Origin of the sequence: Leptospira montravelensis (genome assembly GCF_004770045.1) — a bacterium.
Lineage (GTDB): Bacteria > Spirochaetota > Leptospiria > Leptospirales > Leptospiraceae > Leptospira_A > Leptospira_A montravelensis.
Genome location: NZ_RQFO01000017.1, coordinates 519,044 through 576,714 on the forward strand (window position 1 = coordinate 519,044; position 57,671 = coordinate 576,714).

Below are 57,671 nucleotides of genomic sequence, written 5' to 3' on the forward strand. Positions count from 1 at the left end.
GAAATTGCTGGTAAAATTCGCAAAAAACAGGAAATTCATTCTCTTTTAAAAGAAATGGATGAACTCACTCGCAATTGTGTCGCTTGCCATGCAAGTTACAAAATTGAAGTCGATACAAAAGAGAAATAATCTTTATATAAAACCGATTTTTATATGCCGAAACTCTCAAGATACTTTATAAAATCTGGAATGGTGTATTTGTTTTTTGGAGTTTTAGTATATGCTATTTCTGAATTTCCGGGATTACAATGGGATATCCACCTAATGCCAGTTTATTGGCACATGCTCGCTCTCGGATGGATTACACAAATTATAATGGGAGTTTCGCTTTGGATGTATCCCAAAGGGAAAAACCCCGCACCCAAAAATGGATCTACAATAACTTGGATTGCCTATTTATTTTTAAATTTTGGTTTAATCCTTCGAATTGTTTCTGAACCATTTTTGTACTTATATAAAGAAATCACCATTTTTCCCTTTGTTTGTTCCATCTTTTTCCAATTACTAGGAATACTTTGTTTTGTTTTGGAAATTTGGCCAAGGTTAGAACCTCAAGGAAAAAAATAAAATTTATGTTTCCCCTTCCTTCTGTTTGGTTCCTTCGATTTTCCTTAATTTATTTAGTGATTGGATCGTCGTTAGGCGCCATCCTAATGTTAAATAAAGCATTTACATTAAATCCCAAAATATGGAAAATCCTTCCCATCCATTATTCAATTCTAATTTGGGGATTTTTACTTCAATTAATTATGGGAACGGCTTATTGGATGTTTCCCAAATTTCTCTCTGAACATCCAAGAGGTTCCACTTGGCAAATTTGGTTTGTATTTTATAGTTACAACTTGGGATTCATTTTATATTTAATATCAAAATTTATATTTCCATTGAATTCTTTAGCTATCATTGGAAAAATTCTTATCTTTATTGGTATAGTTACTTTTATGAAGTTAGTTTGGGCGCGTGTGATTACCTACAACAAATAGAAATTTCCTTCCTTATTTTTAATAAAAAAATATCACAATTGATTTAGATCAATTTATTCCTGAAATAAGAATGGTAGTTTGAATTATGAAGTTTTCCCAATTTATAATATACGGCTTTATATTATGCCTATTCAGCATGGTCTACACATGCCATGAACATACCGGCTCAAAACTTCCTGAATTAAACAATGGTAAACCTTGGATCGCAGACAATTCTACAAGGATGGGATTTCAGAAGATGGACAAACTATTTCACCATGCAAATTCTGATGAATCTATAGAAGAATACCATAAACAAGCGGCTCAAATCACATCTATTATCAATGAAATTCTTTCTTCCTGTACAATGTCAGGACAAGGACATGAAGAGTTACATAAATATATTAATTTATTATTAGAAGAAGTGCGTTCTATGAAAGGAAACGATATCAATTTAGCCAAACAGGCAAAATTGAATCTGATTGAGATCATTTCTAAATATCCTTTATACTTCGAATAAACAAAGTATAAAGGATAAATCTAAATATTGAATTTAATATATGGTTTATAATCCATATCCTCTTGGAGAATATGATTTGTAAGCCAAGCACGTAAAAACTTTAGAAGATCTCCAAAGAACTGATTCAGTTCCTCATCATTGGAAAGAAGATTCCCGGAAGTCAGACGATTTTTTAATTCTAAAATTTTATCAGTGAATCGATCGTGTTGTTTTTTATGAGCTTCTAATTCTGGATATTGGTTTAACTCCATCACTCGCTCTTCAATCAAAAAATGACTGAGTGTATAATCCTCTAACTCAGAAACCGCATCCACAAGAACCTTGGATTTTCCCGAAAGATGTTCTTTGTTTTCATCGTAAACTGTTTCAATATTATTAATCAATCGAAAGAGCTTTTTATGTTGAGAATCAATCTCGGAAATATTCGTTTCGTATTTCGAATCCCACTGTGTGACCATGAGAAAACCTCGTTCTTTCAGGTTTTTGCAGCACACCGAGAGGACAAGTGAATAATCCAAACCACATGGAAACTATAGATTTCACTAAAGCAACAATTAGGATAAGAATCATTCTAATTTATTTTCATACCTAGTCCTAAACTGTTAGAGATCCGGCTTAGAAACGCATCCTCGTATTTTTATTCGAACCTTACTTCGTTTGCTCTTTCCCCTAATTGACAATTATCAACACAAACGATTCGAACCAAATTGATTTAGATCAATTCAGAATCTTTCTTTCTGGCATTCAATAGAAGGTGAACCAATAAGTGGGCGGTATCCAATGAACAAAAAAATTTTTCAAATCACAATGATCACGATTGTCACCTGTCTCTCGCTAGCCGGTGCTTCATGCGGAAAATCTGATGATTCCGATGCGGGTAAGGGGATTTCTGCAGTCGCAGATGACAAATCACAACAAGATGTTCTAAAAATTGCTGTAGGTTCCAAAGACCATACAACACTAGTCGCTGCTGTCCAAGCTGCCGGCCTCGTGGATTCCCTTGCTAACCAAGGACCGTTCACTGTGTTCGCACCAACAAACGATGCTTTTGCAAAGTTACCAGCAGGAACCGTGGATGATCTTCTAAAACCAAGCCAAAAAGATGCATTAAAAAACATATTAGAGTACCATGTCGTAGTCGGTAACCTAACAGAATCCCTATTGAAATCTGAGTACACTGGTAAGGATGATGAACTCGGTATGGCGAATGGAGGTCACACAAAAGTTTCCGTAAAAAATGGAAAGATAATGATCAATGGAGCAACCGTTGTTGCATCCATTCCCGCAGCAAACGGAATCATTCATGTGATAGACTCGGTGTTATTACCACCTGCAAAGAAATGATAAGTAATCAAATACCAAGGAGTATTTAAAATGAACCTTTCAAAAATAAACGGAGTGTCTTTCCGAATGAAGTTCGGTATCCTAATCGGACTCTTCGTATCAATGACAATCATATCCTGTGGAGGAGAAAAAACTGAGGAAACACCAACATCTAACGCTGGTTCCAAGGGAATAGGACCGGTAACTTCTGTAACCATCGGTGCTTTAGACCAGGTTATGGCAGATCGTGGTAAAAAACAATTTGAAGCCAAGTGTTCCGCTTGTCACAAATTTGAAGAAAAGGTTGTAGGACCTGCTCTTCAGGATGTAACACTCCGCAGAACTCCAGAGTGGATTATGAATATGATTCTAAATCCAATTGAGATGACTCAAAAAGATCCCATTGGACAAGAGTTACTCGGTGAACACTTAACTCAGATGACATTTCAAAATATAAAGGAAGAAGAAGCGCGAGAGATCCTCGAGTACTTCCGTAAGATGGATTTAAAATAGGTAACGATATGTTAAAAAAATCAAATTTAATACTAGTTACACTTGGAATCGCTCTTTTTGCATTCGTTCCGAATTGCAAAAAAGGTGCAGCAACGGCAACTCTAGCTTCCGATGCTGCTTCCAGAGTGTATGTGGCTCCGGGAGAAAAGGACGAAGTATACGCCTTTTTGTCTGGTGGATTTAGTGGTCAGATGTCCGTTTACGGAATCCCATCTGCAAGACTATTCAAAATCATTCCCGTATTCTCTGTTTTTCCTGAAAACGGATATGGGTTTGACGAAGAAACTAAAGACATGTTAAAAACAACTCATGGTTATGTGCCTTGGGATGATAGCCACCACATAGAAGCATCTATGACAGATGGTAAACAAGATGGTCGTTGGATGTTCCTAAACGCAAACAACACACCAAGGCTTGCAAGGATTGACCTAAAATCTTTTGAAACAAAAGAGATTTTGGAAATCCCAAACACTGCCGGTAACCATGCTTCCCCATTTGCTACTGAAAACACAGAGTATTTGATGGCTGCAACTCGTTTCTCGGTTCCAATTCCACAAGCAAGTGTAGCAATCGATAGTTTTTCCAAAGGTGGGTTCAAAGGAACTGTCACTATGGTAAAAGTTGATAAAAACACAGGTAGACTTTCTATAGAATTACAAGTTCTTGTTCCAGGTTTTGACTATGACCTATCACATTGTGGCAAAAAGAAATCCCATGACTGGTGTTTCTTCAGTAGTTACAACTCAGAACAAGCTCATAAAATGTTGGAAGTTGGTGCTTCTAAAAAAGATAAAGACTTTATCTTAGCATTCAACTGGGTTCGTGCGAAAGAATGTAAAGACCAAGGCAAAGCTTATAACTTTGGTGGTGAATACCTAAATAATTTCAAAGAGGAAAACAAACCTGCCGTTTCAACAAAGTTAAGCGGTGTGAAGATGTTAAATCCAAAAGATTGTCCGGGTATGATGTATTACATGCCAACACCTAAAAGTCCACACGGAACTGATGTTGACTCTACTGGAGAATACATTGTTGGTGGTGGAAAGTTAGCATCCGTAATTCCAGTTCACTCCTTTAGCAAAATGATGGAAGTAAAAGACAAAAAGGAACACCACTCGACTGAAATCGAAGGAATTCCAGTTCTTAAATATGAATCCACACTTGCTGGTGAAGTTCAAAAACCTTGTCTTGGTCCATTACATACTGAGTTCGACGGTCAAGGGTATGCTTATACTTCTTGTTTCGTAAGTTCTGAAGTAGTAAAATGGAAATTAGGAACTTGGGAAGTCGTACAACATCTACCTGCTTATTATAGTGTAGGTCACTTATCCATCGTTGGTGGTAGTTCTACTGAACCTTACGGTAAATATCTAATCGCAATGAACAAAATCACTAAAGATAGATATCTTCCAGTGGGCATGGAGTTACCACAAAGTGCGCAGCTCTATGATATCTCTTCTGGTAAAGCTGAGTTGTTGTCTGACTTCCCAACTGTAGGGGAACCACACTATTCACAAATGATTCCAGCTAAGTTAATTATGGATAAAACTGCGAAACTCTTCCCATTAGAAGAAAACAAACATCCATACGCGACTAAAAATGAAAACGATGCAAGGATCGTTAGACTTGGAAGTACAATCCACATCTACATGACTGCGATTCGTTCCCATTTTAAACCGGATATCATTGAAGCAAGAACTGGGGAAACTTTATACTTCCACGTAACCAACTTGGAACAAGATTATGATATTCCTCATGGATTTGCAATCGGTGGAGCACCTAACATGACTAACCTTCTTATCATGCCAGGTGAAACTAGAACTTTCAAATGGGTAGCACCTAAACCTGGCGTGTACCCTTTCTACTGCACTGATTTCTGTTCTGCTCTACACCAAGAGATGCAACAGTACATCCGAGTGAATCCATAACCTATATGAAAACTTTACTTTTCCAAACGTTAAGTAAAAGAAACCGACTCCTAATCTTAGGGGTCGGTTTGGTTCTCATTTTAGTTTATTTAATTCCTATCTGGTCCATTTCCATTGCAGCACCTCAGTATCCAGAAGGACTAGGAATGCAAATTTGGATTAACAAAATCACTGGTGCCACACCTTACGATCTCAAAAACATCAATCTTCTAAACCATTACATAGGTATGCAGGAAATTGTTTCGGAATCCATTCCTGAACTTTTGTTTATGCCGTATGTTCTTGGTTATCTGATCTTTGGTGCATTTATCACAGAACTCTATCCCAAAGTGGGGATGGCGATTCTTGGGATTATCAATTTGATCATCGTAGGTCTTGTTGGACTTTCTGATTTTTGGAGATGGGAATACAACTATGGACACAACTTAAATCCAGAAGCACCAATCATCGTGGAAGGAATGGCTTACCAACCGCCACTTCTTGGCTGCAAGGTAATGTTAAATATTACTGCTTGTAGTTATCCTTCTTATGGTGGTATCATTCTTGGACTAAGTCTCGCTGTATTAGTATATATTCTTTGGGATGAAAATCGAAGGAAAAAAACAAATGCAGTTTAAGAGTTTAACACTAATTTGCATTTTCCTCACAGTCGCACTCGTGGGCTGTGGGGATGTTCGTCCAGAACCGTTGACAGTAGGTGAGGTCAAATGTAGTCACTGCTCCATGTCCATTGTAGATATGAGGTTTCATACTCAATTCATTACATACAAAGGTAAAAGATACCATTTCGATGCCATTGAATGTATGGAACAATTTCAGAAACAAAATGATATAAAAATAAAAGAAGTTTGGGTTACCAACTATTTAAATACCAAAGAATTCATTCCAAAAAACGAAGCCATCATCATCCATTCAGACAAAATTCGTTCACCAATGGGAGCGGGACTAGCCGCTTTTAAAACTCATGAAGACACTATCCATTTCCAAAAGTAAATGTATTTATCAAAATACCAATGGGAATATTAAACTGAATTTAATAAATCGACTTATCCTGCTTGGCAAGAATTACTCTTTCTCAATTTTCTTTTTTATACTCATCTCGAGTTTTCCTATACGTCCTTTGTCTTCAAAAACTATTTCCGTATGTACAAACTGTACGATTCATAAAGTAAAAAATGCAATTTCTATCGCAGAAAATGGCGACACTATAAAAATCCAATCAGGAGTTTACAAAGAAGGTTTTTTACCCATTACCAAATCCATTTCCATCATTGGAGAGAACGGTGTAGTAATTGATGGACTCAAAGAAAAACATGTATTGGGAGTTTATGCCAATGGAGTTCGCATACAAAATTTAAAAGTCATTGGAAGTGGAATCTCGGATTTAAGCGAATTTGCCGGAGTTCATACAGAAAAAGTCAAAGATTGTTATTTTGAAAATTTAAGTTTAGAAGACAATGTTTATGGATTTTATTTAGCCGAAACCACAAACTGCACACTCAAAAACAATTCCTCCATAGGAAATGCAGAGAACGAAGTATTAGGTGGAAATGGCATCCACCTTTGGTCAGCAAGTCATAACAAAATTATAGGTAACAAATTAAAAAAACACCGTGATGGGATATATTTAGAATTCTCAGAACATTTGGAAATAGAAGGGAATGAATCGGAAGAAAACATTCGCTACGGAATGCATTTTATGTTTTCCAGTCATAATCAGTTTAATAAGAATATTTTTAAAAATAACTCGGCAGGTGTTGCGGTGATGTATAGCAAAGACATCACTATGGAAGAAAATCAATTTTTGGAAAATTGGGGAGAAAGTTCCAACGGAATACTACTCAAAGACATTGCAGACAGTACACTTTCCAAAAATCGATTTGAAGGAAATACAATTGCGGTTTTTGCCGATGGAATCACCAATATTTACTTCCAAAACAATGATTTTATCGATAATGGATGGGGAATTAAAATACTTGGAAATACAGACTATAACAAAATCACAGATAACAATTTTATAAAAAACGTATTTGATATTAGCACCAATACAAAATCAACAACCAACCTTTTTTCAAAAAATTATTGGGATCATTATGAAGGTTATGATTTAAACAAAGATCAAATTGGAGATATTCCACATAAAACCATTCACTTTTTTGGATATTGGATTGCTGTGTATCCATTCCTTATGGTACTTTATGAATCACCAGTGGTTCTATTTTTACAAGGAATCGAAAAAGCATTCCCCATAGTAACACCAATCGAATTTGAAGACCAACATCCAAGGATGAAGGAAAGAATATGATAGAAGTAAAAAATCTTACCATCAGTTATGGAGGAAACTCTGATGCTGTTAAAGATGTAAATTTTCAAACAGAATCAGGTAAAATTATATCCATCATTGGTCCCAACGGTTCCGGAAAAAGTTCTTTAATCAAAGGAATTCTTGGACTTGTACAACCCGTAGCAGGACAAATTTTATTCCAAAACAAAAATGGTGAACCGTATACCATCGGTTATATGCCACAAACTCCTCGTTTCCCAACAAATATCAAAGTGGTAGAACTAATTTCCTTCTTTAAAAAACTAGAACCCGTTGAAGAAGAAAGATTTCAAAACCTTTTGTCTATTTTAGAATTACACAATCATATGGACAAAAAAATTGGTTCCTTATCTGGAGGAACCAAACAAAAAATCAGTATCCTCCAATGTTTTTCCTCTAAAAAAGATCTGTATGTAATCGACGAACCGACAGCAAGTTTAGATCCATACATTTCGCATTTATTAAAATCTCTTTTGGCAGAAAAGAAAAAAGAAGGATCACTCGTCATATTTTCAACCCACATATTAAAAGAATTACAAGAGTTAGCCGATAGATTTCTACTTTTATCAGAGGGATCGATTCTGATTGATGATTCTCCAGAGAATTTTTTAAGAAAAAACAACAAAACCGATTTGGACCAGGCACTCATGAATTTCTGGAATGAGGAATACAAAACAAAACAATGAAAGAAATTTTATTTTTCGAAATCAAAGAAAACATACGAAGTCGTTGGGTATTTATTTACTCAGGAATTCTTATCCTTGTGATGATGATCTTAAGTTTTTTTGGAGATCAAAATGGAATTCGTTTGCTTGTAAGCACGATGAATTTAACACTCATTGTCATTCCACTATTCTCCATTACATTCTCAGGTATGTCATTTTTAGAATCAATGCCATTTGCAGAAGTTTTACTATCTAAATCCGTCAGTAGAAGTTCACTTTTTTTAGGAAAGTATTTGGGAATTACGATTTCTCTCTCCTTAGGTTTGTTATTCGGTCTTGGAGTTCCAGGTTTATTCCTTTTTGCCGATGAACCAAAATTTCTTTTTTTATTTTTTGAATTACTGATTTTTGGAATTTTTTTAACAGCAATTTTTGTAGCGATTGCCTTTTTAGTTTCTTCTTTTATCAGAAGAGGTGAAATTGTTTTAACCATTTCCCTACTAGTTTGGCTATATTTCTTTATCTTTTTTGATGCCCTTGTTTTTATCTTTAGTTTGTATTTGGGTGATTATCCAATCGAAATTCCCTCTCTGATTGTCATTTTACTAAATCCGATTGACTTAATTAGAATTCTTTTAATTTTACAAACTAGTTCCTCAGCCCTCCTCGGATTTTCAGGTGCCTTATTATTAAAACAATTAGGATTGTACGGAGTGTTCGGAGTGACTGTTTTGTTTCTGAGTTTATGGGTAAGTATCCCTTTATACATTTCATTCAAACGATTCCAAAAACGAAATTTTTAAACCATGACTTTTATCAATTGCGTGAATTGACAACTCTTGATTTAGATCATTGAATAACGAAGAGGTAACTTGTAGTATGATATTCAGTTATCATGAAACGTTGGTTACAAATTGCCTCGGTTTTGATCTTACTTCCTTTTATAGGTAAAATCTTATTTTTGGAAACTGGATTACTTGCCCAATCCATGTACCAACTTTCCATGATTTGCCATTGCAACCACGGCTCAAAAAACGAAATTCATAAAGAAGAGAATTCACCTCCTTCCCAACGAATTGTTTGTCATCTAACAAAAGAATCTGGTCCACATGTATGTTCCTGTGCGAAGAAAAAATCTGCTACCAAAATTCTTCAATCACAATCAATGAATCCCAATTTCGCAACTGAGAACAAATACTATCCTATCATTACTTACGAAGCTCTAATAATCGCGTTCCATTCAGACCCCCACTTACTCAATGGATTCGCAAAATTACCCTACAAACCACCAAGACAAATTCATTCCTAATCTTTATGGAACGAGTTTTGTTCCTTTTATCAGGAACAATTTAAATCAATTAGGCAAACGAATCAAAAAAGTTTAGTCCTTGGAATTTTTTCAAAGGTAATTATATGTTTAAAAATTTATTATCAGCCTCTCTTGTATGTTTGATTTTCTTTAATTGCAGTATGGCTAAAAAATCAAATGAAAATAATGTATCGAATCTTTTAGCACTTCTTGTGGCAGCTAACACCAATCCAGGTTGCGCCATCTCCAACACAGATGCGATCAAAAGCAATCTTTCACAAGTGGAAAGTAAACCTCGCACTAAATATACTATTTCTGCTTGTGATGAAGCTGGGTTTAACAGTATAGGATTATCTCAAAGCGAAGTGACAAAAGGTGCTACAGGAACTAGCGGAACATCTGTTATATTCACAAACAATGATGTGATGCTCGCCACAAATAAAGGCGGAACTAGTATTGAAATTTCTTTCACTATGAACTCAGCCTCAAGCACATTAGATGTTATAGGTTATGGTACAGGTAGTCCTTTAAGTGGTCCCACCTATCGATTGATTGCTGGTGCACAAACTCAATATAAAAACGCATCCAATGTATTTGGGAACACAGGTAAAGGTGGATCCGTTTCTGCACCCATTCCTTCTGTTGGAGCCAATTATACGTATTGTTTAGACTTTCAATACACAATGGGAGGTTCTAGATTCTTAAACGGATTTAATAAACCATGTTCGGAAGTGTCTGATACAGAAAGAGGATCCATGTCTTATTATCCGATCATGCAAATGATGAATGTTCCTGTATATACAGGTGGAAACCGATTAGGTTTTGTATTGAATGGAGTTACCATTACTTCTTTCACAGTTGGCTCCATAGTATCAAACACAGAAATGTAATTTCTCTCTCCAAACGCTTGTCATACTGGTGAATTCAGTAACCAGTATGATTTTTTGGAAAAGGTCAGATCACACAAATGAAACTAAAAAAATTAATTATTTATTTTCTTATTTCCACTCCTCTTTTTGCGAAAGAGGTTAAAGTTGAGAATGCTTATATTAAATATACATCCTCATCTACTTCCGTTGTTTATCTCAGCTTAAACAATGGAACCAACATTGAAAAGAAACTCATTCAAACCAAATCAGATATTGCAAATCGAGTTGAGTTATATACAATGTTACCTTCTGAAACGGGAATGAAAATGGTTCCTGTTTCAGAAATTGTAGTTCCTAAAAATGGAACAACACAACTCACCCCCAGAGGATATCATATCATGCTCTTTGGAATCAAATCACCGCTGAAGCTAAAAGAATCCTTTCCTTTTCGATTTGTTTTTTCTGACGGGACAGAAATACAAACCAATATTTCTGTAGAAACTTCCTTACCGTACAAAGATACAAACAGTAAACCAACTTCCCCTTCTTTTAAAAAAGAAGAATCTGTTTTGGCAAACAATGGATCACAGAATACAGATGAAACTGAGATGTCCAATTTTGATCCAAACGTACAAACAAACAATGACCATTCGGAACACGATCATTCTGGACACGAAGGACATGAACACCACAACCGTGCCGATATGTTAGCACCAGCAGGAATCATGAATCCACACATCCATGAAAAAGGGAAATGGATGATTGATTATCGTTATATGGGAATGAAGATGTGGGGACTTCAATCCGGAAGCACTGGACTCAGTGATCTTGGAACATTATATTTTCCATTTACAGATCCAACGGTTGCTATGCCCACAGGTAGTTTAATTACCAATTCTCCCATTGGAACCACCTTACCCATTCTATCGGCTAACAAATATAATTATATGTCTGTTCCCACTGATATGGTTATGGAAATGAATATGGTGAGTGCTATGACTTCTATATCAGACAAATGGATGATCATGTTTATGGTTCCTGCCGTGAAAAACAAAATGACGATGTTATCTAGTAATTTTGATCGTGCACCAATGAGTTCTGCGGGGATTGGCGATGTTAGTTTTAGCACAGCCTATCGATTGATAAAAACAGAACATCAGAATTTTTTTACAGGGATGGGGATTTCACTTCCTACGGGCTCCATTGACGAAAGAGACAATATGCCAATGATGGGAAAACAAAAAGTTCCTTACAATATGCAACCTGGTGTTGGAACCTATAGTTTATTACCACAACTATCGTATAACGGAAATTATAAGAGAATTTCTTGGGGTGCACAGTCACAAGCAAGTTTACGAATTGGTAAAAATGATAATAACTACAGGTTTGGAAATCGATATGAAATTTCCGGATGGTTATCATTCCTTGTACATGAAACTACGTCTTTTTCTCTTCGTGTAGCAAAACAAAGGTGGTTGAATCTCCAAGGAATGGATGCAACGCTCGATCCAAAAATGGATCCACAAAATGATCCATTTCGCCAAGGGGGAATGCGAAGCGACCTATTCATCGGCGTTAACTTCCTCATAACAAGTGGAATTTTTCAAGGGGCACGATTTGGTTTTGAATATGGAAAACCATTCCATCAAAACTTAAATGGACCTCAACTTGCAACAAGAGAGCTTATCAATGTTTTTGCTTCGTTTACTTTCTAAAAAATAGTTACTATTTTTTTTGGGCGCACATCTCCGGCTCGCCGCTGCAATCTTTCCTTTCAGGAAAGGATTTCCGCTTTGATCCGGGGCGCGAGATATGATTTCTATATTGACGAACCAAGTGGATATTAAGAAAATTTGGTTAAATTCTTATTTTAATCAAAGGATTCATTTAACTTTTTTATCTTATGACAAATACAAACCTAATCATTCGTAAGGCAAATCCTGATGATGTAGAAACCATAGTTCCACTCATCTATTCTTCTGGACCCAAAGCATGGAATTTTGTTTTTGGCGAAGGAAAAAATACTCCCTATGATTTTTTAAACTCATCTTATAGAATACGGGGAAACACCGTATCGTATACTAACCATTATGTGGCAGAGACGAATGGCAAAGTAGTTGGATCTATACTTTCTTATACGCAACCTAGTTTTTTGGTTTTAACAGCAGGAACAGCGCTTCGAATCCTTTCCGTATACAAATGGAATGCACCGAAAGTCATGGCAAGAGGTCTCAAAACAGAATCCATCATCCAACCTCCCAAATCAGGATGTTTGTATTTAGGTCATATCGCTGTTTTGGAAACGGAAAGAAACAAAGGAATCGCTAAACAAATGATCGAATTTATGATTTCAAATAATCAAAAATACAAAACCATTTCCTTGGATGTTTCTGCTGAAAACAAACCCGCAATTGCCCTTTACCAAAAATTAGGTTTTGTAATCAAAGATACAAGGCATCCTTTGGGTTGGGAAGGAATCATTCCGTCTCATCATTATATGGAAAAACAAATTTAATTTTTTTTCGGATGCAAAACATCGATACAAAGATAAAAACCCAATTGGAAACATTGGGTTATCATTTGTTTCCGAATTTCCTACCGCAGGACAAAGTTAAAATACTAAAAGAGATTCTCCTTCGTTCCAATGCCGAATGGTCCAAAGAATTTTATCATCCAAAAAATGTGAATAGCGCTTATCTAACTTCAACAAAATTCACAAAAGACAAAAAGGATAGAGAGACACTTTTTCAATTCATTGGATCTGATGCCTTACTTAAACTTGGAAAGATTGTTTTTGATGAACCAATGTATTTTCTTAACACACAAATATTTTTTAATCCAGAAGATCCAACCAAACTTCCCTATTGGCATAGGGACATCCAATACATGGGTATTCCAGAGAAGGAACAATTCGATCGAATCCAAAAAGATTTTGTTTGGCACTTTCGAATTCCCTTAGAAAGGGATCCTGGCATTTGGTTTGTTCCAGGTTCGCACAAACGTTGGGACACCGAAGAAGAAAAAAAGATCCGATTGGAACTAGAAGGAAAGAAGAATCATGAAGAGATAACCAACCAAATTCTAATCCCACATAACCCAGGAGATTTACTTGTGTTTTCGGCTCATCTTATCCACAAAGGCAATTACGATACAAACCGATTTTCTTTTGATATTATTTACACAAACTTTCCAGAAAAAAAAGAAACCGCTGATCACTGGCATCATTTTCCAAAGAACGACGAATGCAAATACCTAGAGCATCATTCCCTATTTCATTTGGTTTAAATCAGTTTCCAATTATATAATAACCCTGCGCCAGCGATCGCAGCGGAAATCCTTTCCTTATCAAATCGATTTTCTAATGAAAAAACCGTTGGGAAAGATTGGAGCGAAGAGCGCGGTCGGTTGCTGAATCATTTTTTTGCCCGAGATAGATTCGAGGCGCCCACAAAACAGAAAAGGACAGAACAAAAGGTTATCCGCAGAAATTTTTATCTTAAATCAAAATAATTTATAAATTGGGAATTAAATTTTGAATTACAATTTGATTTATATAATTGACTATCAAATTTCGATATCGTAAATTGATTTCGAATGCGAATTAATGAATTTTTTTCTAGCTTTATCAAAATCCACATTTTACATCACTGTGAAAAGGATGAAATTTATGGAGTTTGGATGATAGAAGAACTAAAGGAACATGGTTACAAAATTAGTCCTGGTTCCTTATATCCTCTTTTAAAAAACTTAGAAGAAAAAGGACTTTTACGGTCTCGCATAGAACAATTAGGAAAAGTAAAACGTAAGTTCTATCGAATTACACCGAAAGGAAAAAAAGAATTGGCTGCGGCAAAAACCAAACTAAAGGAATTAATCGGAGAGATATTGAATTAATTATGCTCCGTAATCAATTTTTAAATAATACAAATAGGAAATCAAATAAATGAAATATTTTGAAGTATTTTTTACTGCACTCAAACTCGGCTGTACTTCGTTTGGTGGTCCAATTGCACATTTAAGTTATTTTCATGATGAATATGTAACCAAAAAAAAATGGATTAGCGCACATGCTTATGCGGATTTAGTTGCCCTTTGTCAATTTTTACCTGGACCTGCCAGTAGCCAAGTGGGGATGGCCATTGGACTTTCAAGAGCAGGACTTCTTGGTTCCATACTTTCTTGGATTGGTTTTACATTGCCTTCCACAATCATTTTAATTCTTTTTGGACTTGGGATATCAACCATAGATGTTACTAAACAAACTCATTGGCTTCATGGATTAAAAGTAGTAGCAGTGGCGGTTGTTGCACAGGCCATCCTAGGAATGGGGAAAAAACTTTGTCCCGATAAAGAACGAATTACAATCGCAATAGTAACAAGCGTTATCTTACTTTTCTTTTCTTCAGCCTTCTTACAAGTTGCCATTCTGATTTTTTTTGGTATCTTTGGTATATTCTTTTTTAAATCCTCTTCAGACCTTCCCCATGAACCCTTACACAAAGGAAATAAATCATTAGGTTTCGGATTTTTGATTTTATTTTTTGTATTACTATTATCTCTTCCTTTCCTAAGAGAAATATTTCCAAACCAAACAATCAAACTATTTGATAGTTTTTACCGGGCCGGTGCTTTAGTGTTTGGTGGTGGACATGTTGTTCTCCCCTTATTACAAGCTGAAGTTGTTCCTTCTGGTTGGGTAAATAACGATCTGTTTTTGGCAGGGTATGGAATCTCCAATGCAATTCCCGGCCCTTTGTTTGCATTTAGTAGTTATTTAGGTACCGTTTCTAGTGTAGAACCAAATGGCTGTACAGGAGCTATCATTTGTTTGGTGGCAGCCTTTTTACCTTCATTTCTTTTGATTGTAGGTGTTTTGCCATTTTGGGAAAAACTTCGAAGTAATCACTATATTCGTAAATCCATGTTAGGGATCAATGCAGCTGTTGTGGGAATTTTACTAGCGGCTCTTTACCAACCAGTTTGGACAAATGCTATTTTTTCACCTAAAGATTTTGCCTTGGTTATTTTTTGTTTTCTGTTTTTGGAATATTGGAAAACTCCCTCCTGGGTGGTGGTTCTTGCTACAGTTCTAATTAGTTTCTTTATTTATTAATGAAAGAATTAATCCATAACGGATCAAGATTGGTTTTAAATTAGTCATTGATTTCTTAGATAACTTGGAAAAATCTTTCTCTATGAAAGACTTTTTCATAAGAAACAATGCGTATCATATTTGGGCCACAAATCTATTGTATGATTCCATCGTTTCTCTTTCGGATGAGGATTACAAAAAAGATTTAGGCCTATTTTTTAAATCCATTCATGGTACTCTTAACCATTTGTTAATTGTGGAAAAAGTTTGGTATTCACGTCTGAAAGGAGATGTATACATCCCATCTTCTTTAGCCGAAGAAATTGAAACCGACCGACAAACTTTAAAAAGTCGAATGGTAGAAAGTTTAGAATTATGGAATTCTTTGATTTCTGGAATCGATTCTTCTATTTGGGATACTAAATTTCGATATAAAACCATGAGAGGATTTGAAGTTGAACTTATTTATTGCGACGTGATACAACACAATTTTAACCATAGAACCCATCATAGAGGACAAATTACTACCGCCATTACACAATTAGGTGGAAATTCACCAGAAATTGATTATGTTTATTACTTGCAAACCAAAGGAAAATAATATGTGGAATCCTTCCAAAAAAATCAGAACAATCGCAAGTAAAATCTTAATCATTTTATTTTCCATGACCATGATCTTTCATATATTTGCACTTTTAGAAGTGATACCTTTCCAATACCTTTGGGGAGGAAGACTCAGTAGTTTAAAAGAAATGTATGTGATGGAATCCGTTTCACTTCTCGTAAATGCCTTCTTTTTATGTGTTAGTTGTTTATACATCAAATACTTAAACCAAAGTTTGGTTCCACTCTGGATTCGGATTGTTTTTGGATTTGTTGGAATTATTTTTTTACTGAATACAGTTGGGAATCTAGTTGCCGCTACCGATTTAGAAACTTTACTGGCAACACCGATCACAGCCATCTTATCGGTAATTTGTTTTTCGCTGGTACCAAAATATGAAAATTAGACAAGCTAACTATAAAGATGTATCCAAAATTTCCCCTGTTTTCGATGAATACAGACAATTTTATGGACAACCCACTAACCTAACAGGCGCAAATAAGTTCATACAAGACCGAATGGAACATGCAGAGTCCATTATTTTTTTAGCAGAAGATCCGGACACTGGAGAAATTCTTGGCTTTACGCAACTTTATCCAGTCTTTTCTTCGATTTCCATGCAAAGATCTTATATTCTAAATGACCTCTTTGTTAAAAGTAAATTCCGCAAAAAGGGAATCGCAAAACAACTGATTGCTGAAGCAAAAACTTTTACCAAAACAAATTCTGGTAAAGGATTAGAACTTTCCACTTCCACCCACAACAAAGAGGCTCGCGCATTATATGCAAAAGAAGGTTTTGAACAAGAAACCGAATTTTTGACTTACTTTTGGAAGTCTGTTTAATTTAGGAGAAGGACATTGTGTACATCCCAGAACATTTTTTAATGGAAACAGAATTTATTTACCAATCCATCGAAGAAAATCCTTTTTCGATTTTAGTATCGGATTCAAAAAATGGGATAGAAGCAACTCATTTGCCTCTTTTACTTTCAGACGACAAACAAACTTTAGTGGGGCATTTTGCAAAACCAAATCCACAAAAAGAAAGTGTCGGAAAAGAAGTTCTTTGTATTTTTACAGGACCACATTGTTATATCTCACCGTCTTGGTATGAAACAGACCGAGCAGTTCCGACTTGGAATTTTACGGCAGTGCATGTAAAAGGAATTTTAAATATCGTAGATGATCCCGAAAAAATACAAAAGAGTTTGATTGCATTAGTCAATCGGTTCGAATCAAAGGACTCGAAGTATCAAATTCATTCTGTAGATACCAATTATATAGAAGGATTAAAAAAAGGAATTGTTCCTTTTGAAATCAAAATCACTCATATTGAAGGCAAACAAAAGCTGAGCCAAAATCATACAGAAGAACGGCGAAATCTTGTGATCGCAAATCTAGAATTGATGTCCGGAGAAAACGAAAAAGCGATTGCATCTTTAATGAGAAAAAGTCTAAATCAATAATCTCACAATCCAAAGATTGTAAGGTATCTCGTTATTTTCTATGATTATTTAATTTAGAAATTTAGATTACGAATTTAACCTTGAAACTAGAACTAAACGTCAGAGTCACACCAGAGATTGCATCAAACCCAGATCATTTGTTGCAGTTTGTTTCCAAACAAAACAAAATTCCGAAATCTGATATCAAACATATTGAATGTACATCCCGGTCGATTGATGCCAGACAAAGAAATGTAGTTTTCCAATTGCGATTGGATGTTTATATTAAGGAAGAATTTATTCCCCTTGAATATCCGATTCCACATTTTCCCAATGTGAGTTTAGAAGAACCAGTGATTATCATTGGAGCCGGTCCTGCTGGACTCTTTGCCGCCTTACGAGTCTTAGAGTTAGGAAAAAAACCAATCATTTTGGAACGTGGGAAAAATGTTAAAGATAGAGTGGAAGATTTACGGGGAATCAACGTACACCATTTCGTCAACGAAGATTCCAATTATTGTTTTGGAGAAGGAGGAGCTGGAACCTATTCGGATGGAAAACTTTATACCAGATCCAAAAAACGAGGAAACATACGTAAAGTTTTGGAATATCTAGTTACATTTGGAGCCACAAAACAAATATTAGTTGATGCACATCCCCATATTGGAACAAATAAACTTCCACGTATTATACAAAATATAAGAGAGTGTATTCTTGCCGCTGGAGGAGAGATACATTTTAAAACTCGGATCACAGATTTGATTCTCTCTGGAAATTCTATTACCGGCGTAAAATCTACTTCTGGTGACCAGTGGATGGCAAAAAATGTGATCATAGCCACAGGCCATTCAGGAAGAGAAATGTTTCAACTTTTGTATGAAAAGGGAATTCAAATCCAAACAAAACCTCTTGCCATCGGTGTGCGAGTAGAACATCCACAAAGTTTAATTGATTCCATCCAATACCACTGTGATGTCAAAAATCCCCTTTTACCTGCATCCGAATATTCGCTTGTTAAACAAATCAATGGCAGAGGAGTTTATAGCTTTTGTATGTGCCCCGGTGGAGTGATTGCACCATGCGCCACCAAACCGGGTGAAGTTGTCACAAATGGTTGGTCAAGTGCCGAACGTTCGCGTCCCACTGCAAATTCTGGTATCGTCGTTGAACTTCGATTTGATGATTTTAAGCCATTTGAATCTTACGGAGTTTTTTCTGCCTTACAATACCAATCTTCCATTGAACAAAAGGCATTTGTTATGAATGGTGGAACACAAAAGGCACCAGCACAACGAATGGTAGATTTTACCAAAAATAAAATTTCAGATGACCTTCCTAAAACTTCTTACACACCAGGACTTGTTTCTGTATCATTATCAGAATTACTTCCTCCTCTCATTGCTGATTCATTAAAAAAAGGATTCCAAGAATTCGAATCATCAATGAAAGGATACTTTACGAATGAAGCTATCATCCATGCACCAGAAACAAGAACTTCTTCTCCCATTCAAGTGCCTAGAAATCCCGATACATTAGAACACATCCAAATCAAAGGTTTATTTCCTTGCGGAGAAGGAGCAGGTTATGCTGGAGGAATTGTTTCAGCAGCAATTGATGGAATGAAATGTGCAGAAGCGGCTCTCACAGGAAGTTTTACAAAATAAAAATGAAATCGCTTCGTTACCACTTGCCTTCTTTTTTTTTATGGTTTGTGGTTTTTTATTTTTTATCAGAAAGGTCTATTTTTCGTTACCAACATATGGGTGCGGGGGTAGATATCGGTCTTTTTGAAAATTTATTTTATAATATAGTGCATCTAGGAAAAGCGATGACTGCCCTCGGTGTTGATGGTAACAATCACCATTATTTTGCCGATCATATCAACTGGTATATTTACCCTTTATCCTTGTTATACTTTTTCTTTCCGAATGTTGAATGTTTGCTGATATTCCAAGCTTTTGTTTTGAGTTTCCCTATCTTAATCTTTCCATTTTATAAAAGAGAAAAATCTTACCAATGGATTTATCCTTTTTTGTATGCTTTATTTCTCCCTATTTATTGGATTCAAATTTTTGATTTCCATCCCGAAGTATTATGGATCCCACTTTTTTTCTTATTTTATTTTTTCTGGAATCAAAAATCGCGATACTGGATCCTGTTTTTTGTTTTGAGCCTACTCGTTAAAGAAGAATGTGCTTTGGTTTGGATTATGTTTTCTTTAGTCTTACTTCGAACAAACCAAAGAGAAAGTTTATTCATTGGAACCATATCCTTTTTATATTTTTTGTTTTCAATTTTTCTTTTAAGCAAAATGCAAAATTCTATTTTTGCAATGCCAACTCATTGGGAACGTTACCAAAATCCAATTGGTGCAATTCAAAATCTACATTTGTTTCCATATCTATTTTTGTTTCTAAATTTACCCTTTTTATTTTTACAATTTAAAAACAAACTGATCCTTTGTTTGTTACCCTATTTTTTGTATTCGATCCTCTCATCATATGAAGTAAACAAAACACCATTTACTCATCACAGCTTTATAGCCGTTCCCATCCTACTCATCAGCTTTATTGAAACTGTTGAAACATTGAATATTAAAGTCAGATATATGGTTTATATCACTTCTCTATTAGTCTCAATTTCTTTATTTTTTTGGTTTGGTCCCTTATCTAAAGTATATTCTTATAAAAAAGATATTATGAATCCCGCAATATCATCAAAAGATATGTATACACTTCGTAAATTATTGGAAGGTAAATCCATCGTATCAAATATTCCGCAATATTTATCTAACAGAAATAAAGTTCAGCTACTTCTTCCAAACAGAGAATATTCGGCAGAATATTTTGTTTTTTACCAATTCAAAAACCAAACTTCTCCAATCTTCGCTCCAAAAAACTACATCTGGGAAAGAAAAATAGAAAATCACATCCATCTCTATAAATATAAGAAAATTGATTGATCCATTTTCATAATACCTTACACTCAACAACTAAAAATGCGATTTCTTACCTATTTTATACCGTTTCTATTGTTGATTCATTGTTCTGTAGATTTACGCCAAGTTCCGCCACCTTCCCCCAACGGAAATATGAGTAGACCACAAACTAACTTACCTTTAGTGATTGGTAAGTTTGAAATTCTTTCTGCCGATAGAGGAGTTTATACAGATGCATGGAGAATGGCTTTTAAAGGCCACCTAACATCTTCTGGAATTTTTCAAACTGTTTTCACCGAACTAGATCCAAAAACGACATCCGATTATTATACAATCGATGTGGAAATGAAAACAGACTTCCAAGACAAATACAACTGGTGGTATACTTGGCCCGCATTGTGGCCGCTCACGGGAATTTGGCCCATTCAATTTAGAGAAGCGGTATATACCGTAGATTTTAAATATAAGTTATACAAAAACAAAGTCTTATTTAAAGAGGAAACCATTTCCAAAAATGGAAGTACTTCTGAATTTTTATATGGACTCTATAAAGTAAGAAACTTCCATCGCATGATAGAAGAAACGAATCTAGAAGCTGTTAGAACATGTATCCAAAATTTATCCGTATCATTATAATCATAAATTTAATCAGCTTCAATGGATGTGTGAGTATTCCATTTAATCCAACAAACCATACAGAAGATTGTTTAGCTTATTACTACCAAACCAAACGTCAAGTAACAGAGGTATTTGATGAGAACGTTTTGACTCTCGGCCTTGTAGTCACTCTTTCTCTACTCCATTCTGCATTGTCTCCAATTTTTCTTATACCGATTCTCACAACACCTTATATACATTATAAAAATAAAATAAAAGCAGATGAAATTTTAGACCAATGGAAAAAAGAAAAATGTGGGGTTGGTGAATCCAGAAACCAAGAAACGAATATCCGTCCGACAGAGCTTTAATTGTTCAAAAACTTCATTGTATCTCCTAAAAGTAGGCCAATTTGAAGTCTCAGTTGTATCAGGTCATATCGGTTTTGTATTTCGTTCCGCATTACATCACGTAGTCGCCTATCCACCGTTTGCAGTTCTATAATGGACGCTGAGCCAGTTTTATATGCTTTTTCCATGATTTGATAGTTTTCTTCAGCAATACGTTTACTTTCTCTAGAGATATCATACAGTTCAACTAAGTTGTTATGTTGTTGGAGTAGTTCAAAAAGATACAAGCCAGTGTTTTCTCGCAAAAACTGTGATTGAGATTTGGCTAATTTGATTTCAATTTTTGATTTATCAAATTCATTTTTTGACAACCAACGATTGAATAAAGGAAAACGGAATCCGAAATTTCCTCCCACATTAAAATCTGCATCTGAAGATCTAGCATACCGACTAAAATCATTCCTACTATAATCATATACCTCCATTGAGTTTGCCCAAGTTCCACTCAAACCGGAAAAAGACTCACGGCTCGTTTGATTGTATACATTGACAAAAAAATCAGGAACCCATAACTCATTAAATCTAACCATCTTTTGGATTTCCAAAATCTTCACTTGGTTGATGGTCAAAATAATATCAAAGTTTAAATCAGTTAGATTTTTCTCATATTCTGCAAGTGTTGTTTCCATAGGGAGAATTTTATAGTCTCGTTCAGGAATTTGTTTTAGGGCAACATCTTTTAATAGAAACTTTCTTCTGAATATAGATTGGCTTTTTTGTTGGTCTAACCTAGATTTAATAGCATTGTACTTGTAGAAAAAATAATCTACTTTCGAGTTTTGTGTTACTAAATATGATTCGATTCCTTGTTTGTAAAGTTTTTGTACTGTCTGAAACTGTTTGTCAGCATCTGATTCGTTAGAAAAATCATAATCATAAAATGCCAAAAGTTTTAAGGTTTCAGCATATTGAAAAGCCTGATCAAATAATTCTTTTTGATATAATGCTCGGTATTCCAATAATAGTCGTTCATATTCTAATTCCAAAATCATATTGGTAAGAACCGTATTGCCTTGGTCTTGAAAATTCCAATTTAAATTTAAGGAAGTGTTCCAACCTTTTCTATTGTACCCATCACCACGTAAAGCTTCGAAAAATGGAGAATGTTCTAAATTAACAGAAGGCAAATATCGTAAATTTCTGGAATCGATATCAACCTTCTTTCGTTCGATTTCCATTTCCTTCAATTTTAATTCATAAGATTTCTCACCAACTAATTTTGGTAATTCGTAAAAATCTACAGGTTCAGACCATAAATTAGATACCAAGAAAAAGAAAAATAAATTGAAAAGAATATATAGATAAAAACGAACCACTATGTCAATTATCGGATCGCTTCCTGTTTAGAATGAAGTAATTGGTAAATTCCTCCCTTAGAAAGTAAATCTCGATGAGTTCCTTTACTTTCCAATTTACCTCGTTCCATAACAAAAATTTGGTCATAATTGCGGATAGTATCTAATCTATGGGCCACTGTAATGATCGTAGCACCAGCAAAAACAGTATTTATATGAGACAGAATCCTTGCTTCCGTTTCTTTATCTAGAGAAGCAGTAGGTTCGTCCAACAACAGTAGATTTGGCTTTTGGAGAAATAAACGAGCTAATGATAACCGTTGTTTTTGACCTCCAGAAAAAACGAATCCCTTCTCGGATATTTCTGTATCGTAACCAAGCGGAAGTTTGACGATATCATCATGTATACAGGCAAGTTTTGCTGCTTCCACTACTTCGCTAAGTGTTGCTTCTGGTTTAGTGATTGATATATTCTCTCTAACCGTTCCTGCAATTAAAGGATTTTCTTGAAAGATTACGCCTATTTTAGTTCGCAAACTAGGAAGCCAAATTTCATTCAATGATACCTCATCAATGAAAATTTCTCCTTCTTGCGGCTGATACAAACCGAGTATTAATTTTAAAATAGTCGATTTACCACTTCCGCTCCTACCAACAAAAGCAACTTTTTTACCCGCCTGAATCTTTAATTTTAAATTACGAATACCAGATTCGGGTTTAAGAGTATCATAAGAAAAACTCAAATTTTTAAATTCAATGTTTCCTTTAACTTCTGGAAGATCTACCTTAAATAGGTTATCCTTATCAGTGATCTCACTATCCAGCGATTCAAAACTACGTAATCGATTCCAAGAAATATTTGCCTTTTGAAATTTTAACAAATCATCATATAAAGAAATGATTGGATTACGAATATATGCAACTAAACCTATGATCGCATAAAGAGTTCCAAGTGTCATTTGATCTTTGAGAATTAAAACACTTCCAACTAACATTACAATTACCACTGTAATCTGTTTAAAAAACTCTGTATTAGTAAAAAGTAAGTTGGAATAAAATAACTTTTTCCCTTCCGAATTCAATTGAGATGTCAGTCGTTTCTCAAAATCCCAACGATGCGAATAAGTAGCTCCCAAATTTTTTATGGTTTCAAATCCATTTATCGTTTCGATAAAATAACTTAGTGTTTCCGATTTTTTAAGGGACTCTTTCTTTGTTTCTTCAACAATTTTCGGAGTTAATGTACGAAGGATTAACACTTCAGGTAGTATTAATAATACGATTATTAAAAGTAAAATTGGAGATAGAAAAAGAAAAATTATAAAGACTAACGAGCTAAAAAGTAAATCAAAGAATTTCATTGCTCCTTGGTCCGAGAAAAATGATATAATAGATTCAATTTCTTCCCAACGATTTAATATTTCTCCTTTTCTATTTCTTTCAAAGAAGGAAATGGGTAAGGAAATCAATTTTACCAAAAACCGAATAGCAATAGTTTGGTTAACTCGATTACTTGTAAAAAAAATAACATTCGATCTAAAATAAGCAAGAAAGGATTGAGAAAAACTAAGTAAAACAACAGAAAAAATTACCGGAATAAAAAATTCCTTATTCTCTTGTAACAAAACGGCATCGATCAAATATAAATTTACCAGTGGAATAAAAACTTCCAATCCTTTAATCACAAAACTAGCAACAATACCGGCTTTTAAATATTGGATTGCAGGTAAAAAATACTCTGCGAGTCCAAAAAAGAAACGATTCTTCAACTCCCATTTAGGTTCAGGTTTGGTTTTAGGAATGAAATAAATGACTATTGATGAAGATTTCTGATCCCACTCTTCACGAGAGAGATTTACATCTCCAAACTCTGGATCAAAAATAATAACTCTCTTTTTTTCAATCGACTTTAAGATGACATACCTTGAATTTTCTAAGAATCCAATGGTTGGAATGTTATGTAGCTCTGGTTCATGATCTTTCCAATTAACAAAGTAACAATCTCCCTTACCTTCTCCAAAACTATTTTTCCAGTGATTTGGTCTTATGTCTGGATCAAAGTCAGGAAATGATGAATCTGCGTCATAATCAGCAAAAGAAAAACCCCAATACCTAAAAATCATTTTGCGACAGGCATCGCCAGATTGAAACTTACCGTCTTGGAATAAATAAGGAAAGCGCAATTGATTTCTAATTGGTGGTTGAAATTTTAATTTAGGCAAAAAATGGAACTTATCTTCTTCGTAAATTGACAATGTTTCCATTGTATCTTCTTCAGAACCATCACCTAAGTTTAGTTTCCTTTCGCTCATTATAGAACGAATGGTTATCAATAGACTTTCAGATTTTTTAAAGATTTCCACTGCGTCCTTTGAGGAAAGTTCATATACAAAACTTTCTTCGACGGCCGTAACAGTCGCATTTCTTGCTTTTTTTTCCAATACCCCCATTTCACCTAACACAGAGCCAGCCTCAACAAATGAAAAATAATCTTTTTGCCAAGTAGATTTGGTGACTTTGAATCTTCCTGAACGAATAAAAAACAAAGAGGAACTTTTACTTCCTTCCTTTATCAATGTTTGTCCTGAAGGAATCTTCCGCTTTATAAGTATTTTCGATAATTCTTGGATTTCCGAATTTGAAAGTTTTCTGAAATAGGGGTGAATTCTTAATTCATCTCGAAGTTGTACATTTTCTTTATATTCATTCCAAAGTTTTTTTCTGTTGTTATCCGACTCTATGAATTTTAAGAACTGAAGTTGCGATACAACTCTAACCCTAGAATTTTCTTCTACTTGGAAAAATTGTTTTTTTAATGAATCAGATGAAAACTCAGTGACGCCGTAAAAAGTACCTTCTGTTAAAGTCTTAATCAAAAGTTCCTTTTCATTAATTTTTAATTTTACTTGAATCCTACCTGTTTCGACCATTAAGAACGGTGTAGGTTCAAATTCATTTCCACCAATTCTATCATTTGCTACTAGAGACCTAAATTCAAATAAACCAATAAATTTAGTTAAGTCATTCGTAGATAGTTTCGATAAAAACTCATCTTCGACAAATGATTTCGGAATTTCTATTGTTTTATGTTTCAATTTTAATTCCTAGGATCAGCATAACGAAATAAAATTTGATAAATACTTTTTCTATCTATTACAATATCTGCAACTACCTTTAATCCAGGAAACAATTGAAATTCTTTTCCATCTTGATTCAAATCTTGAGTTCCTAAAATTAAAATAACTGAAAAGGAATCCTTTTCCTTTGTATTAGGAATAATTTGGGATACGGTTCCCTCTACTACACCAAAATCATTTTGATGAAACGCCTTAACTTTTATAATAGAAGATAAACCTAATCGAACTGCACCAATATCTTTACTGCTCACTTCCACTATAGCCTCTAATGGTTGGCCTTCTTCCATCAAAGATGCTACGGTCTGTCCACGTATAATATTTTGTCCTACGTTATTAACAGAGAGCTCACCGATGATTCCAGAAAAAGGCATACGAATAATTGCATTAGCAACTCTTTCTCGTTTTAATTTTGTATCACCTCTAAGGCTTGAGATTGTGTTTTCCTCTCTTTGAATTTCGTCCTTTAAATTTCCAAACTCTTCATTAAACTCTAATAAACTTTGCTCATATATAAACTTGGCACCAACACCATTTTGAAAATCCATAAACGCTTTTTTCAAACTAACGAATTTGCTTAGAACTGCTCCCGATAAAGCAGAACCGGAATTATTTTCTAAATTAGAAGCCAAGTTTTTTAAAATTTTCTCTGCTTCCTTTTTATTTCGAATTAAACGTTGTAATTTTTTTTCCTCATACTCTAAGTTATTTGTATCTTTTGATAATTCAATTTGTTGTTCAGAAAATTCTAATTCCATAATGGGATCTCCTTTTTTAAGAAAATCGCCAGATTTTACATATAGGTTTGTCAGTGTCCCAGTTTCTAATGCCTCCACTACATGATAGTTTCCTTTCGGTCGAATCGATCCTGTCGCCTGCACAACGACATCAACCTTTCCAAAAGTTAAAAACAATACAAAACAAACAAAAAAAGCAGAGATTAAATAAATTCCCTTCTTTTCCCAATTTGGTGCTGGATGTTTTAATAATTCATCATAGTAAGATGCAGAATGTCTAGATTCCCAATTAGAATCAGTTTCTTTTATATTTTTAAATTTTTTAAACATCATTATCCCCTTCACTTAAAGTTGGAAATAAATGGTAATAAAAACCTTTTGTTGTAATCAATTCTGCATGAGTTCCAATTTCTACAATCCGACCTTCATCCAACACTATAATTTTATCTGCACTTACTGTACTATGAAGTCTATGTGAGATTTGAATTACCGTTCTATCTTTAAAAACTGTTTCCCATTGCGATTGAATATGTGATTCTGTTTCGGAATCTAATGCTGATGTTGGTTCATCCAAAAACAAAATACTCGGATTGGTAACGAGTGCCCTTGCAATTGCCAAACGCTGCCTCTGACCTCCAGAAAGTCCGATTCCGGATTCACCAATTTTTGTTTCATATTTCATTGGAAACCTCTCCACAAAATGGTCAACCGAGGCTAACTTTGCGCCAGCTAACAATGATTCTTTATTCAATGAAGGATTTTTTTTAGATAAGTTTTCGGAAATACTACCAGAAAAAAGAATTGGATGTTGTTCTACCGCACCAAATTGGATTCTAACTTCTTCTGGATCTAAAGTGGATAAATCAAATGAATCAAAAAACACTTTTCCTTTGGTAGGGGATAAAGTTCCCATCATAATTCTCATCAAAGTGGATTTACCACAACCACTTCGACCTACAATTGCTATTTTTTCACCAGCTTCGATTTCTAAATGGATATCTGATAGTATCTCAGAACCTGTATCCGAATATTTAAAACTAATATGATCTAAAGTTATTTTTCCCGATAATCTCGGCAATTCACCAAACGGACGTTGGCTGACAATTTCTCCAGGTAATGAATATATTTCTGTTAACCGCATACGCGATTCTCTTAGTTCACTCAGGTCTTCATACAAATGGCAAAGCCGAACAATTGGTTCCATTAGAAGAGAATATAACACTAAAAAAGCTAAAAAACTTCCAAGAGAAAGTGATTCGTCCAAAACATCGCTAACTCCAAATGTAATCACGGCGATAAGTCCAATTTGTTCGAAAAATTTGCTCATCAATTGCAAAACATGAACCCTTTTTCCCACTCTTAAATTAGTAAGAATCGTTCTTGCAATTTCATTAAGTCCCTTAGAGAGATATCGACTTTCCATTGCAGAAGATTTGATGAGTGGCATTCCAGCAAATAAGGACAAGAAAAAGGAAGTTGTTTTCTTTTTAGATTCAAAACTATGTTTTTGCAATTTTTTAATTTTTGCGCTTGAATTTACAACAAACAATGAATATACGATTAGAAAAAATAAACCAACAAAAGAAAGACTGCTATCCAAACGGAATAAAATAAATAAATAAATAGGCAAAGTCACCAAATCTAAAATCAAAAACAAACCAGATCTCTGCGTAATTTCTAAAATTTTTTGATTTTCTTTTAACCTTTGCGTAAAATCACCGGTTTCAAATTTTCTAAATTCGGGTAAGGTAAGATTGAGTATATGTTGGAAAAATCTAACGAAATAATTATACTCCAGACCTTGCATAAGCCCGATAGAGATTAGGTTTCTAAATAAAGAAAACAAAGTTTGAAAAAAAACAGATAATCCTACACCAGTCACTAATGTGAACAGAAAATTTCTGTCGGAAAAAACCAATACTTGGTCTACCACCTGACGAATCAAATACGGTAATGATAAAGTTAGTATGGCAGAAAGTATAGTTGCCACTAAGATCCAACGAATTTCACTACGTTTCGGACTAAACAAAGTTCGAAGTTCTTTAAAAAAACTGATCAAACTTACATCTGCAGACATTGTAGCTGGTGCCGGAGAAAATTGTAATACAACTCCATCCCAAATTTGCAAGAACTGAGAAATTGAAAGTTCGTAAACTCCCTTAATAGGATGAGAGATAAGAACTGCATCTAATTCGTAGTCATACAAATACAACAAACACGGAACACTCTCGTCATCGGTAATAAAAACTGGATTTTCTAATTCAGTTAATTGTTCTTGTGACAAATGTTGTTGTTTGGTTAAAAATCCCAACTTCTCTAATTCAATTGCTAATTCAAAAATTCCAGGAACAATATTTCGATTTAATTCGTTTTTAATTCTTATTTTCCAATTGTTAGGAAGAGGTTTATCAAATGTTCGTAAGGATAGTTCGCTACAAACAAGTCCAACTAAAGTTAGTTGGTCCGTTGTTACTTGCTCAATATATAATTTTTTTGTCCCCTTTCTAATTTCAAATCGTTTCGAAACAAATGGGCGAATTGTATTCTCTTCTTTTTCTTTTGCCTTGTATGTCGAATAACGCAGTAAACGCGATTGAACAATTTCTTCTAACTTGTTCCCTTTCTCTACGCCAATTACCTTACGGAAAATAGATCCAGGAATTTTATATAAATCGGAATCTTCTGATGCAACTGCACTTGCTAATCGTTTTTGTTGTTTGAAAATTGCAATCTCACCTAGAATATCCCCCGACCGCATAATGGAGATAATTTTCCTTGGATTTTCTGTTCTGATCTGAATTTTTCCAGATCGAACAATATAAGCAGCGTCTCCCTCTTCCCCTTCAGAAAAAATAAAATCCCCTTGCGTTACTTTTACTAACTGAATGGATTTGAGAATAAGTTTGATCTCTTCAGGGGAAAGTTCCTCAAAAAAACTAAGTTTACGAACATAATGAAACTTTTCTTGTTCTTCTTCTCTATGTTTTGCTTTTTCCGCAATTTCTGGATGTAAATCAACTAACTTTAAAAAACGAGAAGCAGGAAGTAATAAAACGATAGAAGGTTCAAGTGCATAGTAATCATGTTTCGAAGGAGTTTTTGTGAGCGTAATTCTTTCTCCAATCGATTCGCCAACTTCAACATATGCATACCTCCCTAAACTTAGGTCTTGTTTGTTTTGTTTCATTCCAAATCGACCAGTCAAAACAAAATGAATGTATTCTGGCATTTGGTTGGCTTTGATTAAATGTTGACCCAATCGAACAAAACGTACTTCGATAAATGGGAGTAGGCTTTCCCGTTCTGCTTCGTCTAATTCCGCAAGTAGATAATTACTGCGAAACACGGTGCGGATTTTTTCAAGATTTCGCCTAACTTCAGAATGCATTTATTTATCCGCTTTAATTAGGATTCGAAGCACTAGGAACGTCCGTATCCAAAAGATATTTGGATCCATGCGCTACTATTAACATCGACTTAAATCGACTGAGTCCTAAGCAGATATTGGTTTTTTACTTCCGAGAAGTCCTCCAACCTCCCCAAGGCAATTTCGCATTAGGAAAGCTGAGACAGTGACAACTCGAAAGATTTCTAAACTAAAGGGTTTAAGCTTTTGGGTTTTCTAGAACGATAGCGATTCCTTGTCCACCACCAATACATAGGGAAGCTACTCCGTATTTTACTCCTCGTCTTTGCATCTCTAATGCAAGAGTTAAGGTAACACGGTTTCCAGAAGCTCCGAGTGGATGTCCGATCGCAACCGCTCCTCCATTGACATTGGTAATTTTTGGATCTAGTCCTAGTTCTTTTTGAACGGCTAAATACTGAGCAGCGAAAGCTTCGTTAACTTCCACTAGTCCAACATCTTTTAAACTGAGTCCTGCTTTTTGTAACGCAGCTGGAATGGCAATCGCTGGACCAATTCCCATCTTTGCAGGATCACAACCTGCATGTCCCCAAGACTTTACAATCGCCAAAGGTTCTTTTCCCAATTTTTTTGCTTGAGATGCAGAAGCTACGATCATTGCAGATGCACCATCATTGATCCCGGATGCGTTTCCAGCAGTGACAGATCCATCTTTTTTAAAAGCAGGTTTCAAAGTAGCTAACTTTGTGGCACCTGCTTTTCCTTTTATGAACTCATCTTTATCAAAGACAATTGGATTTTTTCCATTGATTGTAATAGCATGAATCTCTTCTTTTAAGATACCTTTGTTAGTTGCTTCTTCTGCTCTTTCTTGAGAAGTTGCTGCCCAAAGATCTTGTTCTTCCCTTGAGATTTTGTATTGGTCACTTAAATTCTCAGCAGTCATTCCCATTGGAAGTTCTACATAAATATCTGTTAAACCAGTCGCCAATGAATCTTCAAATTCAGAATTTCCATAACGAACGCCAAATCTAGCATTACGAACCACATAAGGCGCGTTACTCATTGATTCAACACCGCCAGCAAGAACGGTATGTGCTTCACCCAACATAATTTTTTTGGCTGCTTGGATGACTGCTTCCATTCCAGAACCGCAAAGTCGATTTAGTGTGAGTGCAGGGCTCGCAATTGGAACTCCAGATTTCAAACCAATATGTCGTGCTAAATAAATTCCGTCTTTGCCTGTGGGTATGACATTACCAAAAATACTTTCTTCTATTAGAGATGGGTCCACACCAGTTTTCTGAAGTGCTGCTTTGGAGACTTCAACTCCAAGGTCTACGGCACTCATATCTTTGAGAGTTCCGCCAAAACTACCGAATGCAGATCTAAGTCCGCCCAATATATAAACTTGTTCCATAGATACCAGAAATAGGCAAATTTGGTCACCTGTCAGCTAAGAATTGAAATTTCACTTGAAAGAGAATCCAAGATCGATAGACTTCCCACATGAATCGAGAACCCATGTTCGGCCTGGAAACCGGCTTTTTGTCGAAACAAACCGCAGGCCTCATTCGAGGAATCCTTCAAAAACGGTATTCTATCGGTAACTCTTCTGTTCCTTTGTTTTCATCGCCATCCTCTTTATACCCAGGTTTGGAACTCATCTCTGACAAGGGACCAAATCTCATTCAAAAACGATTGGTAGTGGGAAGCATTCGTATGGGATATGGCCACCATCGCATGGCCCTCTCTGTTTATTCACATTCATTAAAAAAACAAATTCCCACCTACTTACATGACCTACTTGCGATAAACTCACCAGAAGCAAAAGCGATAGCGGATATTGATTCTGGTTATAGTTATTTTTCTAGACTGAGTGCCGAAATTGGAGGGCCAGTGGAATGGCTTTGGGGTGCACTTATGTCCCAAGGGAATCTAACTTCTTTAGAACTCTCTTGCCAATTAGCAGAATTATATAAAGGGCTTATGAATGGAATTCCAAAAGACTCTTCGGTCATCACCACATACCCGTTAAATGGTCAAATAGCAGTAGCTTCCGGATTTCAAAAAACAATCCATCTCATTTGTGATAATTTTCCACAATATTATTTACTTGTACCAGGAGCACTCAACTTAGTCCAATCACCTTCCGCCTATTCGAAGTTTATCCAGATGGGTGTACCGAAAGAAAATCTTGCCGTTGCTGGTCATTGGGTATCGGAAGATGTAGTTTCCAATGCTGTCACTGATAGCGAAAATCGAGTGCGAAGGATTGATTCAAAAAAATGCAGAAGATATCTCATTCCCATCGGAGGAGCTGGTGCTCAGAAAGGTTATGTATTAGATCTGATTCGACTTTCCAAAAAACACCTTCAGAATAAAAAAGCTGTGTTTTGGATCAACACAGGTGATCACTCTAAAGTATTAAAATCTATCGAATCATTTCTTATCGTTCAAAAAATTCCTTATTTATCAATTGATAATTGGGATGATTTAATTCATTTTATTGAACGTCATCCTTTGCGTTCTGAAGATCATGAAAACAATCCACCAGTAGTTCTGTTTCATTTTCCATCTCATACAGAAGCTTTTTCTGCTACTGATAAACTCATTCGTATTACAGACGTCCTTGTGACGAAACCATCTGAACTTGCTTTTTATCCTGTGCCCAAACTTTTTATTCGCAGAGTGGGAGACCATGAAGCTGCATCTGTGGTTCGCTCCTTAGAACTTGGGGAAGGTACTGTGGAATGTAGGGAAGCCTCTCACGCAAAAGAACTCATTCATATTTTTACAGAATCAGATGATTTATTACTTAGAATGAACGAGTCGGTGATTCGAAGTACAATTGAAGGAGTCTATAATGGAAGTAAGGCGGCAGTTGAAATGTCAGCCGCAAACTAAATAGAGGTACGGAAGTAGATTTTTTAAGTAGAAAACTTTTTTTCTAATTCTTGTCTGGAGGATTCCCAGATGGCAGCGATCTTTTTTCCTTCTTCAACAGAAGCATCAATTTCGCCGGTTTTTGCAAAACCTTCCGCTTTGATCACCACTTCTGAAAGTGCAGCTAAACCAAAATTGGCAGCCACTCCTTTGATTTGGTGTAACTCTGCCTGCAAATCCTTTTGTTCTTTTGACACCAAAAGTCGGTCTAAATTTTCAACCCGAGTAGCCATATTTTCCAAAAGAGAGACGATCATCTCTTTTAACCAGGCCTGATCCTCCGGATCGTTCATATCCACTAAAGATTCTATACGTGACCAATCTATAAGCAAGTTACACCACCCATTCAAAAGTAAACAGACTAAGAAAAGCGTGTAAATTACATTTTAAAAAATCATTTGCAGGTCTTCGGAATCGGTTTTTTTTGTAAAACACTATGAAAATTCACCCCACTGCCATCATCGATCCCAAGGCGGAACTCCATGAGTCCGTAGAAGTTGGACCGTTTTGTATCATTGAGAAAGATGTCAAAATCGGCGAAGGAACCGTCATTGAATCCCACGTTAAGATCCTATCAGGAACTCGCATTGGTAAGTTCAATAAAATATCTTCTGGGGGGAGTTTCGGCGGTTTACCACAAGATTTAGCTTTCAAACCGGAAACCAAAACCTATTTAGAAATTGGTGACCACAACCATATGCGCGAAAACGTCATTTTCCATCGAGGAACTGTAGAAGGAAAAGCTACAGTCATTGGTAATCATAACTATCTTATGGGAAACGTTCATATTGCCCATGATGTGATCGTGGGCGACCACAACATTATGGTCCAAAACGCAATGCTTGCTGGCCACGTAGTCATCGGTCATAAAGTTTTTATATCCGGGTCAGTTGGTGTTCACCAATTTGTAAGAGTTGCTGATTATGCAATGTTAGCTGGTCTAACAAAAGTTGTGAAAGATGTCCCTCCTTATGCTACAGTAGATGGACACCCAGGTTCCGTCGTGAGTTTAAACGTAGTGGGAATGAAACGTGCAGGAATATCTGCTGATGTGCGCTTAGCAATCAAACGCGTTTATAAAACGATTTACCACAGTGGACTCAACACCAAACAAGCGCTTACCGAATTAAAAAAAGATCCAAACCCGGCACCAGAAGTTCAAAAAATTATCGAGTTCTTTGAAACTAGCAAACGTGGAGTAGTTGACCACCGATTTGTTGCAGGTGGATCTGACGAAGAATGAGAATTCTCGTCACCGGGGGAGCCGGTTATATTGGAAGTCATATTGTCTTAGAGCTTATGGAACTTGGACATGAGATTATCATTGTAGATGATATGGAAAAAGGAAACGAAGCCAATTTATTTCCTGGAAATGAATTCATCAAAGGGGAAATCCAAAATCCTAATGTTTTAAAACAAACATTCTCTAAAAAAATAGATGCTGTTTTTCACTTTGCAGCTTGGAAGGCTGCAGGTGAATCCATGACTGACCCACTTAAATATACAATCAACAACTTAAATGGAACCTTTGCTTTGTTAGATGCTATGATAAAATACGGTTGTCAGTATTTTGTTTTTTCATCCTCTGCGGCAGTTTATGGAGCACCAAAATACCTACCTATCGATGAAAAACATCCACTAAATCCAGAAAACTACTACGGATATACAAAGTTATGTATTGAAGAAAACCTGGAATGGTTTGATAAACTAAAAGGTTTAAAATCTGCTAGGTTACGTTATTTCAATGCGGCAGGTTATGATCCCAAAGGTAGAATCAAAGGAATTGAAAAAACTCCTGCCAATTTGTTACCGATCATCATGGAAGTTGCCTCAGGGATTCGTAACGGTTACGAAATTTTTGGAACGGATTATGATACAGAAGATGGAACTTGTGTTCGTGATTACATCCATGTTTCTGATTTAGCCAAAGCCCATGTTTTAGCATTAAACTATATCATGTCAAAAAACGAAAGTTTGACGGTAAATTTAGGTTCGGAATCGGGATATTCAGTCAAAGAAATGGCAGACCTTTCTGAAAAAGTGGTTGGTAAAACCATACCTCACAAAACAGGTCCTAGGCGAGCGGGAGATCCTGCAAAACTTTTAGCATCTTCTGCAAAAGCAAGAGAACTTCTCAATTGGAAACCTGTTTATAGTGATGCAGAAACACTACTCTCCAGTATGTGGAATCTGTATAAAAACTTATAAAGAAGGGATCTTAATTTTTTCGCAATCCGGGTTTATGGAACTTACATAATCCAATGCCCGGTCTCCTAGAACGTCAGCCCCTAAAAAACTTCCAACCAATTGAATTTCTCCGGTTGTAAATCCTTTGATCCATTCTTTTGTCAGTTTATTGGAAACCGGAGCATAAGACCAGTGCCATTTTTCTTCCTGGTAACCTTTATTTTTTCTTGTCGATAAACTACTGTAAGGTTGGCAGAATCCATATTTGGCTGCATTTAGTTTTAGCCAATCATAAAGAATTTTACCTTTTCCATTTTCTTCAAAATAGGCATTATCCAAAGCATTGATATCAAAATCAGTTCCCCAGTGGTGACGAGAAGTTCCAGGTGCACTAGAAAATTCTAAAATCAAATTGATAATTTCTTCTGGTGTTTTTCCTTTAATCGGCGAACGCATTACTTTTTTACCAGTGAATTTGGATTCCCATATTCCTTTTTGATGATTAAAATTACGAAAAGAAGATACTAAAAAAATATGTTGTTTGTATGAAGATGGTTTTGAATCTTCAAAATCGTTAATCATTTGGTGAAGTGCTTTTTTAACGTCAGGCCTAAGGAAATGATCTTTTCCATTTTCTTCTAGTATAACTGCCGCTAGTGGCCCAGGCGAATTAAATTTTCCTGTTAAGTAGGATTTTTTTTCTATACCTAAATACAAATCAGATTCGGTTGTTTTAACTGGTTTTTCACCGCAAACTAAGAATAAAGAAACGAATAACAAGGTTATGTATTTAGTTCGTAACATAATTAGTTCATTAAAAAATTGCGGACTAATTCGCAAATAAAAATTTGCCTTCACTGAATCTTGTACTCAATTCTGCGACTTCATTAGGATCATCCAAAGGAAAGGAAGAAGCATCTTCTTTAGCCTCATCAAGTAAATTCCGATCCGATACTAAATCGGCAATTTTAAACTCAGGAAGCCCACTCTGTTTGACTCCAAGAAGTTCCCCAGGTCCCCGAATGGCCAAATCCTTTTCGGCTAAATAATATCCATCATTGGAAGTGACAAGTGCTTCCAAACGATCCCTTCCTTCGTCACTGATAAAATCACCCGTCATTAAAATACAAAAACTTTCAATATCACTTCTTCCCACACGTCCACGTAACTGGTGTAATTGGGAAATTCCAAAACGATCCGCATGTTCGACTACTAAAATGGTGGCGTTAGGAACATCCACTCCCACTTCCACTACAGTCGTTGTGACAAGGATTTGAATTTCTCCCGATTTAAACTTTTCCATCACGAATTCTTTTTCTGCACTTTTCATTTTACCGTGTAATAATCCAATTTTCAAATCAGGAAATACATTAGTTCTTAAGTTTTCATAAGCAACTGTGCAAGATTCTAAATCTACCTTTTCCGATTCTTCTACTAACGGATATACAATATAACATTGTCTACCTGAACTTACATATTTACGAATTGAATTATAAACGCCAATCCTTCGATCTTCCTTGTACCACCGAGTGTCGATGGGTTTACGGCCTTTTGGTTTTGTTTTGATATTTACTAAAGTTAAATCTCCATACAAAGTAAGGCAAAGTGTTCGTGGGATTGGAGTCGCAGTCATAGCCAAAATATCAGGATTTTTCCCTTTGGAACGAATAGTTTCTCTTTGGTCGACACCGAACTTATGTTGTTCATCAATCACAACAAGTCCAAGATCTGAAAAAACTACATCTTCTTGTAATAAAGAATGAGTTCCAATAATGATATTCGATTCTCCTGTTTTGATCCTTGCCAATTTTTCAGAACGAATTTTTTTATTCTCACCACCAAGCAGTAGTTCAATGCCAAGAAAAGGCATATTCCCCATAAATTTATAAATGGTTTGGTAATGTTGGCGGGCCAAAATTTCCGTTGGTGCTAAAAATACTACTTGAATGTGGTTATCGATATAGTGAAGCCCAATGAGTAGAGCTGTAATGGTTTTTCCAGAACCTACATCTCCTTGTAATAAAAAAGCGGAAGGAGAATCCGAGCTAGTTTGAGATAAAATGGTATTTACAGCAACTTTTTGATCTTCCGTCAATTCGAAGGGAAGATTTATTTCCAAATTTTCCCGGGAGGGAGATTTTGGAAGTGGCCAAAGCATACGTTTTATTTTTTGCCTTTCTCTTTGTTTGTAAAGAAGAAGTCTTTGAAAATAAAAAAATTCTTCGTATGCAAATCGTTTTCGTGCAATTTGTACGGCTTCCATTGTCTCAGGGAAATGAATTTCATGGAAGGCTTTATCTCGACCAAGTAACTCTCGTTTTTTGACTAATTTAGAAGGTAGGTTTTCCTTGATGTTTCCACCTTCCAAAACCTGATGTATCAATTTACGTAGTCCCTTTGAATCTAATCCTTCTTCTTTTAGGGCTTCGGTAGACGGATAAAGGGGAATAATGCGACCCGCATGGATGGAATCTTCTGGATCATCTTTATCAGATAAAAACTCGTATTCAGGATGAACGATTTGGTATCCTTTAAAATATTCTAATTTTCCAGAAACGACAACCTTTCTATCTACAGTGAAAATTTTATGAAAAAAATTCACTCCACGAAAGAATACCAAATTGATACGTTCATTGTTTAAGGTTCTAAATCCAACGAGTAACCTACTTTTTTTTCCATGTACAATATAACTATCAGCAATGGTTCCAAGGAGAGTGACCACATCCCCTTGTTTTAAAATAATATCTTTGGTAAAATTACGATCCAAATAACGGCGGGGAAAATAAGTAAGTAGTTCAAAAAAAGTTGAAATTCCATGTTCTAAAAGAATGGTTCTTCGTTTAGGTCCAATTCCTTTGAGAGAAGATAAACTTTCTGATAAATCGAGTCCCGGTTTCATAGTTCATCCGTGGGTCTAGGTGGTCCAAAACCATTGTTACTTGCTTCAGAAGAATCAGTTGTATTTTTTTCAGAATCCAAAATCAAATAACAGTATTTACATCCATATATTTGCGCTTGTTTTTTCCCTTCACTATTTGTATAAGCGGAAATAGCAGCGTATAAAAATTCGTTTTTGCTTAGTAATGTCCCACAAACAGGACAAAGGCGAAGCCTGGGAAGATTGGGATCTTTTTCTTTCCCGTATACTTTTCTAGGATCCCCAACTCTTAAGTTACCTTCTTTGGCAAGGCGTTCCTTTTCTTTTTTGTCCAAACTTTGATTGTCAACAGCAGAGAGTGCATACAAAAAAAATGCAACAGTGAATAGGACACCGCAGATCGTAAGAAAGGTGACCATTTAATTTCCTCGAATGTAATCTTCGGAACTTACAGCTGAAATTGGGTTTTGTGAAATGAGTTTTAAGTTTTTCTCAGTACAATCTACTTCGATGAGAGGAAACCAATCATCACCTCGCAATTGGCAAAGATTTGACTGGACTACATTTTTCCCATCCATAATGATTTCGGCAAAATATCCACCTTCTTGAAAACCATGTAGCGAGTCCACAGCACCAAAGTTAGATGGGTTGATAAAAACTGTGTTTCTTGTTTTTTTGATTCCTTGGTCTTCATGGACATGACCAGAAACTACTAGAGAAGGAGATTCATCATCCAAATACCTACGAATCCCTTGGCTTCCACATTTGCCTACACCAGGAATGTTATCGAAATATCCATAGGCAGGATTATGAATCCAACAAATGTCGGGCAGTTCTTCTCTAAAAAAATCTTCTGGTTCACTATAGTTTTTTCCGTTCTTTGTGTACTCATGAAATACAACGGTTAGTTTTTCCGGAATTCCAGAAGTCCAAATGGGAGCTCCACCATAACCAGAAACCTTTAAATTACCAAAATCAAAACTTTTTCTATGTACTTCGCGTTGGTATAATTCGGTGTATTGTAAATCTAAATCATAATTTCCCGGCAAACAATAAACAGGTGATTTTGCATATTTAATAATTAGTTTTTCGATGATTTCATATTTTTCTTTCATCGTTTTAGCAGCGAGTTTATACAAATCTCGATATTTTTGAGATTTTTCTACGATGGCCGTAGAATATTTTTCGGGAAATCGAATGGCATGAGTTGTAAAATCAAAAGGAGTGGAATCGTCTTTTCTTTCCGTTAATAAATAGTATAACTCTTCTTGGACACCACAAAAATCAATGATGCGATCAAAGGAAAAAAAAGCTTTGTAAATAATATCTCCGGAAAACAAATACAAATCTGCTTCAGTGGTTTGCAGAATTCGTTTTAGACCATGAAGTCCATCATGGATATCCGTTAGATAAATGATTTTCATTTATTCATTTTCCCAAAGTAACATCTGAATGTCTCGGTCTTCTTCTATATAATCGATCTTTAAATATTCTGGCCCAAAAAAATCCATTAGTGGTTTTAATATTGTGGAAGATCTGACGAATATATACAATTCATTGTGATCACCAATGATGTATTGAATTTCAATTTTACCAGCAATGGAAGGAACTAAATTCAAAAAATAATTCAAATCAAAAAGAATTTCCCACTGTAGGCCTGTGATCGATAAAATATGTGGGGCCGCATTTAAGATGGATTCAAAAACCTTTTTTTTGTGAAAAGGATCTACTTTTCCAAACCACCTAACAAAATCAAAACGCCTTGGTTTGGTATCCCAAACTCGATATCCAACAATCTTTAGGCGGGCTTTGTTGTCTTTAACTGACACAGGTTTCAAACGAACACGATAGTTTATGGATTCTACTTTTAAAAAACGTGCAATCCATAACCATCCCATTCGGTACACTCCAGTCAGTATGACTTCACCCTTGGCAGATGAGACATCCAAACTCTCTAAATCGGGATCCTCGGCAATGATCTCAGTGGCTATGACCTTTCGTAAGCTACCAAGAAGTAAGGTAACCTTATAATTACTCTTTGGGACCACTTTGGGTGGCAAAAAGAGATTCAGTGGATTGAAACGGAGAAGATCCGTTAAAAGCATATTTTAATTTTTATTTTCTATTGCCTTTTTGGAAAGCAGATTTAAAATACAGACCTCATGAAGATTGGTATCATTGGCGCCGGAAGTTTTGGCACTGCACTAGGTAGTATTTTAGCGGACAAGGGTTATGACGTGACCCTTTGGACAAGAAGCGAGGATCAAGCAAGATCCATAACTGAAAACCATTTGAATACCAAACATATGCCCGATTTGGTACTCCCTGAGAAATTAAAAGCTGATACAAATCTTGTCCATGTTGTGAAAGACAAGGACATGATTGTTTCTGCTCCCCCAAGCCATGCGCTCTCGGGGATTCTAAAAGAAATTAAAGACCATATTCCTCCAAAAGTGCCGATTGTTTCTGCCTCCAAAGGGATTGAAAACGAAAGCCTCAGACTAATATCAGAAATTTTTGAATCCGAACTACCGGGCCAATTCCATTCGCAGCTTTCCTATCTTTCTGGCCCCAGTTTTGCCAAAGAAATGGTGAAACGAGTTCCAACTATAGTTTCCATAGCTTCCAAAAATGAAGCCACCGCCAAACGAGTGCAGGAGATATTTAGTTTTACGTATTTCAGAACCTATTGGACCCCCGATGTCGTGGGTGTCGAAGTGGGTGGTGCCTTAAAAAACGTCATCGCGATTGCTGCAGGTGTTGCCGACGGACTTGGGTTTGGCCAAAATACAAGGGCTGCTCTCATCACACGCGGGTTAAACGAGATCACAAGAATGGGAATCAAAATGGGTGCAGATCCCATGACTTTCCTTGGACCATCGGGAATGGGAGATTTGGTTCTTACCTGTTGTGGGGAAGGTTCAAGGAATCGGACAGTTGGCTTTCGCCTAGGCCAAGGTGAAAAACTAAAAGAGATATTAGCTTCTATGAATGAAGTCGCTGAAGGTGTCAAAACCACACTTTCTGCAAAAAATCTTTCTGACAAACTAGGTGTGGAAATGGCCATCACCCAGGAAGTCTATCGAATGTTATATGAAGATAAAGATCCGAAAGAAGTTGTCAAAGCGCTGATGAGCCGCGACCTCAAACGGGAAGGTGTCTAAACAAGGCGAACCAGTAATACAATATAAGTGATTACTTGAGTCATATAAAATGTAAACCGGATATTGACTGCTAGAACATTCGTTGATGTTAGATGAGTGAGGGATTGTAAAACCCTTGCTCCTAAAATGACAAGTCCAGCTTGGTTGGCAAAACTATCTATTTTACCGAAACTTGCAGACAAAAACACAACTGTTAAAAATACCGGAAGATTTTCTAAACTATTGATATGTGCTCGGTTCAATCTCCAATTAAAGTCAGAACCGTGTTGGATCCCCGCAGGGAATTCATTCGATTTCTTTTTTCCAAGTAACACTTGTACACTTCTGTAAGAAGTTAAAAATACACCAAGTCCCAAAGTCCATAACGCAAATCCAATGAGTGTATAGTAAATTGTTTCCACAAATTCTCCTTTTGTATCAGAACCATTCTTCTTGGTTCTTGAGATACAGGTGGAAATTCTAAATGACTCTAGTTCATTTGTAAACTAATTAAATGGGTTTTAATTTGTTTCCAGACCGTAAGCCAAGTGGAAGAAAAAAAATGGTCAGGTGCTTCCGAGATTTCAATACAGTTCAATCCGTTCTCTTTTGCAAAACGAGTTGTGTAAACTTTGGGAAACCACGTATCCTCTTTGGGAAGAAAGATTGTATAACTAGTTCTTTTTTGAATCACGGAAGTATCTACCACAAACCCCGGTAAAAAAAGATTCTTTAAAAACAAAGATAAATCATCTAAACAAATTCTAGTGTTTTGGATGGGAACATTCAGATGATCAACATTTCCATCTACTAACCACCGAGGGTTCGAAAGAGTCTCTAATATCTGTTTGTTGGGAGATTCCAAGTCAGAAACTCCCGGTAAAAGTAAAAGCCGACTAAACTCCTCAATCGAACCAGACTCATATAAAAATCGAAGACTAAGAACACTATCCAAAATGGGGGAAAGTAAAAACAATTTTAGAAAGGGAACTTCTTTGGCATACATCATAAGAGCTGCTCCGCCCCCACTATGTCCAATCCCATACAATTCTTTGTTTGTATAACCTCGTTCTTTTAGATAAACATCTAACAACGATATGGCGGTTTTCGGATCATAAATTCCCTTTGAATTTCCATGAGAAGGAGGATTGAACCGAACAAGCCTAAGGCCGAGTAATTCCAGTTCACTATCACGAATTCGAAAGGATCTAGCGTTGCCACCTGTGCTCGGCCAAAGAATGACTATCCCTTTCGCCTCGTTCGGAGAAGCGCCGGATTCAATGATTTCTAAGGACAATGAATTTATAATGTGGCGATGATAGGTTTTCCGTTTTGGACAATGACAGTGTGTTCGCACTGCGCTACATAACTGAGTTCCCCGCGACGATTGCTTGCGACCAGTGTCCAACCATCTTCTTCTTCGTATGCAGTCTGGCTTCCCGTAGAAATAAAAGATTCAATCGCAAGTACAAGGCCGTTCCCGAGTTTTCTTTGGTCACGTTTTTCTTCGTAAACCAAAACTTGCGGTTCTTCATGAAGTTTTTTACCCGTTCCGTGACCTGCTAAATTTTTAATGACGGTAAATCCATTTTCTACAGCAGCTGAATGAATTTCTTTTCCAATGTATCGTAAATAATTTCCAGTAAACGCCTGTTTTGTGGCTCGCATCGTTCCTTCTATGGCTGTTTCACAAAGTCTTTGAAGAGAGGCATTGGACTGACCCACAACAAAAGAAATCCCCGTGTCCGCATAATAACCATCTAGTTTGGCTGAAACGTCGATATTAACCAAATCACCATCCTTTAGGATGGTTTCTTTTTTTGGAATTCCATGTGCGATTTCAAAATTGGTGCTGATACAAGTATAACCTGGGAATTTATAATCGAACTTGGGTGCAGAAAATGCTCCCGCTTTATCAAATTCCTCTTTGGCGGCGTTGTCTAGTTCCAAAGTAGACACTCCCGGTTTGGCAAGAAGTTTTAAAAGTTCACGAACTTTAGCTACAAACTTCCCAGCTTTTAAAATTCCTTGAAGGTCTTTTTCATTTTGAATCGACATCTAAACAATCTCCCCACCACAACTGGATCCCGCTCCTGCAGTACACCCATAACAATGATTTGCTACTACGATTTCTCTGTTAAGGTATGATGGCAAATCGAAATCCTTAATATGTTTTACGTTTTGTGATTTCAAATCTAACATTTGGTTGAAATCACAATCATACACAGAACCATCATAACCAACGGAAATTTGATCCAAACACATAAGTCCTTCCACTGTTGCAGAATTGTAAGCATTGGCTAAAGTTTCCATATACATTTCAAACTTACCACCACGAACTAGTGCTCCTAAAAATCGACTGATCGGAAGGTTATTGATACAAAACAATTGGTTGAATACAATTCCGTATTTTTTTTCCAAAGTTTCTTTGTATTCTCTTTCTAAAACAGATTGTCCTGAACCTAAAAATAAACCATTAGGATTATAAACTAAATTTAAAGGAAGTTTGGTTCCATAACCAAGGTCATTTAACTTCTTTAATGCGGTAATAGACTTTTGATAAACCCCTTTTCCTCTTTGGTTATCCGTCGTACTTTCAATGAATGAAGGTAACGAGGATACAACTTCCACCTGATTGGATGCTAAAAATTCATACAACCAATCAAAACCTGGTTCTTCAAGGATAGTTAAGTTACAACGATCAATCAATCGTTTCCCCAGTTTTTTCGCACCCAAAACTAAATCCTTAAAATGCGGATTTCCTTCTGGGGCACCACCCGTGATATCTACAGTTTCAATGCCCGGAGTTTTTTCGATGATTTCCAAACACAAATCAATTGTGGCCTTGTCCATCATCTCGGTTCGAATCGGAGACGCATCTACATGGCAATGCCGACAAGCTTGGTTACACCACTTGCCGACATTAATCTGAAAGATCTTTAGAGACCTTGCATGTATAGAATGTCCGACAGAATCAGAAAATTTTTTACCACTGAATGACTGTAAGGTGGAAAGTTGCTCCTGCGTTTCCATAACTAAAAAGAAAGTTCGTCTATTTTGTTTTGCATTTGAACACTGTGAACCAAATTGATTCCAGCAGCCATTGCCGCAGCCACATGAACTGCTTCATTCATCTGTGCCTCGTTTGCACCTTTTTGGAGTGATGTGGATGTATAAGCATCAATACAATACGGGCATTTTAATGCATGAGAAACAGCTAAAGCGATGAGTGCTTTTTCTCTTTCGGTCAGTGCCCCTTCTGCCATCACAGCATTGTAATATCCAAAAAATTTATCTGCTAGAGCAGGATTGGTTCTTCCTATTTCTCCAAATTTTCCCAGATCTTTTGCGTTGTAATAATGATTTTCTGCCATAAATAACTCCTAACTGTTAGACTTTTTAAGTAATGTCGTAAGTCAATGGGCTAGATTTATGAAACCTATGTCGAGCATAGAATTTTAATCAAAATGTAGAAGGAATCACACAAAGTAGAAACCTAAATTCAAGTAATGAATTTAGGTCTACGTTTTTCGATGAGTGAATGAAAACCTTCCTGTCCATCAGGGGACAAAATAACTTTGGTGAAAAGGTCTGCATCGATTTGGAATAATGATTCCATTTTTTTTCTATAGGGTTCTCGTAATGCAGTTTTCATTCCACGGCTAGTATTGTTTGTAAGTTTGGAAAGTGATTCGGCAAATTTAAACGATTCGCCAAACAAGGTTTCGGCGCTAAACAATTCATCCACAAGTCCAATTTCTTTGGCTTCAGGACCTTTGATTTGTTTTCCTGTGAATAAAAGGTCACGAGTGACTTTTACACCCACCAAGTCTTGTAAAACAATCGTAGGAATAGATGGGAAATTGAGACCAACGATGGCTTCGGAAAATCCTATCCTTGCCCCTTTGTCCACCATATATCGGTAGTCTGAAAACAAGGCAAATACAGCACCTGCTGCCATACAATGTCCGTTCACCACAGCAATGGTAGGAACTGGAAAATGGAAATAAGTTTGGGCAGTTCTTAACAATTGTTCAACGGATTTACGAACGTCGGATTCGGTTTTTCCATACATGAGCGTGGGTTCAATCCCATTGGAAAAAAACTGAGTTTGTGCGGATGTAAAAAGCAAAACACGCAAATTGGGATTATTTGCGTGTTTGTTTAAGATTTGTTCGAATAATACGAAAGCTTCGAAATCGAAAGTATTCTTTTCATTCGACTGCATCTTGATTTCCAAGATGCGGTCTCCATGAAAGATCTCTGCAAAAGGAGTCATATTAACTGTTTTTGTAGAGTTCCAAAATTCTGTCTTTGTATTTTTCCGTAATTACATGTCGTTTCATCTTCATTAAGTTAGTCAGTTCATCACCAACCTCAAATGGTTTTGTAATGAGTGTTACGTACTGCACTTGTTCGAAGTTTTTGAAACCTGTTTTAACACTGTTAAAATTACGGACTTCTTTTTTATAAAAATCCACAACCTTAGGATTGGTGATTAGTTTATCAGGATTTTTTTCTGAAATTCCGTTTTCTTCTGCCCAAGGAACCAGTGCATCAAAGTCAGGAACGATGATCGCTCCAAGAACTTTTTGGTCTTGGCCCACAATCATCGACTGTTTGATATAAGGTGATTCATCAATTTTGTTTTCAATTGGAACCGGTTCTACGTTTTCTCCACCGAGAAGAACGATTGTATCCTTCGCACGACCTGTAAGAGTCAGTGTTTTTTTGAAGTTAATCATCCCGATATCACCGGTGTTCATCCAATTGTCCACTATGGTTTTTTTAGTAGTTTCAGGATTTTTGTAATATCCTTTCATTACCTGTGGTCCTTTGAGATGAACCACCCCTTTTACACCTAACTTACCAAAGATGATATTCTTTTTGTCGTCGATATGGCAAAGGACATTTCCCGCATCATCGCGAATTTGCACTTGGCTAAGGGGAACAATATCACCCACCGAACCCATAATCGGACGGTCAAAGGTTCGTGCAGAAATTACAGGCCCAGTTTCTGTCATACCGTAACCTTCAAGAACCGTGATTCCGATATCCATAAAAAAGGCATCCACATGTTTTTGTAGAGCACCACCACCAGAAAGTGTGGCACGTAAATGCCCACCAGTCGCCTGACGGATTTTTGCGAGTACAATGCGATCCAAGGTAAAGGAATTAAATAAAACTCCTAATCCTGCCACCACATACAAAGGTGTTTTGAAAGGACTTTCCTCTGGTAATCCAAATTGTGCTGCAAGTATAGAAAGGATAGTTACTGTAAATGGGCCAGTTAACAAAAGCTTTACGATAGAAAAAAGTGACAATCCTAACGATTGAATGATATTTCTTCCTTCATAATCTACCTCCCAACCTTTTAGGAAACGAATTGCCGCATGGTAATGTTTAGAAAAAAAGTAGGCAACTTTAAACAAAAACCTTCTAACTGGCGGAGTTTGTTTTGGGTCATTGATACGAGTGTAAATTCCGTTATAAATACTTTCCCAAACACGTGGAGCGGATGCCATAAAAGTTGGTCTTGCTTTTTGGATATCATTGCGAAGTTCTGTTACTTTTGTGTAGTAAGTAGAACCACCGTTGATTATGGCAAAATACTCCACAACTCGTTCAAAAATATGCCAAACAGGAAGAATGGACAATAAACGATCGTCAGGTGATACTTTGGCAACACGAGGAACCACATAATGCATTTGGTGAATCATATTGGAATGCATGAGCATGACCCCTTTTGGCATTCCTGTGGTTCCTGATGTGTAAATGAGTGTGTACAAATCGTCCGGTTTGATACCGGCCATTCGTTTTTCTGCTTCGCGTTTCCCTTTGGCACGCAAATCTCTCCCTTGTTCTAGGAGATCATAAAAATGAAGGATACCAGAACCCGATTTGAGTTTGGTATCTTTATCCATAATGATAACAGTTTTTACTGATTTGAGTTGCGATTTGTTGTTTTTATATTTTTCATAAACTTTATCATTTTCCACGAAAACAATTTTTGCTTCGGAATGATTCAAAATATAAACGATTTCAGAATCAGTAATATCAGATCCACGAGGAACGTTAGCTGCTCCTGCAGTTAACACCGCACAATCGGCGATGATCCATTCCTTACGGTTGTCAGCGAGAACTCCAACGTGTTCTCTAGCCTTAACTCCTAATTCAATGAGGGCTTCTGACAGTGCCAGCCCGTCTTCGTAAAGTTCCTTGTAAGTGAGGGCTTGGTAATCCTTTTGGGCATTCTTGTACCAGAATGCGGGTCTTGGACCGAATTTTTCTGCGGATTCCTTATAAACTTCTGCTAGGTTATTTGCCATATCTCTCCATCTAAAAGCGGTCTTTATGATAGGCCCTACTTTCAGATGGTCAAGAGAAATTTAGGTGTTTAGTCCCAGTGGAACCCTTCGCGTTGGTGTCCTTTTTTCAAATGGCGTTTGCGAATTTCGTGGAGTTTGGTCATTTGTTCGAGATTGAGTAGGTTACGAGCCGCAAGTCCCATTTGTGGGAGTAGGGTTTCGTCTTGTGTGTTGGCTAAAAACTGGTTGGTCTTCGTAAAGGAGCTTTTAAACTCCAAATTCATATCGGGATAGAAATCCATACAAGCCTCCGTGCTTTCCGGTTTCCGGGGTATTTGTTTTTAAGGTTCCTCAACCATCCGTGGTAAGTAGCCTTTCCCCAATATATGTATCGCCGGAAAATGAATATCCTGAAGTAAAAAATTTTGCTTGTACTATTTTTTTTTATCTGATTTTTGGTATTCGTTCATGACGATTCGATTGGAAAATTCTACTGGCAGACGAAACGGACGGTTCGTTGCTTATGAGTATGGGGAAGACCTGTTTGGCACTCTATATTTGAACAAATTTTCCGGTCGGGAAAAAGGTCGCCTCATCGACAAATGGAGATTAAATGACTTAGGAAGTCTCATTCGTGTTCTCGACACTGAGATTTCTCGCCGGGAAGAAGAAAATTACGAACGACCTCTTTTCCACTAATCCAACTTATCTGTTCCTAACCCAAAGGGACAAACGTTACCAAAACAAAATCCAATTCCTTACACAAAAACTTAAAAAAGTTTCTGTATTCAGGTTTATCACTTTTTTTTCTTTTATAACAGCACTTCTATTTTGTTATCTCAGCCACCAAACTTGGAAAGAGTATTTATATTCGCTTTTCATTCTTTTCCCTTTTTTGTATTTAGTTCAGTTATATTCTAAACGCAAAATTCAAATCCAATACGCCAAAAAAACAAACTCATTGATTTTAGAAGAACTCGCAAGACTTCGTGGTGAGTTTAAAAAAATTAAAACACGAGAAATTTGGGAGTATCCTGAACGTGTAAAAAATCATCCTCTTTCGATTGATTTGGATCTTTGCACCAAACAGGGGTTTTTGGGGATTTATGATACAACTGTCACGGAAGTGGGATTTCAGACCTACCTCAAACGCTTTTTACAAGAACCTATCGAAGATCCAAAACTCCAATCACGTGCAGGGGAAGTTCGAAACATCTTAAATAAAAATTCCACTTATGCTTATCATCTCTTACGAAAATTTTTGGTACCGGATATAGAACCCAATGAAAAAGTTTCCTTACTGCAAGTACAGAAGGAAGATTCCTTTTGGAAAAAAAGAAGGTTTTTAAAGGGTTTTTTCCCAATTTGGGGTGTGATTACTCCCATATATTTGGTTCTAGGACTGTTATTTGACTTACCTCTTCTCCCACTCCTTCTACTTGGCAACGGAATTTTGTTTGTGAGTTATCGTCGTGATTCTTTAAAACAATGGAAAGAGATTAAGGCACTTTCCTCTGGTGCTTCCCAGTTTCAAAAAACTTTTATTTATTTGGCAAAAGAAAGAAAAACCACCAAACAAATGATAGGCCGCATTTCATCACTCGGTGATTCCTCCGAGTTACTCATTTCTCCCTTACCCCACCTGATTCTAAATTTATTATGTTTATGGGATCTTTGGAAAATTAAATCCCTAGAAAAATGGAAAAATCAATTTGGAAATCTTTGGAATGAACTTCAAATTCAAATTTTAAAAACAGATTCCTTACTTCCTTTTGTGAATTTTGGGTTTTTATTCCCAGAGGCTCGTTTTGCAGAACTCACCGCGCAAGGAACTATTAGTGCAGATAGTTTAGTCCACCCTCTCCTTCCAAAATCAAACCGAGTGTTTAATCCTCTTACCCCGATGGAACCAGGAGACCTAATGATTGTTACTGGGTCTAATATGAGTGGGAAAACAACATATCTCAGATCCATTGCTATGTCTTTGTTACTTGCAGGTTCTGGAGCACCAGTGCTCGGCTCTAATTTTAAATTTCCAAAATTTAAAATTCATACATTGATTCGTTCTCAAGATTCAATGGAGGATGGAGTTTCCTTTTTTTACAGCGAAGTAAGAAGATTGTCTTCGATCATCCAATCAGCAGAAAATTCCGACCAAGTCCCCGTTTTATTTTTAGATGAAATTCTGAAAGGAACCAATTCTAAAGAACGTTATATTGCAACCAGAGAGATACTTTCTGTCCTAAGGGAAAAACAAACCATTGTATTTTTAACTACACATGATTTGAAACTGGCAGAAATTCCTTGGGCCAAGAGATTTCATTTCACTGAATTAGAAGTAGGTGGCCAAATGGATTTTGATTACAAAATTCGCGATGGTGTTTCCGGGTCCACAAACGCACTAAAAATTCTAAAAAAAGAAGGGATTCCGATTCGAAACGAAGAGGAATGAAGGTTAGTTTAAAAACTAAAAACCGAATAAAATAAAACTAAGTTATTCGTCATTTTTTCCTTCCTCTTCCTTCCCACCAAACAACGACTTAATTCCTTTCCATCCTTTTTGTACTCCACCAGTGACATTATCCACGGCTTTGTTTACATATTCAGACATGGCAGATCCTGCAATTCCACCAACGGCAGCACCGGCAGGACTTGCTAAAAAAATAGTTCCTGCATAGACAGAACCAAGCCAAATAGGATCGATAAATGGAGTTGAAACACCGTATGTTCCTCGATAAATAATAGGAAGTTTTAAGGCTCTTCCTGCAACTCCAGGAAAACCTACAGTGAATTTCATATCGATATTTTTATTAAAACCAATTTTGCCACCACCAGACCCAACAATCCCATCTGCTTTTAAATTAAAATTAGTTACTTCAATCGTTTCTTTTATATAACGAAAATCAAACTTGAGTTCGTTATACGGTGTCGCTTTACTAAAATCTACCTTTTTTAAATTAATTACACTTCCAATGGAACTGATTGGTTTTAAGATATTAGTATAACTTAACAATTCACCATTCATTGCGTTGATGTTCCCATTAATTTGTAAGTTTTTAATTAGTGCATCTTCTGTATCAGCAGGCGAATTTAAAACGAACTCGGAATCCAATTTTCCTGTAATGGGAGATATTTTGAAAAGATCGGATAAAATCGGCGCTATCGCTAAATTCTTAATGTTCCCTTTGATTTCGAGGCCCGCGTTTTTCCCCCATAGATAATGGCCTGTCCCAAAAGCCATACCTTCATAAGCTCTTAATTCATATTTCGTAATATTTAATTTTCTTTTTGCATAGTGCACGTTTAATTTCAAAGAATCTACATGAAAATCATTAGCGTTTAAATTTCTTAAATTAAAATTCAAATACGCATTCATTCTATTCACATAACCAGTGCTAGGAATACCTCTTGTTAAAATGGATTTTTCAAAATCCGGATCAATCCAAATTTTAATTACTTTAACGATACTTGGGACATCTAAATAGTCTGAAGTTCCTTCAAAAGAAATTGTTGGAGATAAAGGCGGTTTTAAAAAGTTAACATATCCTGATCCGTTTAACTTAGATTTACCTTTCCAATCCACAACGATATTTGCGAAAGATAATTTGTCTTCGCGAATGTCATAGTTCATGATTGTTGAAACTAATCCGTCGGCAAAGGTTTTACCATCTCTCAAAGCTAAATCGCGAATATGTAATCGATCAACAACTGCATATATTCTAGCTTCGTCCCTTTTATAAAATACGAAATTACCAGTAGCTTTTACAAATCGTAAATCTCCATTAGTGAATATAATCAATATATCATGAAGATCGATACCTTTTATATTTTGAAATGAAAACTCACCTTCTAACCTTGAAGATTCATAACTCATTTCTTCAGTAACAAATGTAATATTTGTACTGAATGAAATTGGTTCTTCATTTAGCTTACCATAAATATAAACATCTAAATTTCGGAGTTCTCGATCTAACTGAAACGTTGTTTCCCAAAGATATAATTTGATATTGCGCGAGTATAATTTGTCTTCAAAGAGAATCGTAATGTTTTTAATTTCGATTTGGTTTACAAAGCTTGCAAATACCTTTGAAAAATAATATTTTGTTTCTGATTCAGTTATTACTTCAGTAGAATTTTGGGATTCAATTTTTGAAGATTCCGATTTAGATAGAATTCGTTCAAAAATTGGAAAGGATTCGTTTTTTTCGCGAACCATTTCAACAGTCCCAGTATTGAGATAAATCTTTTTTATTTCTAATGGTTTTCCAATAAAAACACCATAATAAACTTCAATTCTAAGTTTGTGGACTTGAATTAACTCGTCGTTATTTTTGGAAACAGTAACCTGACCAAGCTCAATTCCAGGAAATGGAAAAAAAACTGGTTCCGACGATTGGTAATTCACCTCAAGGCCTGTTAGTTGGTTTGTCGTATCGAGAATTAATTTTTTATAATAGTCTGGATCTGCAATTAGTGGATACAGAATAAAAAACATAGTCATCGAAACGACAAAAATACATGTTAGCAGTACTTTACCGATAACACCTTTGATTTTGTCTCGAATGCTTAACTTCATTGAGTTTTTACTTCAATGGAAAATGGCATTTTACTCTACGTGTTTGCGTAGGAAATGTTTCCACAGGTTCTTCCGTTTTACAAATATCTTGAACAATAGGACATCTTGTATGGAATCTGCAGCCGCGAGGTTTATTCATCAAACTAGGAATTTCTCCAATTAAAGGCTGAGAGACTTTTGTTCTATCTTTAAGATCAAAACTAGCAGAGAACAAAGCCTTTGTATAAGGATGTAATGGTTTTTGTGAGATCTCGTCACGACTACATTCTTCAACAATTTGTCCTAAATACATGACAGCGATTCGATCCGATACGTGTTTTACTATGTTCAAGTCATGAGATATAAACAAATAAGATAGGCCAAATTTTTCACGTAATAACAAAATATTATTAATTACTTGTGCTTGGGTAGAAATATCTAATGCAGAAACTGCCTCATCGCAAACAACAAGACTTGGTTCTAAAATTAAAGCACGTGCAATGGCGATCCTTTGTCTCTGCCCACCACTAAATTCATGAGGATAACGATGTAAAATATCTGCTGGCAAATTGACATTTGCAAGTGCCTGGATTGCTTTTTCTTTTTTTTCTGACGTAGATAAATTAGGAAAATGAATTTGTAGACCTTCCGTAATAATTTCTTCAATCGTAAAACGAGGGTTTAGCGAAGAATATGGATCTTGAAAGACAACTTGGATTTTTCGTTTTAGTGCCTTTAATTCTTCTTTGGGAATGTTTTTAATTTCCTGATTCTCAAATTGGATAGATCCTGAATCAAAAGGTAATAAGGACAAAATGGCTCTTCCAATAGTGGATTTACCACATCCTGATTCACCAACAAGGCCTAAAATTTTTCCTTCCGGGATTGTAAAACTTACTCCTTCCACAGCAACGAGACGTTTTGAAGAAAAAGAAAGTGATTGGGATTGTTTATACGAAACTACCAAATCTTTTACATTAAGCACTTTCCTTTCCTCCATATAAAAAACATTCAACGGACTGGTTATCAGATAAAGAGATTACCTTAGGAATTGACTCGTGACAATTTGAAAGTTTATCATTACAGCGAGTATGGAATCGACAACCAGTTGGATAAGATTTAGGAGAAGGAACAATTCCTTCGATGGTCAAAAGTTTTTTGCCAATGTTTTCATGAGTTGGGTAAGCAGCGATTAATGCTTGTGTATAAGGATGTTTCGGGTTATCAATGATTTGACCGACACTTCCCTGTTCAATGATCCTTCCCGCATACATCACTGCAATCCGATCTGCTATATGACTCACAAGTCCAATGTCATGGGAAATAAACAGTACTGACATTCCATTTTCTTTTCGTAAGTCTTTTAGAAGTTCTATCAATTGTAATTGGATGGTAACATCGATGGCGCTCGTTGGTTCATCGGCAATTAAAATCTTAGGATCACACATAAGTGCCATTGCAATACAAACTCTCTGTAACATACCACCCGAAAATTGATTTGGATACTGTCCTAATCTAAGTTTGGCGTCTGTAATCCCTACCCTTTCCAATAAGTAAACTGCCTTTTCTTCTGCTTCTTTTTTGGTGCCAAGACCATGTAATATAAAACCTTCAGTGAGTTGGGTTCCAATTTTATGAAGTGGGTTTAATGCTGAAAATGGCTCCTGAAAGACATACGATATCTTTCTTCCTCTGACAGACATTAGATGCTCAGAGGACATTTTTAATAAATCATGTTTTTCAAATACAATTGATCCTGTCGGGTACGAAGTTGTATTAGATGGCAACAATTTAGTAAGTGCCAAACTCGTAATCGACTTTCCGCAGCCGGATTCTCCCACAAGAGCTAAAGTTTCGCCCTTTGTTAGATAAAAATTAACGTTATCGACAATAGGTAAAATTCCATCGTCAGTTTTGATTTGGATCGAAAGGTCATTTACTTGTATGGCTTTTTCAATTTCTTTCATTCGTAAGCCACCTTGTCTTTTGGATCAAATGCATCGCGGAGTCCTTCCCCTACAAATGCCGAAAACAAAATCGTTAAAAATAATGCAACTGATGGAAAGGTAATCAACCACCAAGCTGTTAACCTTTCTCTTCCTTGCCCGATGAGCTCACCCCAGGAAGGATTCGGTGCCGGAATTCCATAACCCAAAAAGTCAAGGGCTGAAAGAACAGAAATGGCAGAAATTAAAATAAAGGGTAAGAAGGTGACAAGTGGAGTAATGGAATTTGGTAATAAATGACGCATAATGATGGAAAACGAAGAGGCGCCGAGAGTTTTAGCAGCATCAACAAACTGCTGTTTGCGGAGTTTCAAAAACTCACCGCGCATATAATAACTAAGACCAATCCAACTTAAAGAACCATAGGTAACAATGAGAACCATAAATCCACGTCCGAAAAACGAACCCATAATTAGAATCAGATATAAAAATGGAATAGCAGAAAGTATTTCAATAACGCGTTGTAAAATTAAATCCAATCGACCCATAAAATATCCTTGGATTCCACCAATTAAGGAAGCTAAGATAATTTCAACGATGATCAAAATCAAACTAAAGGTCATCGCAAGACGGTATCCATAAATGATACGAGTAAAGACATCCCTTCCTCTATCATCTGTACCCATCCAATGGCGTAAGTTTGGTTTCGATGGAGGATTAGTTCCTTCTTCTAAACTATCTAAGTTATCTTCATTGACTCCAAAAGGAATGGGAGGAAATACCATATAGTTTTTAGAGTTTGTAAATTGTTCCTGTCTGTTTAATTTTTTATAATTTGGCTCTGTTAAATTATTTCCGCCAAATTTTGTTTCTGGGTAAAAACTAAAAATAGGAAAAGAAACTTTTCCTTCAAATACCACAAACAGTGGTTTGTTGTTTATAAGTAGTGGAGAAAACAAAGATAAAATGTAAGTATAAAAAAGTATTAACATCGAGTAATAGGCTCGTTTATTTTTTTTAAATTTTTCCCACTTACGAACGTTTGCCGGGTTCGATATAAAGTTCATTCGAAATCTATCCTCGGATCAATGAGTATATAACAAAAATCAGAGACAATCTTTCCAATAAGACCTAAAAAACTTTGTGTTAAAAGTAACCCCATCATTAAATCTGTATCTCTTTCTCTTACAGCTTCAAAACTTAAAAGACCCATCCCATCGATATTAAAAACCAACTCTATGAATAACGATCCAGAGAAAATTAAAGTTAAATTACTTCCGAAACCGGTGGCAATGGGAATGAGTGAATTACGAAAAGCATGGCGAAAAATTGAATCGGAAAAACTTAGTCCTTTAGAAACAGCGGTCCTAACATATTCTTTGGCAATCTGATCGAGTAGACTGTTTTTCATGAGTAGAGTCAAAACTGCAAAACTACCTACTACATAACAAATCACAGGTAAGAACATATGCGTTAGGCGATCATTTACTTTTCCCAAAAAACTTAATTCTTCGTAAAAATCTGAAACTTCATGACCCAATGGAAAAAAAGAAAAAACTTCTCCCGATGCAAATAGATACAAAAGTAACATCGCAAAAGCAAAAACAGGAAGTGAATATGTGAAAAAGATTATAAAACTAGAAATAAAATCAAATCGACTTCCTTCTTTTAATGCTTTTTGAATTCCCAGAGGAATACAAATTAAATATGTTAAAAAGAATCCAGACAGACCAAAAAAAAGAGATACAGGAAGTTTTTCTACGATGAGTTCGGATACCTTACGAGAGTGTAGTCTTGATTCACCCAAATCAAATTGAACAATTTGTTTGAGCCAAAGTATGTAGGCTACCGGAGCAGGTTTATCTAAGTGGAGCCTTTGTTTGATAAGCTCAATTTCTTCCTGAGAAATTTGTTTGGTGGATGCACCAGCTAAATTTCCAGAACCTTTAAGTTTTGCAATTTCACTATTGAGTGGGCCACCCGGCGCAAAATGGGAGATCAAAAAAACAAGGAAAGTGATTCCAAGTAAAGTAGGAAAGATGAGTAAAAAACGTTTTAAAAAATATTTCCACATATCTCAGAACTCCCACCAGTCTTTCGGCTTTTTATAACCTTTCAATTCTAAATATCCTTTGGCTGACTTTTTTTGGAATGTATCTTCAGCTTCCACTCCACCTTCCCAGTAGATTGTCGATGTGGTTTTGCTTCCATCAAACTCTTGTTCACTGAAAATAGGAGAAACCTTCCATTCCCCACCAGGATATTTAATTTTCCAGTGGAGTGGGTATTCTATTTTTGTAACAGGACTTTTCCAATAAGGTCCAATGGGTTCCATTTGGATTTGGCCAGGATCTTTCCAGTAGATAGTTTTTCCTTCGGGGTTTCGATAGGTTCCAAAAATTTCTGGAAAAGATGTGTTCGATTCTCGAAACCGAAAAAAAACATAATCTCCGCCGGAGCTGTCCGATAAACAGATCCAATCCCAACCCGTTTCTCCGGTAGCAAGTGTTGGTAAGGACTTCGATTTTTTTTCACTCCATTCGTGATCCATCCAAGAAGTTCCAGAAATAATGGTTTCCTTTTTTCCGTTCAGAACTAAATGTCCAGTTGTAATGAGTCTCGGATAACTATAATAATACGAAAAGATATTAGGGTTTCTGTTCGACTTAATGGAAATACCATCTTTACCGTGTACTAAAATTTTTCCGCTTCCTTGTAAGTCCAAATTGATACTTAAATTTTTAGATTTTGACCCTGCTGTAATCTGGAACTTATCTTTCGAAATAATATTTAAATGGTAGTCACCGCTATAAATGGATTGATTTGAATAACCAGCAAGATCACCTATACTCCGTTTAATGGTCTGTGAGGATTGATGTATTTTATTTGAAAAATCGGAAATTGCAAAATGAACAGGAAATATTTCGGCATTCCAGTCCGAACCATCAGATAGTTTTAAACGAAAAAAAGACAATTCATATCCATATTGATTCCCGTTGGCAGACTCCAGATGACCTACGAAGTAACACCATTCCAATCCGAAATCAGAATGGAAACTATGGTCTTTTGGGAAGGTAAAATGAAAAAAACTAAAGGATAGGATTAAAATTATTACTCTATTCATCAGGTAAAGATTCCCACTTCTTCTCAAGTGGATGGATATGAAGATAAGTTTCTTCAATTCGTTTCATTTTCTCAATTACATCTTTCATTTTTTTCTTTTGATTTAACTTTCGATATAACTGAGCCAGGTTATATAAATTAGATAGGTTAGAGTCGTTAATGGAATGTGCTTTTTTCCATTCGATTTCTGCTTTTTCAAACATCTCTACTTGGTAGTAACAATAACCGAGAACCGAATGTGATTTAAAATGATTGGTTTTAAATTTATTATATGATTCCAACAAACTAATGGCTTTTTCAAAGTTTCCACTATATGCAAGCGCTTTCCCATAAGAAAGTTGTGTGTCTAATTCACGTGGTAAAATCTGATGAGCCTGTTCATAATAATCGACAGCTTCTGAAAAAAGTTTTTTGCGATAGGCCTCATCTCCCTTTGCCTTAATCAAATTAAATTCGGGCAACATAGGAGAAAGTTGAAGGCCAAGTAAAGTGATATCATCCATTGGGTCTGTACCCATTGTAAATTCTTTGTGATTGGTTAGAATGGTTTCT

At 36.0% G+C, this 57,671-nt stretch carries 60 protein-coding genes (2 of these 60 running past the window's edge); 33 read left to right on the forward strand and 27 right to left on the reverse strand.

Annotated features, from left to right (window positions below):
* The 4 genes from EHQ31_RS16305 to EHQ31_RS16320 form a co-directional block, all read left to right on the forward strand.
* Nucleotides 1-129, forward strand: partial view of a hypothetical protein gene (locus EHQ31_RS16305; RefSeq protein ID WP_135572026.1) — the 3' portion only. 354 nt of this gene lie to the left of the window's left edge; the window shows 129 of its 483 coding nt (coding positions 355-483); its start codon lies beyond the left edge, outside the window; it ends in the stop codon at nt 127-129.
* Nucleotides 130-153: 24 nt separating this feature from the next.
* Nucleotides 154-567, forward strand: a complete 414-nt coding sequence (locus EHQ31_RS16310; protein WP_135572028.1) for a hypothetical protein — start codon at nt 154-156, stop codon at nt 565-567.
* Between the two features lie 5 nt (nt 568-572).
* Nucleotides 573-983: a heme-copper oxidase family protein gene (locus tag EHQ31_RS16315; RefSeq protein WP_135572030.1), complete on the forward strand. Its 411-nt coding sequence runs from the start codon at nt 573-575 to the stop codon at nt 981-983.
* Between the two features lie 85 nt (nt 984-1,068).
* Entirely contained in the window at nt 1,069-1,482 is a 414-nt protein-coding gene (locus tag EHQ31_RS16320; RefSeq protein WP_135572032.1) for a hypothetical protein, read from the forward strand.
* Between the two features lie 20 nt (nt 1,483-1,502).
* Here the strand turns inward: EHQ31_RS16320 and EHQ31_RS16325 are convergent, their stop codons facing one another.
* Nucleotides 1,503-1,940: a bacteriohemerythrin gene (locus EHQ31_RS16325; protein WP_135572034.1), complete on the reverse strand. Its 438-nt coding sequence runs from the start codon at nt 1,938-1,940 to the stop codon at nt 1,503-1,505.
* A gap of 322 nt (nt 1,941-2,262) precedes the next feature.
* Here EHQ31_RS16325 and EHQ31_RS16330 point away from each other — a divergent pair, with 322 nt between their 5' ends.
* From EHQ31_RS16330 to EHQ31_RS16440, 23 genes are all read left to right on the forward strand, one after another.
* Nucleotides 2,263-2,826, forward strand: a complete 564-nt coding sequence (locus EHQ31_RS16330; RefSeq protein ID WP_244247440.1) for a fasciclin domain-containing protein — start codon at nt 2,263-2,265, stop codon at nt 2,824-2,826.
* A 30-nt stretch (nt 2,827-2,856) separates the two neighbouring features.
* A complete protein-coding gene (locus EHQ31_RS16335; RefSeq protein ID WP_135572038.1) occupies nt 2,857-3,318 on the forward strand; it encodes a c-type cytochrome in 462 nt (153 codons plus the stop codon).
* An 8-nt stretch (nt 3,319-3,326) separates the two neighbouring features.
* Nucleotides 3,327-5,246, forward strand: coding sequence for a Sec-dependent nitrous-oxide reductase (gene nosZ, locus EHQ31_RS16340; protein WP_100741743.1), 1,920 nt, complete (start codon nt 3,327-3,329; stop codon nt 5,244-5,246).
* Between the two features lie 5 nt (nt 5,247-5,251).
* Nucleotides 5,252-5,863, forward strand: coding sequence for a hypothetical protein (locus tag EHQ31_RS16345; protein WP_135572040.1), 612 nt, complete (start codon nt 5,252-5,254; stop codon nt 5,861-5,863).
* Nucleotides 5,853-6,239 (forward strand): nitrous oxide reductase accessory protein NosL, encoded by a 387-nt coding sequence (locus EHQ31_RS16350; protein ID WP_135572047.1) that lies wholly within the window; start codon nt 5,853-5,855, stop codon nt 6,237-6,239. Before EHQ31_RS16345 ends, EHQ31_RS16350 begins: the two co-directional genes overlap by 11 nt.
* Nucleotides 6,211-7,551 carry a nitrous oxide reductase family maturation protein NosD gene (locus tag EHQ31_RS16355; RefSeq protein WP_135572049.1) on the forward strand — a complete coding sequence of 447 codons (1,341 nt, stop codon included), beginning with the start codon at nt 6,211-6,213 and terminating at the stop codon, nt 7,549-7,551. Before EHQ31_RS16350 ends, EHQ31_RS16355 begins: the two co-directional genes overlap by 29 nt.
* The gene (locus EHQ31_RS16360) at nt 7,548-8,255 is read left to right on the forward strand and encodes an ABC transporter ATP-binding protein (RefSeq protein ID WP_135572051.1); all 708 of its coding nucleotides are present in this window, start codon (nt 7,548-7,550) and stop codon (nt 8,253-8,255) included. Before EHQ31_RS16355 ends, EHQ31_RS16360 begins: the two co-directional genes overlap by 4 nt.
* Nucleotides 8,252-9,037: an ABC transporter permease subunit gene (locus EHQ31_RS16365; protein WP_135572053.1), complete on the forward strand. Its 786-nt coding sequence runs from the start codon at nt 8,252-8,254 to the stop codon at nt 9,035-9,037. The genes EHQ31_RS16360 and EHQ31_RS16365 overlap by 4 nt, the downstream gene beginning before the upstream one ends.
* Before the next feature lie 92 nt (nt 9,038-9,129).
* Entirely contained in the window at nt 9,130-9,543 is a 414-nt protein-coding gene (locus EHQ31_RS16370) for an LIC_11090 family protein (protein ID WP_135572055.1), read from the forward strand.
* Nucleotides 9,544-9,647: 104 nt separating this feature from the next.
* Nucleotides 9,648-10,433 carry a hypothetical protein gene (locus tag EHQ31_RS16375; protein ID WP_135572057.1) on the forward strand — a complete coding sequence of 262 codons (786 nt, stop codon included), beginning with the start codon at nt 9,648-9,650 and terminating at the stop codon, nt 10,431-10,433.
* Nucleotides 10,434-10,510: 77 nt separating this feature from the next.
* Nucleotides 10,511-12,127, forward strand: a complete 1,617-nt coding sequence (locus tag EHQ31_RS16380; RefSeq protein ID WP_135572059.1) for a copper chaperone PCu(A)C domain-containing protein — start codon at nt 10,511-10,513, stop codon at nt 12,125-12,127.
* Between the two features lie 188 nt (nt 12,128-12,315).
* A complete protein-coding gene (locus EHQ31_RS16385; RefSeq protein ID WP_135572061.1) occupies nt 12,316-12,927 on the forward strand; it encodes a GNAT family N-acetyltransferase in 612 nt (203 codons plus the stop codon).
* Nucleotides 12,928-12,992: 65 nt separating this feature from the next.
* The gene (locus EHQ31_RS16390; protein ID WP_409996904.1) at nt 12,993-13,697 is read left to right on the forward strand and encodes a phytanoyl-CoA dioxygenase family protein; all 705 of its coding nucleotides are present in this window, start codon (nt 12,993-12,995) and stop codon (nt 13,695-13,697) included.
* A 309-nt stretch (nt 13,698-14,006) separates the two neighbouring features.
* Nucleotides 14,007-14,306, forward strand: coding sequence for a PadR family transcriptional regulator (locus tag EHQ31_RS16395; RefSeq protein ID WP_135572065.1), 300 nt, complete (start codon nt 14,007-14,009; stop codon nt 14,304-14,306).
* Nucleotides 14,307-14,355: 49 nt separating this feature from the next.
* Nucleotides 14,356-15,525, forward strand: a complete 1,170-nt coding sequence (gene chrA / locus EHQ31_RS16400; RefSeq protein ID WP_135572067.1) for a chromate efflux transporter — start codon at nt 14,356-14,358, stop codon at nt 15,523-15,525.
* 82 nt (nt 15,526-15,607) lie between these two features.
* Nucleotides 15,608-16,105: a DinB family protein gene (locus EHQ31_RS16405; protein WP_135572069.1), complete on the forward strand. Its 498-nt coding sequence runs from the start codon at nt 15,608-15,610 to the stop codon at nt 16,103-16,105.
* A 1-nt stretch (nt 16,106) separates the two neighbouring features.
* Complete coding sequence (locus EHQ31_RS16410; protein ID WP_135572071.1) at nt 16,107-16,514, forward strand: hypothetical protein; 408 nt, start codon at nt 16,107-16,109, stop codon at nt 16,512-16,514.
* Entirely contained in the window at nt 16,504-16,953 is a 450-nt protein-coding gene (locus tag EHQ31_RS16415) for a GNAT family N-acetyltransferase (RefSeq protein ID WP_135572073.1), read from the forward strand. Before EHQ31_RS16410 ends, EHQ31_RS16415 begins: the two co-directional genes overlap by 11 nt.
* A gap of 17 nt (nt 16,954-16,970) precedes the next feature.
* Nucleotides 16,971-17,576: an FMN-binding negative transcriptional regulator gene (locus EHQ31_RS16420; RefSeq protein WP_135572075.1), complete on the forward strand. Its 606-nt coding sequence runs from the start codon at nt 16,971-16,973 to the stop codon at nt 17,574-17,576.
* Nucleotides 17,577-17,656: 80 nt separating this feature from the next.
* Nucleotides 17,657-19,219, forward strand: a complete 1,563-nt coding sequence (locus EHQ31_RS16425) for an NAD(P)/FAD-dependent oxidoreductase (RefSeq protein WP_135572077.1) — start codon at nt 17,657-17,659, stop codon at nt 19,217-19,219.
* Nucleotides 19,220-19,221: 2 nt separating this feature from the next.
* Entirely contained in the window at nt 19,222-20,517 is a 1,296-nt protein-coding gene (locus EHQ31_RS16430) for a DUF2079 domain-containing protein (RefSeq protein ID WP_135572079.1), read from the forward strand.
* Nucleotides 20,518-20,553: 36 nt separating this feature from the next.
* Nucleotides 20,554-21,129, forward strand: coding sequence for an LBF_2127 family putative lipoprotein (locus EHQ31_RS16435; RefSeq protein WP_135572081.1), 576 nt, complete (start codon nt 20,554-20,556; stop codon nt 21,127-21,129).
* Nucleotides 21,099-21,461 (forward strand): hypothetical protein, encoded by a 363-nt coding sequence (locus EHQ31_RS16440; protein WP_135572083.1) that lies wholly within the window; start codon nt 21,099-21,101, stop codon nt 21,459-21,461. Before EHQ31_RS16435 ends, EHQ31_RS16440 begins: the two co-directional genes overlap by 31 nt.
* Here EHQ31_RS16440 and EHQ31_RS16445 read toward each other — a convergent pair.
* The 5 genes from EHQ31_RS16445 to EHQ31_RS16465 all read right to left on the reverse strand — a co-directional run bounded on the left by EHQ31_RS16445 (nt 21,458) and on the right by EHQ31_RS16465 (nt 31,453).
* Complete coding sequence (locus EHQ31_RS16445; RefSeq protein ID WP_135572085.1) at nt 21,458-22,816, reverse strand: TolC family protein; 1,359 nt, start codon at nt 22,814-22,816, stop codon at nt 21,458-21,460. The genes EHQ31_RS16440 and EHQ31_RS16445 overlap by 4 nt on opposite strands.
* Nucleotides 22,817-22,824: 8 nt before the next feature.
* Nucleotides 22,825-25,890 (reverse strand): ATP-binding cassette domain-containing protein, encoded by a 3,066-nt coding sequence (locus EHQ31_RS16450; protein WP_135572087.1) that lies wholly within the window; start codon nt 25,888-25,890, stop codon nt 22,825-22,827.
* Nucleotides 25,891-25,892: 2 nt separating this feature from the next.
* Nucleotides 25,893-26,999: a beta-barrel domain-containing protein gene (locus tag EHQ31_RS16455; RefSeq protein ID WP_244247442.1), complete on the reverse strand. Its 1,107-nt coding sequence runs from the start codon at nt 26,997-26,999 to the stop codon at nt 25,893-25,895.
* Nucleotides 26,989-30,054, reverse strand: coding sequence for a peptidase domain-containing ABC transporter (locus EHQ31_RS16460; RefSeq protein ID WP_135572089.1), 3,066 nt, complete (start codon nt 30,052-30,054; stop codon nt 26,989-26,991). Before EHQ31_RS16460 ends, EHQ31_RS16455 begins: the two co-directional genes overlap by 11 nt.
* Nucleotides 30,055-30,271: 217 nt before the next feature.
* Complete coding sequence (locus EHQ31_RS16465) at nt 30,272-31,453, reverse strand: acetyl-CoA C-acetyltransferase (protein ID WP_135572091.1); 1,182 nt, start codon at nt 31,451-31,453, stop codon at nt 30,272-30,274.
* An 89-nt stretch (nt 31,454-31,542) separates the two neighbouring features.
* Here EHQ31_RS16465 and EHQ31_RS16470 point away from each other — a divergent pair, with 89 nt between their 5' ends.
* Nucleotides 31,543-32,940 carry a DUF6938 domain-containing protein gene (locus EHQ31_RS16470; protein WP_135572093.1) on the forward strand — a complete coding sequence of 466 codons (1,398 nt, stop codon included), beginning with the start codon at nt 31,543-31,545 and terminating at the stop codon, nt 32,938-32,940.
* A 23-nt stretch (nt 32,941-32,963) separates the two neighbouring features.
* Here EHQ31_RS16470 and EHQ31_RS16475 read toward each other — a convergent pair whose 3' ends face one another.
* Nucleotides 32,964-33,272 carry an Hpt domain-containing protein gene (locus EHQ31_RS16475; protein WP_135572095.1) on the reverse strand — a complete coding sequence of 103 codons (309 nt, stop codon included), beginning with the start codon at nt 33,270-33,272 and terminating at the stop codon, nt 32,964-32,966.
* Between the two features lie 143 nt (nt 33,273-33,415).
* Between EHQ31_RS16475 and lpxA the strand changes: the two genes are divergently transcribed.
* Nucleotides 33,416-34,222 carry an acyl-ACP--UDP-N-acetylglucosamine O-acyltransferase gene (gene lpxA / locus EHQ31_RS16480; RefSeq protein WP_135572097.1) on the forward strand — a complete coding sequence of 269 codons (807 nt, stop codon included), beginning with the start codon at nt 33,416-33,418 and terminating at the stop codon, nt 34,220-34,222.
* Nucleotides 34,219-35,187 carry a UDP-glucose 4-epimerase GalE gene (gene galE / locus EHQ31_RS16485; RefSeq protein WP_135572098.1) on the forward strand — a complete coding sequence of 323 codons (969 nt, stop codon included), beginning with the start codon at nt 34,219-34,221 and terminating at the stop codon, nt 35,185-35,187. The genes lpxA and galE overlap by 4 nt, the downstream gene beginning before the upstream one ends.
* Here the strand turns inward: galE and EHQ31_RS16490 are convergent.
* From EHQ31_RS16490 to EHQ31_RS16510, 5 genes are read right to left on the reverse strand one after another with little or no spacing between them, the layout of a single operon-like run.
* Nucleotides 35,182-35,970, reverse strand: coding sequence for a M15 family metallopeptidase (locus EHQ31_RS16490; RefSeq protein ID WP_135572100.1), 789 nt, complete (start codon nt 35,968-35,970; stop codon nt 35,182-35,184). The two genes, galE and EHQ31_RS16490, sit on opposite strands and share 6 nt — an antisense overlap.
* Before the next feature lie 25 nt (nt 35,971-35,995).
* Complete coding sequence (gene recG / locus EHQ31_RS16495) at nt 35,996-38,065, reverse strand: ATP-dependent DNA helicase RecG (RefSeq protein WP_135572102.1); 2,070 nt, start codon at nt 38,063-38,065, stop codon at nt 35,996-35,998.
* Nucleotides 38,062-38,463, reverse strand: coding sequence for a hypothetical protein (locus tag EHQ31_RS16500; protein WP_135572103.1), 402 nt, complete (start codon nt 38,461-38,463; stop codon nt 38,062-38,064). The genes recG and EHQ31_RS16500 overlap by 4 nt, the downstream gene beginning before the upstream one ends.
* Complete coding sequence (locus EHQ31_RS16505) at nt 38,464-39,468, reverse strand: metallophosphoesterase family protein (protein WP_135572105.1); 1,005 nt, start codon at nt 39,466-39,468, stop codon at nt 38,464-38,466.
* The gene (locus EHQ31_RS16510; RefSeq protein WP_135572107.1) at nt 39,469-40,149 is read right to left on the reverse strand and encodes a hypothetical protein; all 681 of its coding nucleotides are present in this window, start codon (nt 40,147-40,149) and stop codon (nt 39,469-39,471) included. It abuts the gene before it with no gap.
* A gap of 57 nt (nt 40,150-40,206) precedes the next feature.
* On the opposite strand from EHQ31_RS16510, the gene EHQ31_RS16515 reads away from it, so the two are divergent.
* Nucleotides 40,207-41,208, forward strand: a complete 1,002-nt coding sequence (locus EHQ31_RS16515) for an NAD(P)H-dependent glycerol-3-phosphate dehydrogenase (RefSeq protein WP_135572109.1) — start codon at nt 40,207-40,209, stop codon at nt 41,206-41,208.
* Here EHQ31_RS16515 and EHQ31_RS16520 read toward each other — a convergent pair.
* The 8 genes from EHQ31_RS16520 to EHQ31_RS16555 all read right to left on the reverse strand — a co-directional run bounded on the left by EHQ31_RS16520 (nt 41,205) and on the right by EHQ31_RS16555 (nt 47,797).
* The gene (locus EHQ31_RS16520) at nt 41,205-41,609 is read right to left on the reverse strand and encodes an MAPEG family protein (RefSeq protein WP_135572111.1); all 405 of its coding nucleotides are present in this window, start codon (nt 41,607-41,609) and stop codon (nt 41,205-41,207) included. The genes EHQ31_RS16515 and EHQ31_RS16520 overlap by 4 nt on opposite strands.
* Before the next feature lie 68 nt (nt 41,610-41,677).
* Entirely contained in the window at nt 41,678-42,484 is an 807-nt protein-coding gene (locus EHQ31_RS16525) for an alpha/beta hydrolase family protein (RefSeq protein WP_135572113.1), read from the reverse strand.
* Nucleotides 42,485-42,489: 5 nt separating this feature from the next.
* Nucleotides 42,490-43,245 carry a type I methionyl aminopeptidase gene (gene map / locus EHQ31_RS16530; RefSeq protein WP_135572115.1) on the reverse strand — a complete coding sequence of 252 codons (756 nt, stop codon included), beginning with the start codon at nt 43,243-43,245 and terminating at the stop codon, nt 42,490-42,492.
* A complete protein-coding gene (gene arsS / locus EHQ31_RS16535; RefSeq protein ID WP_135572117.1) occupies nt 43,246-44,220 on the reverse strand; it encodes an arsenosugar biosynthesis radical SAM (seleno)protein ArsS in 975 nt (324 codons plus the stop codon).
* 2 nt (nt 44,221-44,222) lie between these two features.
* Nucleotides 44,223-44,561 (reverse strand): arsenosugar biosynthesis-associated peroxidase-like protein, encoded by a 339-nt coding sequence (locus EHQ31_RS16540; protein ID WP_100741706.1) that lies wholly within the window; start codon nt 44,559-44,561, stop codon nt 44,223-44,225.
* Between the two features lie 128 nt (nt 44,562-44,689).
* A complete protein-coding gene (locus EHQ31_RS16545; RefSeq protein ID WP_135572119.1) occupies nt 44,690-45,466 on the reverse strand; it encodes an enoyl-CoA hydratase/isomerase family protein in 777 nt (258 codons plus the stop codon).
* A 1-nt stretch (nt 45,467) separates the two neighbouring features.
* Nucleotides 45,468-47,516 (reverse strand): AMP-dependent synthetase/ligase, encoded by a 2,049-nt coding sequence (locus tag EHQ31_RS16550; RefSeq protein WP_135572121.1) that lies wholly within the window; start codon nt 47,514-47,516, stop codon nt 45,468-45,470.
* 68 nt (nt 47,517-47,584) lie between these two features.
* Nucleotides 47,585-47,797 (reverse strand): hypothetical protein, encoded by a 213-nt coding sequence (locus tag EHQ31_RS16555; protein WP_244247444.1) that lies wholly within the window; start codon nt 47,795-47,797, stop codon nt 47,585-47,587.
* A gap of 166 nt (nt 47,798-47,963) precedes the next feature.
* Between EHQ31_RS16555 and EHQ31_RS18985 the strand changes: the two genes are divergently transcribed.
* Complete coding sequence (locus EHQ31_RS18985) at nt 47,964-48,194, forward strand: hypothetical protein (RefSeq protein ID WP_004785568.1); 231 nt, start codon at nt 47,964-47,966, stop codon at nt 48,192-48,194.
* A gap of 229 nt (nt 48,195-48,423) precedes the next feature.
* Nucleotides 48,424-49,947 carry a MutS-related protein gene (locus EHQ31_RS16565; protein ID WP_135574004.1) on the forward strand — a complete coding sequence of 508 codons (1,524 nt, stop codon included), beginning with the start codon at nt 48,424-48,426 and terminating at the stop codon, nt 49,945-49,947.
* A gap of 42 nt (nt 49,948-49,989) precedes the next feature.
* Here the strand turns inward: EHQ31_RS16565 and EHQ31_RS16570 are convergent, their stop codons facing one another.
* The 7 genes in view from EHQ31_RS16570 to EHQ31_RS16600 are tightly spaced (at most 7 nt apart) and all read right to left on the reverse strand, a layout consistent with a single transcriptional unit that may run on beyond the window.
* A complete protein-coding gene (locus tag EHQ31_RS16570; protein WP_135572123.1) occupies nt 49,990-52,071 on the reverse strand; it encodes an AsmA family protein in 2,082 nt (693 codons plus the stop codon).
* Between the two features lie 7 nt (nt 52,072-52,078).
* Complete coding sequence (locus tag EHQ31_RS16575; RefSeq protein ID WP_135572125.1) at nt 52,079-53,035, reverse strand: ABC transporter ATP-binding protein; 957 nt, start codon at nt 53,033-53,035, stop codon at nt 52,079-52,081.
* Nucleotides 53,028-54,017 (reverse strand): ABC transporter ATP-binding protein, encoded by a 990-nt coding sequence (locus tag EHQ31_RS16580; RefSeq protein WP_135572127.1) that lies wholly within the window; start codon nt 54,015-54,017, stop codon nt 53,028-53,030. The genes EHQ31_RS16575 and EHQ31_RS16580 overlap by 8 nt, the downstream gene beginning before the upstream one ends.
* Entirely contained in the window at nt 54,014-55,063 is a 1,050-nt protein-coding gene (locus EHQ31_RS16585; protein ID WP_135572129.1) for an ABC transporter permease subunit, read from the reverse strand. Before EHQ31_RS16585 ends, EHQ31_RS16580 begins: the two co-directional genes overlap by 4 nt.
* Nucleotides 55,060-56,070: an ABC transporter permease subunit gene (locus tag EHQ31_RS16590; protein ID WP_135572131.1), complete on the reverse strand. Its 1,011-nt coding sequence runs from the start codon at nt 56,068-56,070 to the stop codon at nt 55,060-55,062. The genes EHQ31_RS16585 and EHQ31_RS16590 overlap by 4 nt, the downstream gene beginning before the upstream one ends.
* Nucleotides 56,071-56,073: 3 nt before the next feature.
* On the reverse strand, nt 56,074-57,120 hold the full coding sequence (locus tag EHQ31_RS16595; RefSeq protein ID WP_135572132.1) for a lipocalin-like domain-containing protein: 1,047 nt from the start codon (nt 57,118-57,120) through the stop codon (nt 56,074-56,076).
* A protein-coding gene (locus tag EHQ31_RS16600; protein WP_135574006.1) for a SpoIIE family protein phosphatase crosses the window boundary here: on the reverse strand, nt 57,113-57,671 show its end. The gene runs 1,427 nt beyond the window's last position; 559 of the gene's 1,986 nt are visible here — the last part of the coding sequence; its start codon lies beyond the right edge, outside the window — the gene reads right to left on this strand; the stop codon is at nt 57,113-57,115. The genes EHQ31_RS16595 and EHQ31_RS16600 overlap by 8 nt, the downstream gene beginning before the upstream one ends.

Bases quoted from the DNA above. Each gene is read 5' to 3' on its own strand.
- EHQ31_RS16310 (WP_135572028.1), top strand. From the start codon at position 154: ATGCCGAAACTCTCAAGATACTTTATAAAATCTGGAATGGTGTATTTG.
- EHQ31_RS16315 (WP_135572030.1), top strand. From the start codon at position 573: ATGTTTCCCCTTCCTTCTGTTTGGTTCCTTCGATTTTCCTTAATTTAT.
- EHQ31_RS16320 (WP_135572032.1), top strand. From the start codon at position 1,069: ATGAAGTTTTCCCAATTTATAATATACGGCTTTATATTATGCCTATTC.
- EHQ31_RS16325 (WP_135572034.1), bottom strand. From the start codon at position 1,940: ATGGTCACACAGTGGGATTCGAAATACGAAACGAATATTTCCGAGATT.
- EHQ31_RS16330 (WP_244247440.1), top strand. From the start codon at position 2,263: ATGAACAAAAAAATTTTTCAAATCACAATGATCACGATTGTCACCTGT.
- EHQ31_RS16335 (WP_135572038.1), top strand. From the start codon at position 2,857: ATGAACCTTTCAAAAATAAACGGAGTGTCTTTCCGAATGAAGTTCGGT.
- nosZ (WP_100741743.1), top strand. From the start codon at position 3,327: ATGTTAAAAAAATCAAATTTAATACTAGTTACACTTGGAATCGCTCTT.
- EHQ31_RS16345 (WP_135572040.1), top strand. From the start codon at position 5,252: ATGAAAACTTTACTTTTCCAAACGTTAAGTAAAAGAAACCGACTCCTA.
- EHQ31_RS16350 (WP_135572047.1), top strand. From the start codon at position 5,853: ATGCAGTTTAAGAGTTTAACACTAATTTGCATTTTCCTCACAGTCGCA.
- EHQ31_RS16355 (WP_135572049.1), top strand. From the start codon at position 6,211: ATGAAGACACTATCCATTTCCAAAAGTAAATGTATTTATCAAAATACC.
- EHQ31_RS16360 (WP_135572051.1), top strand. From the start codon at position 7,548: ATGATAGAAGTAAAAAATCTTACCATCAGTTATGGAGGAAACTCTGAT.
- EHQ31_RS16365 (WP_135572053.1), top strand. From the start codon at position 8,252: ATGAAAGAAATTTTATTTTTCGAAATCAAAGAAAACATACGAAGTCGT.
- EHQ31_RS16370 (WP_135572055.1), top strand. From the start codon at position 9,130: ATGAAACGTTGGTTACAAATTGCCTCGGTTTTGATCTTACTTCCTTTT.
- EHQ31_RS16375 (WP_135572057.1), top strand. From the start codon at position 9,648: ATGTTTAAAAATTTATTATCAGCCTCTCTTGTATGTTTGATTTTCTTT.
- EHQ31_RS16380 (WP_135572059.1), top strand. From the start codon at position 10,511: ATGAAACTAAAAAAATTAATTATTTATTTTCTTATTTCCACTCCTCTT.
- EHQ31_RS16385 (WP_135572061.1), top strand. From the start codon at position 12,316: ATGACAAATACAAACCTAATCATTCGTAAGGCAAATCCTGATGATGTA.
- EHQ31_RS16395 (WP_135572065.1), top strand. From the start codon at position 14,007: ATGCGAATTAATGAATTTTTTTCTAGCTTTATCAAAATCCACATTTTA.
- chrA (WP_135572067.1), top strand. From the start codon at position 14,356: ATGAAATATTTTGAAGTATTTTTTACTGCACTCAAACTCGGCTGTACT.
- EHQ31_RS16405 (WP_135572069.1), top strand. From the start codon at position 15,608: ATGAAAGACTTTTTCATAAGAAACAATGCGTATCATATTTGGGCCACA.
- EHQ31_RS16410 (WP_135572071.1), top strand. From the start codon at position 16,107: ATGTGGAATCCTTCCAAAAAAATCAGAACAATCGCAAGTAAAATCTTA.
- EHQ31_RS16415 (WP_135572073.1), top strand. From the start codon at position 16,504: ATGAAAATTAGACAAGCTAACTATAAAGATGTATCCAAAATTTCCCCT.
- EHQ31_RS16430 (WP_135572079.1), top strand. From the start codon at position 19,222: ATGAAATCGCTTCGTTACCACTTGCCTTCTTTTTTTTTATGGTTTGTG.
- EHQ31_RS16435 (WP_135572081.1), top strand. From the start codon at position 20,554: ATGCGATTTCTTACCTATTTTATACCGTTTCTATTGTTGATTCATTGT.
- EHQ31_RS16440 (WP_135572083.1), top strand. From the start codon at position 21,099: ATGTATCCAAAATTTATCCGTATCATTATAATCATAAATTTAATCAGC.
- EHQ31_RS16455 (WP_244247442.1), bottom strand. From the start codon at position 26,999: ATGATGTTTAAAAAATTTAAAAATATAAAAGAAACTGATTCTAATTGG.
- EHQ31_RS16460 (WP_135572089.1), bottom strand. From the start codon at position 30,054: ATGCATTCTGAAGTTAGGCGAAATCTTGAAAAAATCCGCACCGTGTTT.
- EHQ31_RS16465 (WP_135572091.1), bottom strand. From the start codon at position 31,453: ATGGAACAAGTTTATATATTGGGCGGACTTAGATCTGCATTCGGTAGT.
- EHQ31_RS16470 (WP_135572093.1), top strand. From the start codon at position 31,543: ATGAATCGAGAACCCATGTTCGGCCTGGAAACCGGCTTTTTGTCGAAA.
- EHQ31_RS16475 (WP_135572095.1), bottom strand. From the start codon at position 33,272: ATGAACGATCCGGAGGATCAGGCCTGGTTAAAAGAGATGATCGTCTCT.
- lpxA (WP_135572097.1), top strand. From the start codon at position 33,416: ATGAAAATTCACCCCACTGCCATCATCGATCCCAAGGCGGAACTCCAT.
- galE (WP_135572098.1), top strand. From the start codon at position 34,219: ATGAGAATTCTCGTCACCGGGGGAGCCGGTTATATTGGAAGTCATATT.
- EHQ31_RS16490 (WP_135572100.1), bottom strand. From the start codon at position 35,970: ATGTTACGAACTAAATACATAACCTTGTTATTCGTTTCTTTATTCTTA.
- recG (WP_135572102.1), bottom strand. From the start codon at position 38,065: ATGAAACCGGGACTCGATTTATCAGAAAGTTTATCTTCTCTCAAAGGA.
- EHQ31_RS16500 (WP_135572103.1), bottom strand. From the start codon at position 38,463: ATGGTCACCTTTCTTACGATCTGCGGTGTCCTATTCACTGTTGCATTT.
- EHQ31_RS16505 (WP_135572105.1), bottom strand. From the start codon at position 39,468: ATGAAAATCATTTATCTAACGGATATCCATGATGGACTTCATGGTCTA.
- EHQ31_RS16510 (WP_135572107.1), bottom strand. From the start codon at position 40,149: ATGCTTTTAACGGATCTTCTCCGTTTCAATCCACTGAATCTCTTTTTG.
- EHQ31_RS16515 (WP_135572109.1), top strand. From the start codon at position 40,207: ATGAAGATTGGTATCATTGGCGCCGGAAGTTTTGGCACTGCACTAGGT.
- map (WP_135572115.1), bottom strand. From the start codon at position 43,245: ATGTCGATTCAAAATGAAAAAGACCTTCAAGGAATTTTAAAAGCTGGG.
- arsS (WP_135572117.1), bottom strand. From the start codon at position 44,220: ATGGAAACGCAGGAGCAACTTTCCACCTTACAGTCATTCAGTGGTAAA.
- EHQ31_RS16540 (WP_100741706.1), bottom strand. From the start codon at position 44,561: ATGGCAGAAAATCATTATTACAACGCAAAAGATCTGGGAAAATTTGGA.
- EHQ31_RS16545 (WP_135572119.1), bottom strand. From the start codon at position 45,466: ATGACTCCTTTTGCAGAGATCTTTCATGGAGACCGCATCTTGGAAATC.
- EHQ31_RS16550 (WP_135572121.1), bottom strand. From the start codon at position 47,516: ATGGCAAATAACCTAGCAGAAGTTTATAAGGAATCCGCAGAAAAATTC.
- EHQ31_RS16555 (WP_244247444.1), bottom strand. From the start codon at position 47,797: ATGGATTTCTATCCCGATATGAATTTGGAGTTTAAAAGCTCCTTTACG.
- EHQ31_RS18985 (WP_004785568.1), top strand. From the start codon at position 47,964: ATGACGATTCGATTGGAAAATTCTACTGGCAGACGAAACGGACGGTTC.
- EHQ31_RS16570 (WP_135572123.1), bottom strand. From the start codon at position 52,071: ATGAAGTTAAGCATTCGAGACAAAATCAAAGGTGTTATCGGTAAAGTA.
- EHQ31_RS16580 (WP_135572127.1), bottom strand. From the start codon at position 54,017: ATGAAAGAAATTGAAAAAGCCATACAAGTAAATGACCTTTCGATCCAA.
- EHQ31_RS16585 (WP_135572129.1), bottom strand. From the start codon at position 55,063: ATGAACTTTATATCGAACCCGGCAAACGTTCGTAAGTGGGAAAAATTT.
- EHQ31_RS16590 (WP_135572131.1), bottom strand. From the start codon at position 56,070: ATGTGGAAATATTTTTTAAAACGTTTTTTACTCATCTTTCCTACTTTA.
- EHQ31_RS16595 (WP_135572132.1), bottom strand. From the start codon at position 57,120: ATGAATAGAGTAATAATTTTAATCCTATCCTTTAGTTTTTTTCATTTT.